The sequence below is a fragment of the Nostoc cf. commune SO-36 genome (assembly GCF_023734775.1).
Lineage (GTDB): Bacteria > Cyanobacteriota > Cyanobacteriia > Cyanobacteriales > Nostocaceae > Nostoc > Nostoc commune_A.
In genome coordinates this window covers 1,672,474-1,730,144 of record NZ_AP025732.1, presented here as the reverse complement: position 1 = coordinate 1,730,144, position 57,671 = coordinate 1,672,474, and the positions used below count along the sequence as shown (strand labels likewise).

Genomic DNA, 57,671 nt, shown 5'->3' with positions numbered 1-57,671 from the left:
TGATTTTTATGTGGAAGTCCACCAGCTTTGATAAACCGTCTTAATAATTTAGTAGCTAGAGTATCTTGACCAAACTTTCTCTCTATAATTTCAAAAAGATACTCGTGAGATAACCTATCGAAAAATTTTACTATACAGCACTTCCCGGTGTTATGAGGTACAATAGCAACAATTAGTAAACCAGTTTTTTAAATGTTGAGGATTCATTAAGTCGAGTGCAACTGAGATTACTGTATCAACCATTTCTGTTGTAGTTGGAGCAAAACTGCGTAAAAAAGATTTGAGTTGTGACCACCATAACTCGATTGGATTAAAATCAGGAGAGTATGAGGATAAACAAATAACTTTCGCACCTACAGCTTCAATCATTGGTACAATTGATGCTAGTTTATGGGCAGGTAAGTTATCCATGACGACTACTGCTCCTGTCCATAAATTAGGCGCTAAAAACTTCTCAATGAATACATCAAATGCTTGGCTATCCATTGAGTTATTCATCGTCATTAACGCCACTACTTTTTTAATACTAATTGCTCCAATTACTGTGACTTTTGCACCTCTATAAAATGGTTTTTGGTCGTAAGCTCTTGTTCCTTGTTGCGAACGCGCATGAGTTCTTGCCAGACCTAATAAAACTCCTGTCTCATCTAGGAATACTAAGTTATCTGGATCTATATCTCTGACCTGTTCCCAATATTCTACTCTTAGTTTTTGAACTCTTTCTGTTGCTGCTTGACTACTCCGCAATGTTTTTTTTTACGATTTAATCCTAATTTTTGTAAGGCACGACACATTGCACTTCGACCTACCCAATTACCAGTTTTGTCTGCAAATAATTCACACAACTCTATCAATGTTGCATCTGGATGTGCTTCAACTAATTCTCTTAACTCTATGTCAGCATTTGTCAGATGACTAAATTGTGGTTTTCCTCGCGGCTTTGGTTGTAAATTTCCTTCAAGTTTTTGTTGTTTTACAAGCTTTTGCACTAAACTCTTTGAGACAGAAAATATGTTAGCTACTTTCCTGATTGAGATATTTTTTTGAATATGTGCTGCAACTATTTTTTCTCGAAGCTCGATAGAGTATGACTTCATTTAAAAGTATTTATATTTTAACCTAGTGTACCTTATAACAGGCGGAAGCGCTGTATCAGCATCTAAGGCAAATATAAAACCTTGTTTAATATATTGATGAATCAAGCTCGCTGCATACGGTGCAGACTTTCCCTTTCTATATGCACAAGACACTCTATCTAATCTAAGTGTAGCTTTAAAATCTTTTTCGATCTCTTTGTAAATAGCATCATATAATACTTTTTGGACAATAACATCACGTATAGTAGCAATCGATAAAACTCGCTTTCCACCAGATGGCTTGGGAATTTCTATTTCTCGAAAAGTATAAAACTGATATGTACCTTTAAGTAATCTATTTGATAGAAGCTGACAACGTAAATCAAGCTCCTTTTTAAAGGTTGGGTAAGAAATACCATCTACCCCCATCTGCACTTTTGGCTTACCCTGCTGCAAGAAATCCGTTTTTTGTTGTTCGTAAGCTTTAAACGCAGCCTTTAGCTTCTCAGGCTGAAAGTATTCAATGAGTAAGTCGTCCAAATCCTTGGACATATTTTTATTTTGTAATAGTTTAATTATTTGGAAGTCCTTACTGCTAAGGCGGACAGAGAACGCTAGACACTCCCTCACCTGTCTCCTCTACTAAGGTGTAGAGTATAACCAATACCTATTATTTCTAACAGGTATAAAGAAACTCCTAGTCAAGGTGGATCTTTATTGTTTCTTCCTCTTCTGTAGTTTATCACAGATGGAACAGCTACCCACTTGGGACAAGATGCTTTTAGGCATTTCACGGTAGGTTCAAAGACCTAACCCAGCATTATTAGACAGCATATCATCAGTTATTAATCAATCGCTTCTAATTAGAACTTTCTATACCAAAAAAATATAAATTAAGTATTATTACTCGAAAACGGATAGAGTGGATTCATTAAAATTATTCTACAAGACTTGTCAAAATAATTTATGCCCCAACAAACTCCTGGGTATATTCATATAGAACTGCCTACTGTTCAACAACTCACCAGCATGGGTTGGCAGTACATTGAAGGAGATTAGGACAATGCCAAATTTACTGAATTTTCAGCAGGTTTTTAGCAATTTACGTAGAAACATTTGTTTATGCACTCGCTAATGGATGACAGCTAATGGTAAAAAACAATTAGCGATTCGCAATTAGCACTATGGCAAATTTTCTGCAACCGCCAAGGTTACGCATTGGTGAAGACAGTGAAGAAGAACGACGCGCCACTTGGCTGGAACTGTTTTATGATTTGGTTTTTGTAGTTGCAGTTTCTCAACTTGCCCACAATCTCAATGAAGATATCTCTTTTTCAGGATTGTTTGGGTTTGCAGTTCTATTTATACCAGTTTGGTGGTCATGGATTGGCACCACATTCTATGCCAACCGCTTTGACAGCGATGATGTGGGACATCGGCTACTGATTGGTATACAAATGCTGACAGCAGCAGCGATGGCTATTAATATCCACCACGGTTTGGGTGAGAGTTCCCCTGGTTTTGCAATTTCCTATGCTTTTGGTCGGGTTGTACTGGTTATAGAGTACCTCCGCGCTGGAAAACATATCCCTTCAGCGCGTCCTTTAACTACTCGCTACGCTATTGGTTTTGCGATCGCAGCCTTGCTTTGGTTAATATCGGCATTCGTACCTATCCCTTGGCGGTTCGGATTCTGGGCGCTGGGAATCATTATTGACTTTGCTACACCCTTAACAGGACATAAGTTTCAGATTGGGTTACTCCCCCACGCCTCCCACTTACCAGAACGTTTCGGGTTATTTACCATTATTGTTTTGGGTGAAGCGATCATTGCAGTGGTCAATGGTGTTTCTGAGCAGAAATGGGATGTTTTAACCGTAATTTCCGCCGTATTTGGTCTAGTTATCGCCTTTAGTTGGTGGTGGGTCTATTTTGATAACCTTGGTGGTAAACCTATTGAGATGGCGCGATCGCATGGAAAAGTTGGTGTTGTTAATCTCTGGCTTTACACCCATTTACCCCTAGTGATTGGGATTGCTGCTGCTGGAGTCGGCGTAGAACAAATCTTGTTGAGTAAGCCAACTTTAGCACTACCCGACTCCCAACGATGGCTCATCTGTGGTTCAGTAGCATTGTGTTCTCTAGCTGTCAGTATTCTCCACAGATTTGGGGTAATCCGTTATTGCAGAATTCGTTCCCAATATAGACTTGGGGGTGCAGTTGCGCTGCTAGCGATCGCTATCTTTGGCAAAGGTTTGTTACCTGTTGCAGTCATTGCCCTTGTAGCTGTAGTTTCTGCTATCCAAGTCGTTCAAGATTTATATCAAAGTCGTCCCACTACCCGCTTGGTTGACCCTGAAATTTAGCTCATAGTCTAGTGGCGTACATCTGTGCGCCACTACACATCTCCATGTAATTAGAATTTGAATATTTTTATGAAAAGCATCTATCCTATGGAGTATTTTAATTCAAATATCAATGAATATTTATATGGTTATTTAAAAATAATGTAATTTCAGTATTCAAACCCAACGCTGTAAAGCTGATAACTCAACGCATTGCCGTCTATCGGAGGTGACAGAACCAAAGGGGGAATGTCAAGATTATAAGATGTACCTTTTGGGAGTGAAGTCAAGTAGGTGAAATATTTATTAATATTATTAATAGGAAGTGTAAATTTAGCGTCAGGAGTCAGAAAAAATTCTTAATGGCAAGTATTTTGCATCAATCACGAAATTTTTCACCAATGGGACAGAAGATCATGAAAGACCAGAAACCATCAGACTCTAAGGAATTCGTCGGAAATCTCAAGAATGGGATTTGGCTGTTTGGACTCTCATCCTGGGTATTTGGCATTACCGATCGCAGCATTGCTTCATTTGCGGATGGCTATCTATCTGCTTTGGATTTAACACAACTATTCACAGCTGCTACGTTCTTTGTGGCGTGGCTATTTTTGAAACCGACATCCAGAGTTTAAGATAGGTGACTGGTTCAGTATCGAGTCACTCTTAACGCTAGTACTGTCAAGATTCGGAAAGTTAGGGTATCGTCAGAATTGGGCAAGCAAGCTCGTGGATTGTACTTATGATGGATTGGGGAATTTTTCACCGTCCAGACTTCTCAAATTGTTGCTTGCTATATTGGATCTTTTTCCTTTTGAGGTGAGAGTTATAGCTTTTTGGATTTGGTGTATCTAAAAAATTTTCTAATTTTCCGGAATTAATTATGCTCAGGTAGTAGTCTCTATCAGACAAGCGATTTATACTGAAACTCTATAACGAAACCTCCGGGGTATATAACCCCAAATTAAAAGCCCGGTCATGAAGACCGGGCTTTTATTCACAATTAAGAGTTAGGAAGAATTCCTAACTCCTAACTATTGATTAAATTAGGCAAACGCAGCAGTTGTCACATCGTTATTCGACAGAATTTCTTGCAACTCTTCAGCGTCTACTGTTTCTTTGTCAACCAGCATTTGCGCTATCTGATCTAGAATGTGGCGGTTGCCTACCAACACTTCTTTAGCGCGTGTATAGGCAACATCTACAAGTTTACGGACTTCTTCATCAATGGCGGCGGCAGTTTCTTCAGAGAAATCACGCTCTGACATAATATCTCGTCCCAGGAACATATTACCTTGTTGACGACCAAGGGCAACAGGGCCTAAGCGATCGCTCATGCCAAATCGGGTAATCATCTGACGCGCAACACGGGCTACTTGTTGTAAGTCGTTGGAAGCACCAGTGGTAACTTCTTCTTCACCAAAGATTAATTCTTCAGCAATTCGACCACCCAAAGCCACAGCCATCTGATTTTCCAGATAAGCACGGCTGTATAAACCTGTGTCCATCCGGTCTTCGCTGGGGGTAAACCAAGTTAAACCACCTGCACGACCGCGAGGAATAATACTAATTTTTTGTACTGGGTCATAGTCGGGCATCAAAGCACCAACTAAAGCGTGACCAGCTTCGTGATATGCCACCAAGGTTTTGCGCTTCTCGCTCATCACCCGGTCTTTCTTCTCTGGCCCAGCTAATACGCGATCAATCGCGTCGTTGATTTCATCCATCGAAATTTCAGTCAAATTCCGGCGTGCTGCCAAAATTGCGGCTTCATTCAGCAGGTTGGATAAATCTGCGCCAGTAAATCCAGGGGTACGACGAGCGATTTTATCCAAGTCCACATCTTTTGCCAAGGTCTTGCCACGAGCGTGAACCTTGAGAATTTCGCTGCGTCCGGCATAGTCGGGACGGTCTACCACAACTTGACGGTCAAAACGACCAGGACGCAATAAGGCTGCATCTAGGACATCAGGACGGTTGGTAGCGGCAATAATGATGATGCCAGTGTTACCCTCAAAGCCATCCATTTCTGTGAGCAACTGGTTGAGGGTTTGTTCCCGCTCATCGTTACCACCACCTAAACCTGCACCCCGTTGACGACCTACGGCGTCAATTTCATCGATGAACACGATACAAGGAGCATTAGTCTTAGCTTGTTCAAATAAATCGCGGACGCGGGATGCACCCACACCTACGAACATTTCCACAAATTCTGAACCGGAGATTGAGAAGAAGGGGACACCAGCTTCACCAGCTACGGCACGCGCGAGGAGGGTTTTACCTGTACCTGGAGGGCCAACTAACAACACACCTTTAGGAATTTTTGCACCAACGGCGGTAAAGCGATCGGCGTTTTTCAGAAAGTCTACGACTTCGTTTAATTCCAACTTGGCTTGGTCAATACCAGCGACATCGCCAAATGTCACCTGAGTTTGTGGTTCCATTTGGACTCTGGCTTTGGATTTGCCAAAGTTCATCGCTTGGCTGCCTGGGCCACTTTGAGCGCGACGTAGCAAGAAGAATAAGCCAACCAAAAGCAATACAGGGAAAAATAAGCTGCTCAGTGCCTTAAACCAAAATCCTTCATCGGTTTGGGGCAATACAGAAATATCAACGCCTTTAGAAGTCAAAGTATTGATCAAGTCTGGATCGTTGACTAAGGTAACAATCCGTTTAGCTGGGTCATATTTGGGTGTAACTAGTGCTGTAGAGCGATCTGCACTCAAACTGACTTTTTCAACTCTGCCTTGCTGAACTTCTTGAATAAAGCGACTGTATCGCCATGTTTCTCTGCTTTGGGGTTGTTTGTCAAAAATGCTGTTCCCAGCGCAATGACGACAATAAACAGCAGCGCGTACAGCCCTGCATTTCTCCATCTTTTATTCACTAAGGTCTATCCTCCGGTATTTTTCGCGCAATCGCCTAGCTTCTCTGCTCGGAAAGGTGATTATTAAGAATTATGTTAACTTATCTTAAGATATAACAAATTAGGCGTGGTTGTCATGCTAAAAAAAGCTCCCTTATTAGCTGAAAACTTTGATGGTAGGGATTATATTGTAGCGACCCTGAAGGCTGATTAACGGTATGAATGGGAATAATCTCTACCACACTATTAGTGTAAGCGATCGCTTCAAATCTCTGGACTAACTCGGCACTCCAAGTTTCTTCTCGCACTGGCTGTTGGTGCTTTTGCAACCAGTTTACAAGTTGCGATCGCCCAATTCCCGGCAAAATTCCTGCCTTTATTGGTGGCGTGTACCAACTGCGATCGCACCACCCCCAAAGGTTGCCTGTGCTGGTTTCTAGCCAATTTCCTTGAGCATCAACTAATATTGCTTCTTGAGCATCTGAGCTAGTTTTTGCCAACCAAGCACTCAAATAGTTTCCAGTTTTATGAGAGGGGAGAGAGCGAGAAAATTCTGAACTGGCAACGGCGCATAAAACACCATTATTTTGTTTTTCTGTCAAATCTGGGGGTAATAATCTGCCAGTTATCCATTCCCGGCCATCGGGAAAAAGGGTAATTCTGAGAACGGGGAAGTGTGCCAGAAGAATTTGAGCGCCTTGACGCAGACGGTTCCAATCGGGTTGCTGCCACCCAAAAGTTTGTAGTGAGAAAAGTAAGCGATCGCAGTGTGCTTGCCAATTAGTTAAATTACTATTTAGCGAATTCTCATAAACCCGCAATGTGGTAAAAACAGTTGCTCCATAAAGTAAACCCGGATCATTAATGTTTAATTCTAGGGTTTGAGAGTGAATTAATTTACCGTTATACCAAAAAATATTATTTGTCACAACCAAATTGCTTATCACTACAATTCCATTGAAAAGTGATGACTTGTAATGCTCATACGCTGCATGAGATAAAACCTGTGGGCTGCAAATCGCTGAACACCAGAATCCAGACTCAGATGTTTACATTCATGATTTCTGGCATATTCAATTAGCCACTGAAATAATTGTTGACCATAGCTATGTGACCGATTAAACTCATCAACAACTAAATCATCAATGTATAAAAACTTCCCCAATGCTAAACAATTAGAAATACGAAATCCAGCCACTGCCACAGCTTGCTCCTCTACTTCTAAGAATGTAAGTTGATATCCTTCTTTCATTTGATATCGAACTTGTTCTACAAACTTAGCCGGCTCAAGGTGAGGGCGCAACTGGAAAATAACAGGAAAACACTCTAATATTTGAAAGTCTGATTTTGCCAATTGTACTGACATTGGTGCTAATTTACTCAATCATACGTGATTTAATCTTTGGGGGGAAATATAATTTTATTAGTACCTTCAGGAGTTGTAACTACTTTTCCTCCCAAAGCTTCGATTTCTTTAATTGCGCGTTTCTCAGTTCTTTCATCAACGTGATTATTTAAAACCATTGCCCAAGTGGAAATTTGAGCATATTTACTGTTAGGATTTCGGCTCAGGAATTCAGCAGTTTTTTGGGAAGTAGTAGCTATAAGCTGACTCTCTTCATCTGAAAACTTACTAGCCCAGTTTGCCGCCGTTGCAAAAGACTGTTGGGCAGCTTTAGCGTTACCTAAAAATAATAATTCATCAACTCCTTTATAACGCCAGATGTAATAAGACTTTTCGGGAACCGAGGGAGATAGCGATTTTAAGCCTTTCTCTGATAGTGCGATCGCACGTTCAGGCATAGCAGCATATAATGAAGTGCTGATCGAAAGACTCCGATACGCTGCTAAAAATCGTGGGTCACGTTCTAGAATAACTTCAAAATATTCTGGACTTAAACTGTAACCTGTTTTATTCCGAACTTCATCATCTCCGAAATATTGGAGAAAATTGAGATATACCAAATCTGCAAATAAATTATTATAACCAAAAGCAGGTGTTTTTTTGAGAAAATTAAGACGGAGATTTTCAGCTTTTATTTCTTTCTCTAAAGTTTTTAAAGACACAGATTGCTGGCGATTTATTAGTTTTTGCAATTGGGGTAATTGAATCAAGCCAACTCCTAAAATACACATACAAATTACAAAAGGTGTAGCAAAAGCTTGACGAGATAACAACATATTTTCCCTGTGCTTATCATCATTTTCATATCATTGTATACATAGGAATATAGGAAAGTCATCTTGCACTTGCACGTCTACGCTTTGCTATAGCATTTCTCGGTTAAGTGCAATACAGACCTAACCTTCAGCCCTTTCCCTACAAGGGAAAAGGGAGTGAAATTCAAAGCCTCTCTTTTAATAGGAAAGAGGTCAGAGTGTATTGCATACAAACGAAAAGCGCTATAGAAAACAGATTGGCTAAAATAAATGCCTACATTAATTTATGTACAGCTATAAGCTAATTTATACCTACTATCACGAAATGCTCAAAAGCAAATCAAATAATGATTTTCAGAATCGCACGACTTAGAATAATAGGGGGAAGCAATACTGTATTAATGGACTTATTGCAACGTAATGACTTCAAAATTTAAAATTATATTATCCTCTCTCTAAAATAAATTGGTTTAGATAAATTACAGCTTTACTTTTCTTTAAAAAATCTTCTTAAATTATTAAGTTACTTTGACTTTAGTTACTTTTGTTGAGTAAAAGCCTTAAAACTTTTGACATAACATAAGATTGTATTTTGTTTTATATTTAAATCTGTAACCTCTAAAACGTCATGGTAAATAAAATCATTAACGAAAATACGGCAAGTAATGGTCAAGCTCTTGACAATGAGGAAAATAATAGTCAATTTAGCAAACCAAGTAGTGAGTTTAAAAGAAAAGTTAAGAAGCTGAACACTAAGGGAGAAGGGTTTAATATTGATGAAGTTATTGATGCTATTAAAACAGCAATAGTTGAAGTTGTTGAGTTAGAAATCACCACTTGGGTTCCAGAATCATCTACTCAGTTAGAGCAACCACACGAGCAGCAAATTGCTCAAACAGGTAATCGAATGTACACCGTAATCAATCTAATTGATGGTGATATAAATAATGAAGTCGGTAGTCAATTTGTTGGTAATGGGCCATATACAGAACTTCGGGAATTTCATTTAAGTCAAATTAAAGAAAGTCGGGAGATTATGCAAAAAAATATAGAAAGTTTGCAGAAGTTGTATGGATTTTTTATAGAAATTATGAAATCTCGTAAAACTTCACAACAATCTCTACCACGTCCATAATAGTTGATATCTGATTAATTAATAGTCACCTTAAAATACCTACAGAATAGGAATTTGTCCAAACCTGTAGGTTAATTTGCTTTAGAGACATCAAGGAAATTATTACTATGTCTAACAAAATTCAAGAACAAGCTAAAGATTTGCTAGAGAAACTAGTCTCATCTGTAAATGTATTAGTTGATGACATTACAGCTTTAGAAGTAAATACGATGGTTGTGGAGCAAATTACTGGTGCAAAGTTTAATGCTTGGCAAGCGTATGAAGATATTTATTCAATAAATGACAAAGACTACTTTGATGCCAGAGGAATTCCAAATCCAGACGATTTACCAGAACCAGAAAAAACTCAAGCTCAAGAGCTACGCAAACGTTATACAAGCTTATTTTCGCAACTTGAAAGAGAATATTTTTACATTCTCCTTGAACAAAGTAATGATAATGAGACAGACCCCAGGATAATACAATATCAAGAGCGTCTTAAATATCAGGTGGAAAATAAAGCAAATATTGTTCCAACTGATGAGAAATACATAAAGTTAGCTCAACCAATATTGCCTGCTCCAACTCCTGTTCCAGATCAAGAAGATAAGAATCAAAAAAGCTTGCGGCAAAGGTGGAAAGAAATCGAAAAACTTTTGAATAACGATAAATTTATTCGTAACTTACGAAAAATATCTGAACTTAAAGCTGCACTTAATGGTGGTGACATTACCAGCGTAGATATTGATATTATTTATGCTCAAACTGTTATGCAGTTAGATGGAGATATTATTAGTCGTTACCATAATAAGCTATTTAAATTACCTGAAGGTGATAGAGATTTAATCCTAAAAATACATAATGATGGGGTAGTTGCTGGAGAAAAACAGTGGCGTGGAACACTAGATTTTCTGATTGGTATTATACAAAGTATCGCAAAGTTATCCCGAAATGAACGCTGATAAAACACACACAGAGCATCAAGCTGATGTTCAACTGTCTTTCTTTGTGCAAATCCCTCAAGGCACTCCTATTGAACTTAAAATTAAGGTTGAATCAACACAATATAGTTTTTATTTAAATAAGGCAATTCTAAAGCAAATTGAGCAAGCACGAGAAATAGGCTGCTCTTTGTATATTCCGCCAAAATTACTGGCTTATCTTTGGTACTATAACTGCTTCAGGGATAATATTTGCTTTAGTAATAATACTTCACAATCCAATAAATTAGAAATTTTAAAAAAAATCTTTCAAGTTTTTGATAATACTTTTATAGTAACTTTTATTAAATTATTGTGGAGTAAATCATTACAAAATAAACCACAATTACAGTATGGACTCACTTTTAATTCTTACTATCAAGAAGAAATATCAGCTTTATATTTTTGGAAAGAAGAAGATATTGTCTTACAAAGCAATGTCTTATTTTATGGCGACATAATTCACAAAATCAAGAGTGATTTTATCCAAACTCCTGAATGTTTAAATATTGTTTCTATCCATTATTGGCTTGTTGAACAAATATTAAACAGTTTTCGGACGAAATTAAATCTATTAGCTTGGGAGCTAGCTTCGCTGTTCCCTGCTGCTTTTTTAATTTTGAAATTACATTTATCACTTTCATTATCAATACTTGCTGGCATAGTAACATCTTTTATATTTGCTACTATTCGCTATTGGCTTGTTAATCAACTTCCGAGATGGACTTATATCAGTTCTCAATATCGAAATTGGCTGGCATGGGGGCTAACTTGTGTCACTTCTAGTATTTTTCTTTTGAGTCTCAATGATTTCTTAGTTTTACTGTTTTTCTCACTGCTGGGGCCGCTATTACAAAGAGTTTTTAGTTTTATAGTGGGACAAATTGGTAAAGGTTTTATGCGTTGGTTACTGGCTTGAAAATTGGCTATGGGGATTGAATAGGGGTGTAGAAATGTCAAGGTATAGTAACTGCATATTCAAAACAATCTTACTCCGATGAAATCAGACTTTCTAATTACCTTCAACAGCTGCCAACATTGCCGCGGCGATCGCCCAATCTTCTTGAGTATGAATAACCAATACCCTCACTGCTGAATCGGTGTAGCAATATCCTCATCTACAGGCTGCTGTTGATTTTTCTCAAGGTCTATTTTCAGTCCTATAAATCCAAAGGCTTCACAAGCGGCTTGGCGAATTTCTGCGGAGTGTTCACCTACGCCAGCTGTGAATATCAAAGCATCTAATCCATTCAAACTAGTAAGCATTGCACCGATACCAGAACGTAGGCGATGTACGTAGATATCCCACGCCAGTTGAGCGCGGGAATTGCCCGTCATAGACATCGCTTCTCTCACTTCACGCATATCGCTAGATATACCCGAAATTCCTTTTAACCCAGAATCTTTATTTAATATATGATCCAACTTTTCCACAGAGTAATTGCAGTGTCGTAACAAGTAAATCAGAATCCCCGGATCAACTGAACCAGAACGACTACCCATCATTAATCCTTCTAGAGGCGTGAATCCCATTGTGGTATCAATGCTGCGGCCATTTTTAATCGCCGCTAAAGAGCAACCATTACCCAGATGGCAAACAATTAACCGCTCAGATGCAACATCTCGACCGAGAATTTGGACAGCACGTTGAGAACAGTATTGGTGACTGATACCATGAAACCCATAGCGGCGAATACCTTGTTCTACCCACTCATAAGGGCCGGGATAGATCGCTGCTGCATCGGGTAAAGTACCATGAAATCCGGTATCAAAGGCTGCTACTTGTGTGACATCTCCTAAGATTTTTTCAATTGCTTCTATACCTTCCAAACCAACTGGATTATGTGCTGGGGCAAGGTTAGACAGACCTGCGATCGCCTTTTTGACATCCTCCGTAATTACCACACTATCTCGATAATTTTGCCCACCATGTACTATCCGATGCCCCACCACATCGATTTCTGACAACTGATCAATTACCTTGGTAGCATCATGATTAAGTGTATTCAGCATATAGGTGAGGTGCCCCTGTGGGGAATCACCAGAGATTGATTTTTGCAGCGTTCCACCCGCAGCAGTTTTTACCTCAATTTCTGCCACATTGCGATCTTGAGTCCAGTTTATTTTCCCTTCCCAGAGGGGTTGGGGTGCTTGGGTGGGGAGAGCTTCATCTGGAATTTCATACAGACAACTCTTTTGGCTGCTCGATCCGGCATTCAACACCAATATTTTCATAATGAGAACATAAAAACATGACCTCCTTTGATCATGTCACTAAGTCTGGACTCATGCTTAGTTTTCTCAACAATGGATAAGGGTTTTCAGAATATGCCCCTACTGAAATCGTTATACTAACTGTGGGAGGCTGTTTATCTATCCAGCCAGATTCCATAGTTGTGTTTTTTATAGCTTGCTGCACTATGTCCTTCTTCAAAACCCCGCTAATTGGTTTAAAAGCTGACTCATTTCGTCATCCCTTAGACCTGGAAGCTACCAGAGCGCTCAAGCAGATACCAGGCATAGATATGTTGGTGCGAAATTGGCTTGGCCCAATGGCAGAGCAAGTTTTCTATGTGGAAAATATTGCCTCCAGTGTTCTGGTGGGTGAAAATCAACTGCCCGATTTATACAAGCTGTTGTTAGATGCCTGTAAAATCCTGGATATAGATCCTCCCCAGTTATACGTCCGGCAACATCCGGCTCCCAACGCCTATACTTTCGCTGTACGCGGTAAGCAGCCGTTTGTTGTGCTACACACTTCCCTGATTGATATGCTGACACCAGAGGAAATACAGGCAGTAATCGCCCACGAGTTGGGGCATCTCAAGTGTGACCATAGTGTTTACTTGACTCCTGTAAATTTACTCATATTAGCTGCGGCAATTGTGCCTAATGTTGGAACCTTCGTTGCTCAAGCGATACAGGCACAACTTTTAGAATGGGTACGCTGTGCTGAGTTTACCTGCGATCGCGCCGCATTACTAGCAACCCAAGATCCCAAAGTTGTCATGTCCGTGTTGATGAAGTTGGCGGGTGGTTCCCCAACTTTAGCGCCACAACTGAATCTCGATGCCTTTGTTGCTCAAGCCCGCGCTTACGATGATATTAGCAAGACAGAACTAGGTGAAATGGTCAAAGCCGCCCGCACAGCCCAATTGACCCATCCAGTGCCAGTGTTAAGGGCGCGAGAAATTGACCGTTGGGCAAGCAGCACAGAATATCAAACTCTGTTGCAAAGTCACGGACTGAAGTCTAGTAATAATGAAGTTGCACCTAAAGGTGGGTGGCGCAATTGGTAGAGCTACTATTCACAACCGCTTTTATATTTTGTGGAGCGGAAAGTGAGATACTTTCCATGCACTAAACATCTTCAGAAATTAAATATGCGTTATCCAGAATCTTTGTAGAGACGTAGCAGTGCTACGTCTCTACATTCTTTTTCAGCATAGGGCAAATGCAGAATATTAGTAAAGCTTTAGCATTACAGAAGGGCTTAATTAAATCAAAGCTCGTAGTAAGCGGCTCTAGCCATTTAAAATCTTATGGAAAGTAATAAATTGCTCACTGCGAATAAAAGTTCTACTTACATTTAATTATGTCTACCTACTTATCTGATGACGATCGCTTTCAACCCATCAACCTCTTTGAGTACGAAAAGCTAGCAAAAGAGTATCTGTCTCAAACGACACTTGATTACTATAGCAGTGGCGCTTGGGACGAAATCACATTGCGAGATAATCGTGCTGCCTTTGAGCGAGTCAAGCTGCGACCTCGGATATTAGTCGATGTGAGCGATCGCAATCTAACCACCTCTATTTTAGGGCAACCTCTGCAACTACCTTTGTTAATCGCGCCGATGGCTTTTCAATGTCTAGCTCATCCAGACGGAGAAGTTGCCACGGCTTTAGCTGCCGCATCATCTGGCGTGGGCATGGTGTTAAGTACAATGGCTACAAAGAGCATTGAAGAAGTGGCGACTGGATGTAATCAGTTTCCAGATTCTCTGCGATGGTTCCAGCTTTACATCCATAAAGACCGGGGGTTAACTTGTGCTTTGGTAGAAAAAGCTTATAAAGCAGGCTACAAAGCACTTTGTCTAACTGTAGATGCACCCGTTCTTGGACAGCGCGAGAGAGATAGACGTAATGAGTTTGCCTTACCCCAAGACTTACATCTGGCTAATCTTGCCACCATCTCAGGGCTAGATATTTCCCATGAAAAAGGCGAATCTGGATTATTTACCTATTTTGCCCAACAGCTAAACCCAGCAGTCACTTGGCACGATTTGGAATGGTTGCAGTCTTTATCTCCATTACCTTTAGTTATCAAAGGAGTTTTACGGGGAGATGATGCTGTGCAGGCTGTAGAATATGGAGCCAAAGCAATCGTTGTTTCCAATCATGGAGGCAGACAACTCGATGGTGCGATCGCTTCTTTAGATGCCCTAGCTGAAATAGTAGCAGCAGTGGATGGTAAAGTAGAAGTGCTATTGGATGGAGGCATTCGTAGGGGCACAGACATTCTCAAAGCCCTAGCATTAGGAGCAAAAGCAGTACTCATCGGACGACCTATTTTGTGGGGATTAGCGGTAGGAGGACAAATGGGCGTATCTCATGTCATCTCACTCCTAGAAGATGAGTTAAATGTGGGAATGGCACTTAGCGGCTGTGCCAAGCTACAAGATATCGACCCTAGTTTATTGACTCTGCCACGCTTTTAAGCTGGAAAATTCTTAAAACTATATATTCATTCCAGCAAAATTTTGAGAATTAATTTTCAAACTAGTTACAAAATCAATAAATTAGAGTATACTAGTTAAGGTTAGATATATGGGCGGGTGGCGGAATTGGTAGACGCACCACACTCAAAATGTGGCGGCCTTACGGTCATAGGAGTTCGATTCTCCTCCTGCCCACTACCAAGCAATAAATAAAGAGGTAAAAAACTTATGCGCCTCAAAAGATGGGAATCTCCCCGTAAAGAAGGCAGAAATGATAAAGGTAGAGGCGGTTCTGCTAGACAGCGCCAACTCAAAAAACAAAGGCAAATGTTACGGCAAAGACTCAAAGAAGCTAACAAGCCAGACAATAACAAAAACGACAGAGCAGGGGGAGATAAGTTTATCTTCCCCTTATTTTTTGGGCTTTTATTTCAGAAGAAAATAAAATTTCGGGATTTTTCAATCCAGAGGCTAAATTATATCTGTAATAGATTTGGGAATTAATAACAAAAGCTTATTTTCAGTTTTTAAAATATACTAAATTTTAATTAAACTTATTAAGGCTAGGACTTACGCATTGACACAAAATACAAAATATGCGTTTTTGAAAAACCAGAGCTGTCGTAGGGGCACAGCACTGCTGTGCCCTGCATAGCGGGGGTTTATGTACCATCAAAGAATAATTAATCAAAGCCGGAAACGACCTATTTTCGTGAATTCATACCATGATTAATTTGTACAGTGCGTAAGTCCTAAAATCTATTTTTTTATAAAAAATTCTTCTAAAAGTTACACACAAAACCATGACTAAAGTCACAGTTAAAGCATACACGCCTACTCTTTATTGATCTTATGATGCATTCAATCAACCAAATCAAGTTATTATCGCCTTTGAGCCTTTATCCAACAACCAAGATTGGACTGCTTTTAGTGAACAAAGTATGCTATTTGTTGAATCTCAGTCATTAAAGCCAACAATTAGCCTGTTGTAAAAATTTTCTCCCATTGAGCTATAGACTTTAAATACCTCGTGATTTTTCTCATGAGGAATATGACATCTATACTCAGAATGGGAGACAGCACAAAAATAGTAAATTAGGTGTAGTTTGGCAGTTGATATATTGAGTTAAGCTGATTTTTCCATGTTGATTACATTTGAGGTTAATGCTTGATGCTTGACTGCTTCTACCTCGTAACATCTGAGAATGAGTGATGTCAGCCTATCGAAATCACTAACAGAAGAAATAATTACTTTTGATGCGGCATCTCCCAGAGAAGTTGTTACTTCTTGCACTTCAAAATTTGAAGCTAGAGACTTTAGTTCATCTATACTTAGCCGAGTAATAAAACTTTTTTTCTGCGAAGATAGATACAGCCGCAGAAACCACCAAGTACTTTTGCCAAGATTGATACCAAAATATGAAGCAGTATCCTTGTATTGGAGATCAAAATTGTAACTCTTTGAAGTTTGCGTAATTGCTTTAATCTTTTCAAAAGCTTCGATTTCTTCAGCAGTTGTTACTATTTTCGATTCTTGAGATTCTTGTTGTTTTTCCTCTTCTTCAATCTCTTGTTCTACTTCAAGTTCAACAGTTTGAGTTATTTCTTGGCTAAGTGAGCGAGTCATTAACTCTACTAAACTTCCCTGAATCGACTTTTTAACAATTGGTTTAAATTTATCAATAACTTTACCAGTAATTCGACCTTGAATTTCATAACTAGGGGCAATTGTACCAAGTTCAGCCACTAAAAAGCGAACAAATTCTTCAGAAGGAGAACGCAAAAGATTTCCTAGAAGCTGAGTCATGCCTTTTACATAAACCATTTCCTCAGCATGATTGGTAATAGCTGTAACCTCAAAATTATCACGATGAAAAAATTTGAGGTTTTCAATATCTTTGGTATCATATTCCAGAATGTTAAAAGTAAAAAATGGCTCCTTGTCCATTACATTTTTATCACGCAAATCCGTAAAGAAACGGTACTCAACCCCATTAGTGACAATAGCTACTTTTGTTGTCAAAAGTCCATTAAAATAGCGGCTCAATTGCCCATCATGTGCCTCAGATTTTTGACCACGGGCTTTTGCTTCTACGAGCATAACTATATTATTGTTAATAGCTAAAGCGTAATCTACCTTTTCAAACTGCCCTGCTTTTTTAATAGCAAAATCGGCTACATATTCTGGCATAACTTCGCTAGGATCATAGACATCGTAGCCAAGAGCACTTAAAAAAGGAACAATCAGTGCCATCTTAGTAGCTTCTTCACCAACAACTTGGTCAAATCGCTTACGCACTTGTTCAGACAATTTGACAATATCTTCGGTGAATCCCATATTGCTTACTCCTAGTACATTAGTGATTATTAATATATCTCGTTTATCAAATAGGAGTGATTGTCAGGTGATGTATAAATTGAAAGTGTTAGCGCGATCGCTTTCTTTATCACTCCTATAAAAGTATTCCCAAATAAGTACCAGCCTGTAACACTCATGACCTGTTCACACTTCTGAGGAAGCGCTTGTCCAGTCTTGAACGTACCAACGCCAACATATCTGGGCAACCTGAACAGTGGGTTTATGCGGCTGTTCAATTGGGTATTCCAGCCTAACGACACAGTTCGATGGTAGAACTACGGAGGATATGAGACGCGATCGCAAAGAAGAATCACTCGTTACACTAAAGGAACGCCCTGAATGAGATGCCAAAATTCCCAACATCAATCGCAGTGTTGTTCCAGAGTGATTCGGTTTAATCTGGAGCTAAAGCGCCCAACATTAGAATACGGTGAGAGATAGATTTCTTACCAAATACCTAAATGCAACCCCGTAAAGTAGAAACAGCGAAAAGGGGGTCACTGAAAATAATTAACTTGTGAGAAAGGTTTTCGTGAGTTTCTACGGTTATAACAGAAGCCGACATTAGGATACACTGGCTTTTGAATACACCGGAAATTCATCAGCGACTTAGTTTCTCCTTCTGCTAGCTTCCTTTCCAGCATCCTATCGCTTTTGACTGTATGAAACTTACTCCAATCTACGGGAATTTTCTCTCCAAAAAGTTTCTTAGCATCTAAAAAGACCCCACTGTTTTAAGGCTATAGCCTTAGAATATTTACAAGCTTTACTTACGAATTAGCTCTCTCTAGAAAAATTACCCTTTTTGCTGGGCAGGCTGATATTCTACCTGTTTTTATCCGGCTTTGTATAGCTTATTAACAAATCAGCGGATTCATTAATATTAAGCCTGCTTTACTATTTAGTTTCTTACCCTGACCTATTAAACTCCCTAGTGTTCATTTCATTTTGTTCAATAGCTTTTAGCCCTTATCGCTCCCATGCTGACCCATCACCGCAAGCCCGTGTGCTTATCACTTATTTCCACTGACCTACCAATCTGGTCTGTTGTTGAAACTGCCGGAACATTGTATCAAAAAGACCCTGACCGATTCCATTTACTGCTGACTGCACCACCTCTAATTAGTTGCGAAGTAGAAAGTGTCCTAAGCCCAGAGGAGACACTTTCCCAAAGTAAGAGCAAACCTTACGCTCCTAGCAGTCCCAGAATTTTGTGGCTGGAGATTTCTCCTTACCGAGTCATCATGACTATGCAAGGTAATGCTCAAGTGAGTTACCGTCACTTCTGGGAACAGGGCGTTTATGGCATTAGTCGTTATTGGTTGCCAACTGAGTCATTGCAACCAAATGATCCGATTCGTTTACGAAATTTTACTACTAGCCTAACTCTCAACGGACATCCCTTACCTGAACATCTACGTCTCGAATATGAATTGTGGGCAGAAAAAGTCCAATTAGGATCTTACATTCTGAATTTGGAAATTAAACATTGATAGTTATGGGGAGTAGGGAATGTGGGAAAAGAATAACTAATGCCCAATTCCCCATTTTCAATTCCTTTTAACCAAAATAACTAGGTTGGTTTCCAGGTTTCCATTTAATATTGCAACCAACACTCGGCTTTTGCTCGCCTGTAATAGGTTTACCCGTTAGCACTGCTTCAATAGCTGCGCGTAAATCTGCGCCTGTTACGGGTTTACCATTACTGGGGCGGCTATCATCCAATTGTCCCCGATAAACAAGTTGGCGTTGGTCATCAAATACAAAAAAATCTGGTGTGCAAGCTGCTGTGTAAGCCTTTGCGGTTTCCTGGCTCTCATCGTAGCATAAGGTAAAATTAAACCCTTGTTCTGTTGCAAATGCTTGTAACGACTCTGGCGCATCGTCTGGATAGTTTTTTGCATCGTTAGCACTAATGGCAACGATCGCTAAATCACTTGTAAAATAATCTTTTCCTAACTGCACTAATTCTTTTTGGATGTGCTTTACAAATGGGCAATGCCGACAAATAAACATTACCAACAGTGCTTTTTTATCTGCAAAAGTAGAAAGTGAAGTTCCCTTTCCAGATACTACTTCCGGTAGATTAAAATCTGGTGCTTTTGTGCCTATGGGCAACATTGTTGAAGCAGTTAAAGCCATAATTTACCTAATAACTTTATGCTGATAACTAACGGCTTTTGCTATCAGTATATTTTTACTCTACCACTAAGTTTTCCATAAATTAAGAGACGGTAAATTTACCGTCTCTTATATTTGTTGAGAATTAAGTTATAAAAAATAGAAATTAGTTTTTACAGACTTGCCAAAACACCAATAATACCGTGTCCTGTGAATACTTCTAATGCTATCAGAGAAACAAAACCAATCATTGCTAAACGACCATTAAGCATTTCTGCATAGGGGGTGAAACCAGTGCGATCGCCTTGCTCATCTATATAAACCTTTGGCTCGATCGCAAAGTTGTTCAATTTACCTTGGTCGTCAATTATAGCAGTGTTTGTACGCATGGATTTTTCCCTGTCTTCTCTTTATGTAAACAACTGTAACAAAGTTATTAATATTTGTAAAGTATTTTAATCTGATTCAAGTAGAAGTCCAAGCCAGAGAAGAGATATGATGATGAATCGAGTTCAAAGCCATGTCTAAGCAACAGGCTCCGCTCCTTATTTATAAGCACTTTCAGTCACAAATTCATTCTTTAACAGATAATGCATCGATTTCGAGTAGAGGTTATTGCCAAAACACCAAACCCGCAACAGGTGATTTATGCTGCGATGCATCAAGACTATACTGATGGGTTCGTGTTTGATGAGCGCGACTCCTGGCCATCGGAGTCACAAAGCGGCGAAGTTATTGTTAAGCGACTTTTAGCAGGTGAAAGGGGACACTATGGGCCTCTAGAGCATCCCCAAATTGTTTTCAACTGTGGCTACTTTCCCCACAGTGTCATGCAGCAGGCTCGTACACATCGTGTCTCTGTATCCTTTGATGTACAATCTTTTAGGTACACAGGCAACCAATTTATTGATGTAGTAGAAGGGAAAAAAGACATAGAAGATGTTTTTTACTTACGTCCCGTTGGTTATTACACTGATAGACAAGGCAAAAAGTACCATTATTCACCAGAGCAACGAGCAGCAGATTTAGAGTGGTGTCTAGAAGCAGCTAAACGATATAAAGCGGATTTTGAGACTGGAATGTCTGAAGAACACGCAAGAGGTAAAGTACCTTTTGATTATCGCCAGCATTTTGTAGTTAGCTTCAATTTAAGGTCTTTCTTGCATTTTTGTGACTTAAGAAATAAAAAAGATGCTCAACTTGAAATTCAAAAGTTGTGTGAAATGATGTGGCCTCATTTTGAAGATTGGGCACCTGCGATCGCACAATGGTATGAAAAGCAGCGTCTAGGGAAGGCAAGGTTAGCACCTTAGATGCGAAACTTAACATAATTTGCGGCTAAGATATAGCGACGCGACTATCCTTAGATTTGTTGGTTTTGATTTAGGGCGATCGCGTCTATTTTTTTCTGATGAACAAAGCTGCCGATGTTAGTACTAAAAAATTAATCAGTCTTGCACCAAATAATTGGGCAAAATGGGTGACAGGAATTCCCGACATTGTGACAGGCGAAATCTTAAATACAGAATTCCAATGGATTAGCCGACAAAGCGATGTTGTAATTCAAGCTGAAAGTCCCCAATACGGGAAATTTCTCATCCTTAATGAGTTGCAATTACGCCACACATCAGAAATACCGCGTCGGATGCGTGCTTATGCTGCTCTTGCAGAAGAGAAATATAAACTACAAACGTACCCCGTACTGATTAACATTCTCAAAATCAGTAACAGTGAAATACCTACAAGCTTTGAATCAAATTTTATCGGGTTAAGAGCAATTCAAGATTACCGCGTGATCAATCTTTGGGAAGTTGACGTAAATATTGCTTTTGAGACACCGTTACCGTCGCTGCTTCCCTTTGTACCGATTCTTAAAGGCGGAGAAAACGAGTCTACAATTAGGGAAGCATTGCGAATGCTACGTGCTGATGAGCAATTAAATCAACTAGAGATAGTTCTGGCATTTTTTGCAACCTTTGTATTAGAAAATGCTTTAGTTCAGGAAATTATGAGGTGGGATATGACAGTCTTAAGAGAATCACCTTGGTATCAAGAAATTTTACGTGAGGGACAAGCGCGAGGACAAGCAGAAGGAGAAGCACGTGGAATAATCTCTAGTATCGAAACAACTTTAGAGGCAAAATTTGGCAGCGATGGTTTGGAGTTGATGTCGCAAATTTCCCAAATTTCTGACTTGGAGCAATTGAAAGGGATTTTACGGAGGATTGTTGTAGCAAATACAATTGAAGAGTTACAGAGTATTCTGTAGGACAAAGCTATCGCTCCAACTTTCGCTTAAGAGCTATTCATGCTCAGATTAAACCTGCCTATGGTGAAATCGAACGACAAACTATTTTTGATGTGCAGCAGGATCATTATCAAGTTGTGAATACGGGTTGGGAAAATCGCCGTCGAGTTTATGGCTGTTTAATTCATCTAGATATCCGAGATTGTAAGATTTGGATTCAGTATGATGGGACTGAGATTGGCGTGGCTAATGAATTAATAGAATATGGTATTCCTAAGCAAGATATAGTCCTGGCTTATCAGCCTCCTTATATGCGAAAGCTGACAGAATTTGCAGTGGGATAAAGCAAGCGATCGCACTCCAATTTGTGGGTATGATTTAGAGCGATCATCCTCAGATACCGTTAACGGAATAACTCTTGTAGAGATTTATTTTCAACCAATTATTTAAAACTCCCAAAGCTAAATTCAAGTTACTTTTTATTTTAAATTCCTTAGACTTTAGCTAGAGTTACAATCTCTAGCTGATCCTGATATTTACCCTGTCTTGCTTCATAACTAATAGCGCATGGTTCACCTTCTAAAAATAGTAGTTGCACCACGCCTTCGTTAGCGTAGATGCGACAGTCAGCGCTAGAAGAATTGGAAAATTCTAGAGTTAAATGACCCCGCCATGCAGCCTCAGCAGGCGTTAAATTTGCTATTATCCCACAACGTGCATAAGTACTTTTACCGATGCAAATCACAGTAATATTCTCAGGAACCTCCAGTTTTTCTAGAGCAACCCCAAGTCCATAACTGTGAGCAGGTAAAATAAAGTAACTGCCACTAGCATCTGTATGCAGTGCTGTTGGCTCCAGATTCTGGGGATTAAAGTTTTTAGGATCAACTACAGTTCCGGGAATGTGGCGAAAAATGCGGAACTCAGCCGAGGAAAGGCGTATGTCGTAGCCATAAGAAGATAAGCCGTAGCTAATTACAGGTTGAACCGCTACAGACTCATCTTTTTGCATTTTTCGGATTAAACTTGGCTCAAAGGGCGAAATTAGACCCTGTTGAGCCATTTCAGTAATCCAGATATCGTTTTTAATCACAACTTCACAGCTAATTCAAACGGAATTACTAGGATATCGTGAATTGAGTATTTTGTTTAAGGTCGATAACTCCGACGGATTTCTGTAATTTGGTCTGCTACATCAAGAAGAGATTTCGGCATCTCTGGCCCTGTGAGAATAATATCAACGTGGGGAGGGCGTTTTGCCAGAAACGCTAAAACTTCCGTTTCAGGAATTAAACCAAAGTTAATCGCTAAACTTAATTCATCTAACACTACGAGAGAATACTTGCTCTCACATACTACTTGTTGTGTATATTGCCACAGCTTTTGTAAAGCTTGATTTTCCGTATCGTCTAAATGCGGTGTATCGATGCAACGAGGCAAATCACAGCGAATCCAATCTAAATTTTGTCCTAATTGGATGGGTCGATCCTGTCCTTGGCGAATACCTCCTTTGAGGAACTGCACTATTAATACTGCCGTTCCTTGTCCAGCTATTCTAAGTGATTGAGCCATCACACTCGTAAAAAAGTTGCGATGAGAGCTAGTGAAAACTTGCACTAGTCCTTCAACTGGATATGGTAAGGAAACGGTTGAATTGATACTTTGAGTTTCTAACTGAGCAACCATAGAGTTAAGTTCAAAAAGATACAATAAGATACGAATTATTACGACGGCGAATCATTACAAATCTACCTGTATAATCAATCTGTTTTTCAGAGGTGTAGTGGATTTGGCAAATTGCATTCTTAGTCAAACACTAGGTTTGTACTGAAGTCAAGAGTTATTTTGAGTTAAATTTTCGTTTTTTCTCGGAAATGAGTTGTAAAAATGAAAACATAAGAGTTACAGTTCCAATTATTTAAAAAAGCTAGGCAGAACGTCTGAAAATCCCTAAATGTTAGATTTGTCGGTTGTTTGGGCAAAACAGACTTAGCAAGTAGTGAATTTGACAGGATGAGGAGTAAATTGTTGTGAGATTGGTGATTGTGGGAGGTTCAGGATCGGGGAAAAGCACTCAAGCACAAAGGCTTTGCAGATACTTTGATATTCCTTTGATTTCTACAGGTGAGATTTTAAGGTCAGCAATATCTGGCGATCAACCCCTGCCAGAATTTCGCTCCTTGGAAAGCGATCCCCGGACTTCTCTTTCGGTTTACGCTAGCCTGAGTGAACTAGGCTACCACGCAAAGCCTTATATGCAAAAAGGGGATTTAGTTCCAGACGAAATGATCATTGATTTGATCCGAATTCGCCTCAGACAACCAGATATTAACTGCGATTGGGTGTTAGAAGGCTATCCCCGTACTGCTTTCCAAGCTGAAGAATTAGATTTTTTATTGGATGATTTAGGGCAAAAGCTAGATTGGGCAATTTATCTCCAAGTCCCAGAAGCAGTAATGGTTAGCCGATCCTTGGGGCGATCGCTACCAGATGACCAACCAGAAATCGTCCAACGCCGTGTAGAATTATTCTATGATCGCACCATTCCCATCTTAGAATATTACGACCGTCGTCGCTGCTTATTGACCATCAACGGCGACCAGTCACCAGAAATGGTGCAGCAAAATATTTTGACTCTGCTTTCAGTTCCTTGAAGAGGGAAGAGGGAAGGGGGCAGGGAGAGAAAAAATAACTAATAATTTAGGACTTACGCACTGTACAAATTAATCATGATGTGGCTTAACGAAAATAGGTTGTTTCAGGATTTGATTAATTATCCTTTGATCGTAAATAGACCATGCTGTAGGGGTTTAGCAATGCTTTACCCTTACGAAAGATGTGGCTTTTCACGTTATACATATTTACTATTTCTTGTCAATGCGTAAATCCTATAATTAATGAATTAATGCCCAATGCCCAATGCCCAGTAACACTAAGATAATCTTAAGGCTGTATTGTAAAACTTGAGGCAACTCCAATGGCTTGGCAGCGTCCTGACGGTCGTCTTCCTTACGAACTACGTCCGATCAGCTTTTACCCCAATTTCACCCGTTTTGCCCCCGGTTCTGTTCTTGCAAGATGTGGTGATACTCAGGTACTTTGTACTGTTAGCGTTAATAAGGGAGTTCCGAAGTTTCTTGAAGGAACTGGTAAAGGTTGGCTAACTGCTGAGTACCGGATGCTACCATCTGCTACCCAAAAACGCCAAGAAAGGGAATTATTGAAATTATCTGGACGGACGCAAGAAATTCAACGTCTAATTGGACGTAGCTTACGCGCAGCAGTAGATTTTGAGGCACTGGGAGAACGCACGTTGACTGTCGATGCTGATGTGTTGCAAGCAGATGCCGGAACTCGGACAACAGCTATTACAGGCTCATTTGTGGCGTTGGCTCATGCGGTTTCTAAATTGTTGCAAGAGGGCGTGTTGGAGCGATCGCCTTTGTGTGGACAGGTAGCAGCAGTTTCCGTAGGATTACTGGAGGGAGAGCCATTTTTGGATCTAAATTATATCGAAGATGTGGCTGCAACAGTAGATTTTAATGTGGTGATGAATCAACATCAGGGAATCATTGAAGTCCAAGGAACAGCCGAAGAAGGCAGCTTTAGCCGCACTCAGTTGGATCAACTGTTAGATGTCGCCCAAAAAGGAATTCAGGAATTGTTAATCGCTCAACGTGAAGCGATCGCTGACTGGGAAGCGTTGTTTGTGATTAATTAGTTTTATTAATTTTTAATAAGAATTAATAAATGTATCCTTTGTGGCGTTAATCAACCAAGTATCAAGTAACTGTGTGTAAATAAAAATAATCATTCAAAGTGGCTAGTAGTTAGTACGACTGACTACTGACAACTTACCGTTGAACGTGATAAGGAACGTATACATTTTTTCAGCCTACCTAATCCACGATGTTAAATGTTTCAAAAGTTAAAAAGGAGGATTGTAATAAGTTCGGTATTGTATTGCCAGAAGCCAGCAATATGATGATGAAGCCATGAACAAAACCGTTGAAGTTCTACCGGATCAGCCGACGCTGGTTGGACGAGCGCTAGAATTAATTCTGTCAAAGTTAAATACTGCCATTGAGCAGCATGGACGGTTTACCATCGCCTTGTCTGGCGGCAGTACACCTAAACCGTTATACGAAGCAATCGCTACTCAAAAACTGCCTTGGGATAAAATTCATATATTCTGGGGGGATGAGCGTTATGTACCACCAGATCACCCCGATAGCAATGAACTGATGACGCGTCGTGCGTGGCTAGATCGCGTTGACATCCCAGCAGCTAACATTCACCCCGTACCAACTTTAGAAGCCAATCCAGAACTAGCTGCTGCGAAGTATGAACAACATCTAAAAGAATTTTTCAATTCTTCTGGGGTCGAGTTCCCCGCCTTAGATGTAGTATTACTAGGAATGGGTGATGACGCACATACTGCATCTTTGTTTCCCCACACAGAGGCTCTCAAAGTACGCGATCGCCTAGTTACCGTGGGTAACAAAGACGGAAACCCCAGGATAAGTTTCACATACCCCTTCATCAATTCTGCTCGTAGTGTGATTTTTCTAGTTGCTGGCGCTAACAAACGACCAGCTTTAGCGCAAGTCTTTGCACCTGTAGCCGATGACTTCACTTACCCGTCCCGCTTAATTCAGCCCCAAGGTGAACTTTGGTGGCTACTGGATGCAGCAGCAGGTTTGGAACTACAACATTGAGTAATGGGCATGGGGCCAAAGGAAGGGTACAGAAGAGAGTAATTTTCCCCCTGTTTCTCCCACATCCCCGTGTCCAATTCATTGTTCCATCAGCAGTAATTGCTAGAATCTAAAGCTAGGGCCGCCCTCTGCTTGCCAGTCCTACTACAATGTCTAAGTTAGTTTTGAGGGTTTGTAGTAAGCACTAAAGTGCTTAGAAAATAAGAACTAAAGTGCTTACTACAAACTTGCTTACCCATCAATTTAAACTTGACAGACTACTACCTATATCTATGATGATCTTGAACAAAGGCTAAATATCGATGATCGTCTGCCCTAATTGCAATCATCCCAACCCTGATGGCGCTGTCCAATGTGAAGCTTGCTATACACCCTTACCCGCAACTACTAATTGTCCCAGTTGTGGGGCAACTGTGCAGGCAGATGCTGCATTTTGCGGTCAATGTGGCTATAACCTTCACTCCGCAGGAGTTCCACACGTTCATAGCACAGTAGCTACAACAGTAACTCCTGATGTTCCTGTGGAAGTGCCAGCGTTAGTTCCACCCGATCCACTGTTAGAACTTTTACAACCAGATGCTTTGGGAATGAGTGAATCTACCCCCAGTTCATCTTTCCCACCAACAGAGGTGGCAGTTCCTCCAGAATCAGTGTCACAGATACCTGCTACACCAAGCAGCCCCCCAGAACCAGCGCCAACCGTGGTAGCTCAACCTGTAGTCTCTATACAAAGTATTCCTACTCCACCACCTTTGGAACCAGCGCCAGTCTCTGAAGTTGAAGTACCTGCGCCAGCAGCGCCAGCACCAACTGTAACTGCCGCCAGAACGCAATTGCAGCAGGTGATAGCGCGGTTAATCCACGTTCAAACCGATCGCCTAATTGAATTGCCGCAAAATCTCTCTGTGATTCATATCGGCAAGCCTAATGACCGGATTCCCCCAGATATAGACGTTTCAGGATTTCCTAATTCAGAAGTTGTCTCGCGGATTCATGCAGATATTCGCGTCGAGGGAGATGCTCATTATGTAGAGGATGTAGGAAGTTCTAATGGCACTTATATTAATAATTTGCCGCTTTTACCAGGGAACCGTCATCGTTTGCGACCAGGCGATCGCATCAGCTTGGGTAAAGGAGACTTAATGACATTCCTTTTTCAACTTGCTTAACTGATTATCGCTCAATTGTGACATCAGCCTAAGTATTTTCTGCCCATCCTCCAGCATCGCTTTTGGAGGAAAAACAAACTAACTGCATCAGACAAGCGACGGCTCACTATGTTGTTCTTTATAGCGCTATAGTTGACAGCCGTCGCTTCGAGGTGAAAATTTTTGCATTGTTCAACAATCCCATCACCTTAATGAGCAATTAATCAAGCAGAGAGAGTTTTACCGTATGCTGTAATCGCTCGACATATTAGCTATGGAACTCGCTCATGCCGTACCACTCCGTGGAAGCTACACGTAGCGTCTCCAAGATACGCTATCAGTCAGGGATTCAGACCCGCTACTGAATATGTTGTACCACCAAATTTTCTTGTTTTGTGGGAGTGCAAAAACACTGAATATTCATCCGCTTTTTCGGTCAGAATATCCAACTGAATTCTGACTCCTGACTCCTGAATTCCATTTGATAAAATAACAGGTATTTGACATATTTCACTACAAGTTTTTCTCAAACTTTTGTTATTTAAAATTTTATTACTGTATTACTTCATACTAAAATAATAACAGTCCATACCAAAAAAGTACTTTTTGTGTTTAATATTTCTAATGAATAACAAAAGGAAAGCGTTATGGCTTTAGACCCTATTAAGTTCTTTAACGCCTGTAATCCCAGTAAAACCCTAAAAATCGAGAATAGAGAAGACCAACAGTATTATATTGACTTCTCTTCAGTTCGTGGAGGCAATGTAATTCAACGCCTACGACGAACAATTATCAACCAACCGGATGAGTCAACTTGTCAACTGTTCACTGGACATATCGGTTGTGGCAAATCTACAGAACTATTCCGACTCAAAAATGAATTAGAACGGCAAGGTTTTCATGTGGTCTACTTTGAGTCTAGTGCTGATTTAGATATGGCAGATGTGGATGTCAGCGATATTTTGTTGGCAATCACTCGTCAAGTGAGTGCCAGTCTAGAGAAGGTTAACATCAGACTCAAACCAAGCTATTTTGTCAATTTGTTCAATGAAATTGCCGATTTCTTGCAGACACCGATACAACCAGAATTTGAATTTTCATTGCCTCTAGGAATTGGTAAAGTCACAGCGAAGACGAAAGATAGTCCTAAACTCCGCAGCCAACTGCGACAATACCTAGAACCCCGTACTAGTGGCATATTAGAAGCTATCAATGAACAGGTATTAGAACGTGCTAAGGAGGATCTCAAGGATCAAGGCTATAAGGGATTAGTGGTGATTGTTGATAATCTTGATCGCGTCGATATTTCTCCCAAAGCCTCCGGTCGTTCTCAGCCAGAGTATTTGTTTATTGATCGCGGTGAGCAGTTAAAAAAACTCAATTGTCATTTAGTCTACACAATTCCTTTAGTATTAATTTTCTCTAATGAATTAAGTACTCTGACAAATCGTTTCGGAGTCAAGCCTATAATCTTACCAATGGTAACAGTCAAGAACCGTGAAGGAAGCTATAACTCAGAAGGCATGAGGCTTTTGCGCCAAATGGTTCTCGCACGCGCCTTTCCTTGGCTGGATGAAGCAGAAAGGTTGAGCCGGATTTATGAGGTTTTTGACTCCGATGAAACCTTAGATCGTCTTTGTCGAGTTAGCGGTGGTCATGTGCGAAATCTGTTGGTGCTGCTTTACAGTTGTTTGCAAGAAGATGACCCTCCCATTCAGCAGGACTGTTTAGAAATGGTTATCCGTGAGTACCGAGATGACTTAGTTTCCGCAATTAGTGACAGTGAGTGGACGTTGCTGCTGCAAGTTCTGCAACAGCGAGACAATGTGAAAGGAGAGGACGAATACCAAATTCTGCTGCGAAGTATGTTTTTATTTGAATACCGGGATATGGACGGACGCTGGTTTGATATTAACCCAGCGATCGCAGAATCAAAAAAATTTCAGTTATGAATGACTCTTATCAACCTGAAGACATAATTATCTCTAACGAGCGCTCCCTGAAGAAATTGATTCGCTCAATCACGAATTCTCAGGGACACTTTACTTTGATTTTGGCACGCTGTAATTATCAGAGTTTGCGAGAGCAAATAGTGCAGCAGATAAAAGCAGAATGTCAAGTTGAAATTCGAGAGATACACCTATCAAAATCGATTAAGACACTTTACACCACAATTGAAGCCAACTTAGGAGATCAGTTACCCCAGGCTTTGATGATATTTGGTTTGGAATTAATAGAAGCTATTGATCAAGTTCTGATTTCTACAAATCAGGTAAGGGAGGAGTTTCGGAAAAATTTTCCTTTTCCAATAGTGATTTGGGTAAATGATGAAATCTTTCAAAAGCTGATTCGTCTCATACCTGACTTTAAAAGTTGGACAGGTAATTCTATTAAGTTTAAAACCACTACGAATGAGTTAGTGGAAAATCTCCGGCAAACTACCAGTTCTGTATTTGCTGCAATTCTCAACGTTGGTGCTGGTAAGTTTCTAGATAATGCCTCTTTAAATCTTGACTTCGCCGTCCTTAATTTGGGTGAAATCGAATTTGCTGTTAGGGATTTGCAAATATTTCAACAACATTTAGAGCCAGAGCTAGAAGCAAGTGTAAAATTTTTATTAGGTCGAGCGGCAGATGTCAGTGGTGATAAATCGACAGCACGAAATTACTATGAGCAGAGTTTAGCAGTTTGGGAACAGAAGGTAAAAGACCAGAAAAACATTTCATTTGATGATTTGAAGTGTTATGGATGTTTACTTTGGCATCTCGGTTTATGGTGGCGGCAGTTTGCGACTTTGCACATAGTAGAACATCACGAAGCTTACCTAAAAGCCAAAAACTATTTTCAAAAATGTGTTGAAGTATTTCAGCAGCATAACTACCCAGATTTAGCAGCAAAAGTTATTAACAATTGGGGAGAAGCTTTAACCAGATTAGAGGAGTGGAATGAGCTAGAAAATGTGGCATCAGTAGCTATTCAGCTACATCAGACTTACTCAGAGCCAATCAGATTGGCTTACAGCTACGGACTCATGGCTGAGGTAGAGCTAAAGAAGTCTCAGTGGGAAAAAGCTAAACAATACGTAGAATTAGCACTGCAAACAAATAATATATCTTCAACTAATACGAATACTTCACTAAGTCAAACTATTAATTGGGAGTGGGAAAAGAAATATTATCATAATTTATACTTACTATTAATAGCTGAAGCTCAAAAAAATCTTAATCAAGTTATAGAAGCGATCGCTAATTTAGAAACTGCTCGTACAGAGAGTAATCCTCAGCACGATCCGCTACTATATATTCGCATTTTGGCAACCCTGCGATCGATCTATTTTGAGCAAGGTAACTATTTAGAAGCATTCCAAGTGAAGTTAGAGCAACGCTCTATAGAACAACAATATGGCTTGCGGGCTTTCGTAGGTGCTGGACGCTTACAATCTAGGCTACAGGTAATTAATCCTGTATTAGCAAAAACTGAGCAAAAAGCCGCAGTTACTCAAGAAATTGCGGCTTCAGGAAGAATGCAGGATGTGAATCGATTAATTGAGCGAATTAGTCGCCATGACCATAAATTGACAGTAATTTATGGTCAATCAGGAGTGGGTAAAAGTTCACTGGTGCAAGCAGGGTTATTACCAGCTTTAAAACAAAGAGCAATAGATGCGCGTGACGTTGTGCCAGTTCTCTTACAAGTTTATACAGATTGGGCAAAAGTTTTAGGGAGTAGCTTTGTCGAATCATTAGAAGAAGTGAGGAGCTTAAGCTTGCCTCTATTCTTAGACTCAATGGCAGGTTTTATAGAAGAATTGAAGAAAAATATAGAGAAAGATTTATTAACAGTTCTGATTTTTGACCAGTTTGAAGAATTTTTCTTTGCTTATAAAGACCCAGCAACCAGAAAACCTTTCTTTGAGTTTATCAGCCATTGTTTGAATATTCCTTATGTAAAAATCATTCTGTCTTTACGAGAAGATTATCTGCATTATCTATTAGAGTGTAATCGATTAACACATTTAGATGTAATAGATAATAATATATTAGATAAAAAAATTCTTTACTACTTAGGTAACTTTTCGCCCCAAGATGCTCGCTCTGTTATTCAAAGCTTAACAGAAAGCTCTCAGCTTTATTTGGAACCACCGTTGATTGATGAGCTAGTACGAGATTTAGCGGGAGCTTTAAATGAGGTTCGCCCAATTGAGTTGCAAGTTGTAGGAGCGCAACTTCAAACTGATAAAATTACAACACTAGCCCAGTATCAAGAGTATGGCCCTAAAGAAAAATTAGTTGGGCGATTTTTAGAAGAGGTAGTTAGAGACTGTGGTGTAAATAATGAGCAATTTGCCAAATTGGTTTTGTATCTGCTCACTGATGAAAATAATACTCGTCCTCTCAAAACTCGTGCTGAACTAGAAGCAGATTTAGCATTAGAACCTACAAGATTGGATCTAATTTTAAAAATCTTGGTGAAATCAGGCTTGGTATTTCAAGTGCCAGGATTTCCGGCTGACCGATATCAATTGGTTCATGATTATCTAGTGCCATTTGTTCGTGAACAACAATCAGCTAGATTAATCGCTGAATTAGAAAAAGAAAGAGAACAACGCAAACTCACTGAAGCCAAACTCAATCAAGTCCTCAAACAGCAGCTAAAAACTGCTCGAAGACAGACTGTGACTTTAGTCGGACTCTTAACCGCAATCAGTGGTATCGCTACAGCCGCAATAGTTGCAGGAATCAATACTTACTTAACATCTTTAAGTAATTCTTCTGGAGAAGATTTAGGGATTGAGTTACTAGTATCAGCTATAAAAACAGGTAAAGAACTGAAAAAATTCTCAATCGTAGCAATACCTGAAGTTCGGCTAGGGGTTATTTCAAAACTGAGTCAGACAATTCAAAGTACTGAAGAAATTAATCGTATAGAAGGATATGAAAAAAACGTTACAGCCTTAAGCTTTAGCAATGATAGCAAAATGTTGGCTATAGCAAGCGAAGATGGGACGGTGAAAATTTGGAGTATCCCTGACGGTAGACTAATTCAAACATTGAAAGGTCACACAAAGAGTGTCACATCTGTCAGCTTCAGCGCTGATGGAAAAATGTTAGCTACAGCAAGTGAAGATGGGACAGCAAAAATTTGGAGTATTCCTGAAGGTAGACCAATTAAAACATTAAATGGTCACACAAAAAGTGTCACATTCGTAACTTTTAGTCCTTACGGTAAACTAATAGCGACCGCCAGTAAAGATAAAAAAGTCAAAATCTGGAATTTAGAAGGTAAACCAATTTGGACTTTGGGTGTCTATGGAGACAAAGGCGAAATTGTCAGTTTCAGCCCTAACAATGAGATGGTTGCTACAGGGGGTAGGAATGATACAGTTCAACTTTGGAACCTTGACCGAAAAAATCCTCAACCTCGTACTATTGATGACTACGGAACAGTTGGTATGAATTTTACCAAGGATAGTACAGCTATTAGTGTGGTCAGTAAAGATATAAAATTAAAAGTTTGGTCTACTATTGACCCTAGTCTACGCATTAAAAGTAATGAATATTGTCAAACGCAAATGGATGGAAATGTTTTAAGTATTGGCTCTGATGGAAAGTCATGGGGGATAGTTGGAAAGAATGAGGACGAAAAAGTTTTAACAGTAGTAATGCCAGACGAAAATGATTGTGATCCAAGACAAAGATTTAAACATAATGATAGCATTATTAATGCCAGCTTTAGCCCTGACGGTAAGCTAGTAGTCGCAGTCAGTAAAGATAGAGTTGTGAGGCTTTGGAATATTAAATATAAACGTCCGACCTTCACTACAAAAAGTCGAAAGACAATAAATAAGATTATATTTAGTTTTGATGGTCAAATTGCTGCTCTGGGTATTGATAATAATACGATTGAACTTCAAGATCGTAAAGGCAATTTGATTTCACCTACCCTATTAGGAGATAGTTCAATTCTTAGTTTTAGTCACGATAATCAAACTCTTGCCACTGGTAGCCCTGACGATTTATTAAAGCTTTGGAAACTTGACAGCAACCAAGAAATTCCTTTAAAAGGTAGTAGAAATGATATCACTAGTATTAACTTCAGTCCTGATGGTAAGTTGATTGCTGCGGCTAGTGCGGATAATTCAATTAGACTCTGGCTAAATAATGGTGCTCTAATCAAGACCTTGCTAGGACACACTAAAAAAGTTACTAATATTACCTTCAGTCCAGATAGCAATATGCTTGCAACTATCGGTGATGACAATGTAGTAAAACTCTACAAAAAGGATGGTAGTTTAATTAAGACCTTGCCAGGACACACTGAAAAAATTAGTAATGTCGAATTTAGTCCAGATAGCAAGATGTTTGCAACTATCGGCGATGACAATGTAGTAAAACTCTACAAAAAGGATGGTAGTTTAATTAATATCTTGCAAGGACACAATGAAAAAGTTACTAATGTCGAATTTAGTCCAGATAGTAGTAAGCTTATATCCGTTAGTTTTATAAATGGTGAGATAAAAATTTGGCGTAGTAGTGATGGCGAACTTCAGAAATCTTTTGAGTATTACAGTATAAATAGTGCCAATTTTAGCCCTGAAGGTAATTTCATTACTTCGATTAATGCAGACAAAACTATAAAATTATGGAGTCTCAATGGAGAATTACTTGCAACCCTCAAAGGTCATAGTGCCGAAATCACAAAGGTAAATTTTAGTCGTGATGAAACGAAGATAGCTACTAGTAGTGCTGACAGTACCGTAAAGCTTTGGGATGTAAAAAAGTTGTTAGCTATAAAGAATAAATATGTACCCACAACTTTAAGGGAACATACTAAAGGAGTTAACGATGTCAGCTTTAGTCATGATGGCAAGTTAGTTGCTTCTGCAAGTGCTGACAATACTGTAAAACTCTGGCGTAGCGACAGCGATAATGAAAAACCTATCCGAACCTTACAAGGATTTAGTGATGGAGTTAACGATGATATTGGTATTAATACAGTCAGTTTTAGTTCTGACGACAAAATCATCACTAGTGTTAGCTTCAAATATAATGAAGATTATCGTTGTAAATATTTTGTAAATTTTTGGAACCTTGATGGCACATTACTAAAAACTATTCCAGGCCACGTTAATTTTTCATATTGCAGCAATAACAATATAGATTCTGTTATTGGCTTTAATCCTAATACAAAGACCGTTGCATTTATTAGTAAAGATGAGAGTTTACAACTCTGGGATATTAAAGGTAAACATTTAGCATCATTACCTGGTCATACTAACTCGGTTAATAGTGTTACATTTAGCCCTGATGATAAAATTATTGCTTCTGCTAGTGACGACAAAACTGTAAGACTTTGGGATAGGAATGGTAAGTTACCGAGAAAAATCCTAGCACATAGCGATAAAGTTAATAGTGTAAGTTTCAGTTCTGATGGCAAAATCATAGCTTCTGCTAGTAACGACAAAAAAATCAACTTATGGAACGTTAATGATGGTACGCCACACCAACTCGCCAATCCCATCGATAGCATTAGTGATACAGTTGCAAGTGTAGTTTTTAGCCCTGATAAAGATGCGATCGCTTTTATCAGTGGTACGACTATTAAGTTCGGAAGTCTTAATGGTAAATCCAGAGAAACTATCAACAACGAAACTTCAAATAATTCTAATATTTTGAGTTTCAGCGATGATGGCAAAAAACTTGCCGTCGGTAATTCTCAGGATAATATAATAAATTTACATCTTCTTGATGGTATTTGGCAGAAAAATGTTTCACTGTATCCTATTAATGCATTCTCAGGTATTCCATTTAACCTGGGTGGAGAAACGATTCGTGTTAATAACAATGAGGGAACACTATTACTTAATACAGACTTAGATGATTTAATCCAACGTGCTTGTGCCATAGCATCTGGTTATCTTAAAAATAACCCCAACGTTCCAAATGGTGATAAAAACCTCTGTGACGGCTATACTAAAAACAACTGATCGCTGGGCTTTTGCCTGGGCAAAAGAAATTTCCAGAAAATCTAAAATCTAAAATATAAATATAAATATAAAATAGAGTGACCTATGAGGGAACCAAGCAGAAATTTTGAACCCTTGCTTACCAAAGAAGCCCCGCCAGTTGTTGAACGCATGGGGTTAACCTGGCTAGTTGCAGCAGCGATCGCAACTGCTTTACTGTGGCAAGTACCAGGAGGGGATTATATCTTATACCCATTTACAATCCTGGCAACTTGGTTTCATGAAATGGGTCACGGCTTAATGGCGCTCCTATTAGGGGGACAGTTTCAGAAATTGCAGATTTTTAGCAATGGTTCCGGTGTTGCAACCTATGGCATCCGGTCGTCAGTGGGGCCAATTGGGCTGGGAATAATCGCCGCAGCAGGGCCAATGGGGCCGCCTCTTGCGGGCGCAGCTTTAATTCTGGCTTCCCGCAGTTTTACAGCAGCAACCCTCTGTTTAAAAATATTAGGGAGTTTTTTGCTATTTTCCACATTAATTTGGGTACGCTCCTCGTTTGGATTGGTGGCAATTCCCTTACTGGGTTTAATGATCTTAGGTATTGCCCTGAAAGCCCCTCGTTGGGCACAAGGGTTTGTCATTCAATTTCTAGGCGTACAAGCTTGTGTAAGTACGTACCATCAACTTGATTATCTATTTAGTCAGTCTGCTGGCCTCCTTGGAATCTCTGATACAGCGCAAATGCAGCGATATTTGCTTTTACCTTACTGGTTTTGGGGTGGGTTAATGGCGATCGCATCTCTGGTGATTTTAATCCAAAGTCTTCGCGTTGCCTATCGTTCGGAGTAATGAGTAACGCCATCAAAAGTAGAAACCTTTAGCTCAGGCAAAGCCAGCTAGAGCTAGTTGATGATTGCCAGTCTTAGAGATTGCTATTTGTGCAAGGAATTCTAGAACTAAAGGAAAAATTTATCAGTATAATAATAGCCTGGATATTCTTAAAAAAATTCGCCGCTAATAACTCTTTCTTTAGCGTCCTTCGCGGTTCGATACCCTAACCATGTCCACCCAACCCACAATTCAAAGCATATACACCGATGGTGCTTGCACTGGTAATCCTGGCCCTGGCGGTTGGGGTGTAGTCGTCTACTTCAGCGATGGCTCAATCCACGAAATGGGCGATGCATCCCCTCATACCACCAATAATAAAATGGAGATGCAAGCTGCGATCGCCGCCCTAAAATTTTTGGAAACATCTCAACAAGCCCAACCCATAACCCTTCATACCGATAGCGAATACCTGATTAACTGCGTTACTAAATGGGTGAAAGGCTGGAAAAAGAAAGGCTGGAAAAAGTCAGATGGTAAACCCGTTCAAAACCAAGACCTTTTAGAAATTTTAGATGAACTCAATACTCAACAAGTAAAATGGCAACATGTCCGGGGACATTCTGGTAACATAGGTAACGAACGTTGTGATGTGATCGCTCGCACTTATGCCAGTGGCAAAACCCCTTCCTTACAACAATTATCTTCCACAAATTTTTACAAATCTTTACCTACTACAAATGAACTAAATGTAGCAAAAGTAGCTGATTATGAGAAAAACTCTAGAATAACTAACCAAAGTCCGCAAGAAATCAGTACTTCTGCACCAGAAATAACCGTTATGGAACCATCAACTGGGCCAACTGCGGCCGTAACCGATGAAAAACCGCCAGAAATGAGGGTTTCGCAACTCCGCAGCTTGGTCGAAACTCTGCGTATAGCTGACGAAATTTCTGAAAAAGGCTACTTAATCACTAGTTCTGAGTTAGCAGACTTGATGGATGTCCACGCCAGCGCTGTCACCAGTCGTGGAGATCAATGGCGCTGGCGAAACTGGATAGTGTCACGGGTACGCCGTGAAGGAAATCAAATTCTTTGGGAATTGGAACGCGGGGATCAAGTAGGGGGGGAAGAGGAGTAGGGGAGGCAGGTGAGACAAGGGGACTTAAGTCAGAACTTCCAACAAGTATTTCTCCTTGCCCCCAAGTCCTCTTTTCCATGCCCAATGCCCAATTCCCAATGCCCCACTATGTATACTTGCGTCCTCGCCACTCGCGTGGGGTGCGGAACGCAGATAAGAAGATTCGCAGCACAGCTAAGGGATCAGCCAAAGGGGAAAGCCAGAACAACCAGCCGCCTTTAGCGTTTGTGCGATCATAAGAGGGTGCGATCGCTATCAGCATAGCAAAGCGAATCACCACCAGGAATAAATTTAGTCCCAGCAGCAGGAGTGAGGGAGTGGGCGAATCTGAAAGTGGAGGAGAAATCAACAAAAAAGTGAGGACTATTAAAAGGGGTAAACCTTGAACAGATGTGAGTAGCCATAAATCTCCCCACAACTGAGAACGAGAAGTTGCATCTTTCAAGTCAAGACTCCGCCCCCATTCCTTCCACGTATCCATCGCTCCTTCATACATCCGTACCTTCAGCACCTTTGCACCGTCTAAAAAGCCCACCTTATACCCTTGGATAGCAATATTCCGTGCCAAAGTGACATCATCACAAAAAGAACTCTTCGCACTGCTGTAACCACCCACAGCAGCTAAAACAGAGCGACGACACAAAAAACACTGCCCATTTGCCATCACCCGTTCTGGCTGCTCTGTATTGATCCCCGCTGGGTCAAATCGGTAAAGCAGAGTCATTAACAAAGCAGGTTGTAGCCAGCACTCTCCTGGATATTTAAGGATAAACTGGGGTGAAAGAGAAACGAGGTCATAGCCTTGTGCTTCGGCCGTCTTCACCAAACCAGCAACTAAACCAGGATGTGGTTGGATATCAGCATCCAGCCCCAGAAACCACTGACTAGCCTCTGAGCTATATAGAAAACCATTATGCAACGCCCAAGGACGACCCACCCAACCAGAGGGCAACGGATCATCTGTCATCAAGCGAAAGCGCGGATCTTTCTGTTGTGAGGCTTTTACCAAGTCTGGCGTACCATCACTAGACTTACTGTCTACGACCATAATTTCCCGAACTTCATAGCTTTGCTGACTTAAACCAGCCAACAAAGGGCTAATGCGAAGCGCCTCGTTTAATGTGGGAACTATGACACTAACCCTACCTAAAAGCTCAGGTGTAGGCTGTTGGGGTTCTATTGGAGGATGGCGTCTTGGCCCCTTTAACAAACGCGAAAACAGAATCGCCGTTGCTGGTACTTGTATAAGTAGCAATAAAAGGGAGATAGCGCTTTCTACTATCAAAGCGTTGTCATTAGTCATTAGTCATTGGGCATTGGGCATTGGGCATTGGGCATTGGGCATTGGGCATTGGGCATTGGGCATTGGGCATTGGGCATTGGGCATTGGGTATGGGTTATTCTCCTTGTCTCCCAGTACCAAGTCTCTAACTTATCAGCTTATTTCAAGGCAACTTCAACCTTCGCTACTGACACTTCTTTGCTTACTGGTTCAACAGCAACTTCAGAGGGTGTGGTTGAACTCCTTAACCACAACACCACGGCAGGAGTCACACCTAGCGATAAGCCGAGTAACACAGGAATGGAAAACCCAGCGGCCAAGCTGAGTCCGGCGGCGAAGGCAAAGTTAGTTAAATAAACTACTAAAGGCAGATTGAGTTGCGATCGCTCTAATTTAATTGAGGTATTTCTCCACAATAATCCTGCCACACTCATAAACAGTGCGCTAGTACCAAACCAACCTGCATAGTTCTGGTAAGGTGTTCCAAAGAAAGCTCCTGGTTGTTCCCAATACCAAAAGGGCAGAGAAGTTTGGCTCATAGCTGGTTCAAGGGCAAAGTCCCAGCAAGTGAAGAGTAAAGCACCAATGGCTATAGCAGCAATATGGCGCCCCCAACTGGGTTTTTGAGCCACTTTCAAACCAGTTCTTGCAATTAAGTAAGACGACAGCCCAACATAAAACCAAGATAAAGGAATTGTGAAAGGAACTAGCCCTGCAATCTTATAGCCCAAGCCACTCAAGTAACTATAATCACCAAATGGAAAACCTGTACTAGTTCCTAGTAGCTCACTTCCCAAAGAGATAAACATAGCTGGCAGCATAAATGCTAGCCAAGTTCCTAATCCTAACGTCCGGTAAGCATAAATAGAGACAGCTACTGTCCCCAATATAATATCAACTACACCGCCACCAGCCATACTCAACTGTATGGCAGTTTCTCCAACCTGCGATAAGTTTAAAATTATTTGCGAATTAGGAACGACCAGTAGCATCCCTACTAGTCCAAAAGCTTTTGACACGATATGACCAATGAGGCATACGCGTTCAGCAATAACAAGTTGTCTCATGATAATTCCTTAACAATATATGACACGCGGCTACTCGGCTGCTAATAGTTTACAAATGTTTAACAATATTATTAACTACTTTCTACCGCAATTCTTGACAAACTTGTTTGGCTTTCTTTGGAGGAGCATAACAGCCTATTGATTGAAGCTATAAGAAATATGATGATAGACTTACCAGTCTAAGCCATATAGTCAAAATCTACATAATTTTATCGGCAAGAACTTTTAGTTTCTTGTTTCACTGATACCCATACGGTCAAAAGCCCCTTTTATCGCAATTCTCATTTGAATGAGTATTGGGTATAGTAGCACATCTGTGCTGGTGTATCCCACCCTATGAGAATCTATGTTTATCTGTGTTAATTTTTTTACGTATCTTACTTGTGCAATCAGACCTTTATCCTGTACTAGGAATATCAACCCATGTCAATTTTTAAAAGAGTTCCTTGGGTGTCTCTGGCGCTAGTACTGCTTAGTTACAGTACTTTAGGCTGGGTAATATCTGAAACACGCGCTCCTCTATTTGTGTGGGTGGCAACTGTAATTGCTATCTTGATTTTAATGGTAACGTTGACTGCTCCTTGGCCGAAAATGACATACTACTACAGTATTTTGCTTCAATCAAATACGAGGTCTTTCGGTGTTGCCGTCTTAGCAGCTTTCTTGTTCTTTATCATGATTGCTTGGTTTCGGGTATTTCTTGATACCTTACTCATAGTTTCAGCGACTATATTAGTCAGGATAGATTTTCAAAGAGCGGGTCTTAGGGAAGGGTTAGCCTTTTATACTACGTCTATCTTTTCATTGGGAGGTTTAGCTTTAGGTGCGCTAATCTACAAGTTAATATATTCCCAAATTCCGATAACGTGATGAATTATACGCGAAAAAGCTAGCGGTTCACAGACTCGTTAACGTAATTTGTAATTAAAAACTGTTGCAGATTCTTATTTAGACCTCGAATTAAATAAAGCTACGTGAGTGCGCCTCCAAAAGTTTGGGAATTAAACCCAAAAATTGCGAATTACATAGCTTGTTTCTCGTCAGAGGTAAGTATTACAAATTAGTAACTAGTTCAAAATGTAGGCTGTTCAAGCAACAGTAGAGAGAGGAAAAAATCTATGATAAAAATTGACACCCAACTAATAACAACTGCTTTTGTTGCAGATTCTCCTACTTCTTTTGCTCCGCCTTTTGTAGTTAACCCCCAACTACAGCCAATGATAGCAACCAGTACTCCAAAAATAAACCCTTTTAACAAAATAATAAACAAATCTGATGGCTCTAAAAAATTTCTGACTGATTCTAAAAATGTTTCGGGAAGAATTTGGTAAAATTTTGATGCTGCAAAGACTCCACCGATGATGCCTGTAACTAAAGCCAAAATCGTCATCAAAGGTACCATCAAACAACAAGCAATTACTCTAGGAAGTACTAGATAATCAATTGGATCAGTTTTGAGCATATAAAGTGCGTCAATTTGCTCGGTGACTTGCATTGCACCTATTTCTGCTGCAAAAGCGGAACCAACTTGTCCTGCCATAATACTAGCGGTCAAAATTGGAGCCAATTCTCTACAAAAAGCTAGGGCAAAAGCACCTCCTACAGCATTTTCAGCCCCGAATCGTATTAATTCCCTCGCTGTTTGAATGGTAAAAATCATTCCTGCAAAACCGTTCACAAGCAGAACTGGAGAAATAGAACCTGGCCCAGAGGTAACGAGATGTTGTAGGATCTTGCGATAGTAAGTTTTTCCTTGGAGGAAATGTAGCCACACTTGACCAAAGAGTAATATTGCTGCAAAACAGCGTACAATCCAAGATTTATCAAATTTATTTTTGGTTGCAATTTTTATCGCCCTTACAACTGACTTTTTTTGCACATATTTTGTTATATCAATTCTCCAAAATAAGACTACAGATACAAATGGTGGAAATCCATCGAGATGTAATCTTAATTTCTCATTACGCAGACGCGCAAAGGCGGCTTATCGCAGGATATTACGAATTGGTATTAGGGTATGGTACATGAACAGATGCACTAAATGTTTACCTTTAAAGTCGAAAAGGTATTTGGGTATGGTTCAATTTAACTTAGTATTTTTAGCAGAAAATATCACATAAAGCATTGTGAGCTTTTTTGCTACTACTCTATGATTTATGTGCTGGGGAGTTGTAATCTTGAGTCTGTCAAGATATAAAAAGTAATTGACTCAACTAAAATAGTTTAAAAACTTCATAATATTTCCAAATAATGTCATGTTAAAGAATTTTTATGAACAGGATTAAATGCATAATATTTTTGGCGTTGCTATTAATACTGCCTTGCTCCGTGGTAAATCCGGCATTTGCATCTGTATGTCGCAATAACGATTACCACCAGATTTGCATTCTCAGCATCAACCGAAGTGCCAAAAATTATTGGGAATACAGGGCTGCCGTTAGTGTAGATGGAGTAAAAAGACCTACCGAGATTTATAATTGTCGTAAAAGAGTCAAGGTTCAACAAGGTGGGACTATTTTGCCCTTTGAGCAAAAAAGCCCTGGTAAGATGATATGCAGCTTTTTTAATTCTTCTCGGCGGTAAACACGCGCCAAATAATGAAGGCAGTGAAACCTAAATAGGCGAATACTGTTAGCCATTCTTGCCAGCTACCAAATGGATTGTTCATTAGCAAAAGCCGGAAAATTGATATTTTTCAATCCTACACGCTGACGCTACCAGTCCGTTGTTGTATTTTGAGAGACAAAGAAAGGCTACTCAAAAATTTTTAGCTAATTTTCCGGAATCGGTAACAACGGAGTCGTAGTAAATATCAGAGCATCGATATTATACTGAACTTCTATAACAAACCTTCGGGGAATATACCCCATTGTTTCCACTCAAAAACCCGGTCTTTATGACCGGGTTTTTGATTTTACTTCTATTTTTCGTTTCTTCAACTAGTTCAGTTCTTCATTTAAGCTTATCATGGCTATCATTATAAAAAATTACAGGAAATTCTGAATACACAAAGTTAAATTAGGGATTGGAGAATAATTTATACCTCTTTCCAGAAACTTTTAAGAGATTTTATCGGTCTGGTTCTCCAAATTCTGCAAAAATTAAGCCGATGTCATCTTCTGCTCAAGGTATTCCCGGATTACCTGATTTGACGCATCCGATTGAGCTTGTTCAATTTGGAACCGAGGCGCTCAAAGCTTCACTGTTATTAGTATTTTTGATCGTAGCTTTGGGAGTTGCAATTGCACTGATCAGTTTTTCTCTCCGTCGCAGCCAGCCGGAACAAGTAATATTCATCGGCGAATGGGCTGTGCGTTATTCCCAACTATTGCGGGGATTACAGCATTTAACTCTAGTATTAGTTCTGTTAGTACCAGGATTTTTTCTTTGAAGCACCGCCGCCCAATGGCTACACACTGCTTGCTAGCTACAAAGTTGAGCGTGACGGTACTAGGTTACAACAAACCAATACGGGAGACAATGGCTTTCCCTTTCGGCTCCAACCGGGTGAAGAAACTACCTTTCGAGTTACCTATCAGGCTCAAGGCGGGCCTCGTTGGGTTTATAGCGCAACGGGACAGTTGCTTTCTAATTTTCGCCTCACAGCAATTGCTAACTTTGCCCCGGCTGATTTTGCTAGTGGTGTTGTACCGAATGAGATTAAAGTTAACGGACGCAGTACTCAGTTTGCTTGGATATTTGATGATAATGTTTCAGTCAAAAATCCCTTTGGAGTGTTTACCAACACCGAACCCATTCGTCACACGGGGATTATTCCGCGGCTTTTATTGCTAGCACCAGCAATATTTTTGTGGTGGATATTATTGTTATATTTGTCACTGCCAATGAGTTTCAAAAATATTGTGATCGCTGCTAGTATTTTCTTTGCTTGTCTATTGACTTTAACCTATCTAGCTCGCCTTATCGATGCTCAGTTGGCTTGGACTTTAATTTCCATCCTTTTACTAATTTTAACATGGGGATTGGGAGCCAGTCGCAGGGCTTCTCTGGCTGCGATCGTTGCTACGATTGCTGGGGCAGTGCTACCTATCTTCGGATTATTAGTACCGTTCACTGGATTAACCCTTAGTTTAGCGGGTTTGCTTTCAGCCGTTTGGCTAGCAGTTCGTCATTGGCATGGTTGGTACAGTTTGCACCCAGAAGACCAAAGATTATAGAACTGTAGAAAAATTTTAAAGATAGCGATCGCACTAATCTTCCTTACCAAAGTCTAAAATTAAATTTACTTATCTGCTAAACCTACTTGTCCGCCAATTAGCCCCAGAAATCCTGTTCCAGAATGCTGAATCTCCAAAAAACTTGCTTGCTCCGGTGAGGTTTTGTAAACTCGGAATGTTTTCATGATTCCTAAAGTAGCAGCACTTTCTAGAGGCCCAACAAAGCTGATATCCCGGTCAAGAAAATAACTTTGATTAGCCCAATAAGCCATCTGATTTGCATTCAAAAAATAGCAGCCGGCGTGAGGGTTAAGGGCACGACGAAAGGTAATTGGTGCATTCAGAATTGTACCCTTGAGTTCCTGTTGCTCCTGCACATTTTGAAAGGGAGCAGTTACTCGCAAAGCTAAATCCCCATCAATGTAAGCTTTGTGAACTAAACCGTAAGGAGAAACTTCATAACGATTTGGCTGGAGCAAATTTAAATCACCAGCTTGTTGGGTAAACCAATTTAATTTTATAAAAAACCAAGGGTCATGGATAATTAGGTCATCTTCAATAAAGCAGTAGTAATCATAATGACCGAGACAACTTTGTAAAACAGCTTGACACTCAAACCCTAAAAGTAGAGGTTCTACATTAGTAGAGTGATGCTTGTATAAATGAGATGGTAACGAAAGCTGATTTAGGAGATGATTGTTTTGGGTTGTACAAATAACAATATCTATTTCGTGACACTGCGACTGATTAACAGGGAAAGCTAGTCGTTGAGCAATGTTAATGATAGTTTGAGATTTACCAAATAATTGGTGTAAGGCAGTAAGGCTTTTAATTAGCGCTTGCAACCGAGGTTGTGGGTCTTTGCGCTGAGAAGCATGGCGACCTTCACTGGTAGGTTTGAAAAAATGGGCAATAGTAAAAATAATTCGCATCTTAAATATCGCTCTTTTATTTATTTGCGATTAGTCATCTGTCCTTTGTTGGTTGTAACTAATGACCAATGACTAATGACAAATGTCATCTAACTTCTAGCAAATCCTTTAGAATTTGGGCGCTTTTTCAAACTATCAGAAATTTTACCAGCGAACATCCATTGCAAATGCTGTGGTAAAAGTTTCGCTAAATCATAACGCTTTAAAATTGTCTCTCGCGCATTCGCACGAATTGCTTGCATCTCTTGAGGGTGATTCAGCGCCTCTTCAACCCTATCAGCAATATTCTGGGGAGAAAAGAAATCTACCAAAAGTCCATTTACTCCATCCTTTATGACCTCCAATACTGGCGAAGTGTTAGAAGCTACTAGCAAACATCCTGCTGACATTACTTCTAACATTGACCAGGATAAAACAAAAGGACGAGTTAAATAAATATGAGCAGACGAAGCTTGCAAAACTTGAAGATATTCATTGTAAGGAAGCCTATCTGTAAAATGCAGCCTTGATAAATCCAAAGATAATTTTTCCAACATTAATTGTTTATAAGTCTGACCATCAGGAAGATTCTTGCCATAAGCGACCCGATCTTCTCCTACAACTACCACATGACAGTTAGGTCGTCGCTCCTGAAGTAGCGCCACTGTTTCCATAAACTGCGGAAAACCTCTGTAAGGTTCCATCCCGCGCCCCACATAAGTTACCAACTCTTCCACATGAGAAAGATCGAGATTTATTCTTGGTAAAACTAACTTTGCGCCTGGTTTAGGGACAAAATATTGGGTATCAACACCATCATGCATGACAGTGAGTTTGCTATGATATTCTTTAGGAAATTGCTGACGCTGCCAATTGGTTGGAGAAAGACCGCGATCGCAGCTATATAAATCAGTCAAAATCGGTGCATTTTTGACACGTATGCGGCATTCATCATCAGCATTCAGTGGTTCACTGGGATCAAAATCTGCATCCGAACCGTAAGCATGGTAAAACCACTCGAAATAACACAATAATTCAGCTTTGGGGAAAATATCTTTCATAAATAAAGTTGGCCCCCAACCAGAATGTCCATAAACTATATCTGGAACGAAACCTTCAGCTTTTAATTTTTCTGACACGCGATAGACAGCCTGTGCAGTAAGAACAGCATTTTCCAGGTTGCGAACATAGTGGTGGGTTTGGGGAGCAGCTTCACGAGAAGGAGTATAAATAGCTTTAAAAACGCCAGGTATTTCGCCTTCACGACGATTTGTCCCAAAGACGACTTGGTGATTAGGATCTTTACCTAAAACTATCGCTAAATTGCGAAATTGCGAGGGGAAATTGGGATGTAAAAATAAAATTTTCATAGGAATAATCTTGATCAACTTATTGTCAGATAAAATAAATTAAGGCAAGCTGGTTAAGATTATAAGATTATTTCTCACGATTTTTAGCAAGTAAATTTAGGTAAATGGTTGCCCAAAAGTGCGAAAATAATCGCAAATTTGTGTTATGACCATGAAATTTATTGGCATTGATTTAGGCTGGAAATCACAACCAAGTGGACTATGCTCTTTAGAATGGATAGATGGGCAACTGCAACTACTTGATTTAGACCGCAAAGAAGCCATTGCAGACATCCTCACCTGGATTGATCAAAGCGTACAACCAGATGAACCAGCCATCATCGCCGTAGATGCACCTACCCTCATACCCAACGCTACCGGGAGTCGCCTCCCCGACAAACTCAGCCACAAGTACTTTGGTAAATATCATGCAGGATGCTACCCAGCGAATCAAAACCTACCCTTTGCAGAACGCACCATCAACTTTGGCTTAGAATTAGAATCACGCGGTTTTGCACATGCACCCACCATTGAACCGCAAAAACTCAGCAGATATCAAATAGAAGTCTTTCCCCACCCAGCGATCGTTAACCTATTCAACTTAGAACGCATCCTCAAATATAAAAAAGGACGCCTCAGCGATCGCCGCCTAGAATTAATCAAACTCCAAAATTATCTTCTCGATATCCTCCCCTCTCTTTCTCCTGCTCTGTGCCTCTGCGATAGCCCTACGTTCCTTCTGGAAATACCCACTACAGGCGCAGCCCTCAAAGCAACCGAAGATAAACTAGATAGCTTAATTTGCGCTTATGTTGCTGCTTATTGGTGGTATTGGGGAGAACAACGTAATTTAGTTTTAGGCGATCGCACCACTGGCTACATTGTCATTCCACAAAGAATGTTAGCCTAAAATTGTAATCTCGTCAGATTTAACTCAAAGAGGTTTTATGCAAGGAGTTAGTTCTAATTTGAGTTTAAAAGAGCTTTATGAAATTGATGAGAATCTGTGGTTAGAAGAAACAATCAAACTATTGAAAGCTAACCATTTAGAAAAACTTGATTTAGAAAATTTAATAGAGGATCTAGAAAATTTGGGTCGTAGAGACAAAGCCAAGGTCGCTAATTTATTAGAACAAATTATTAGACATCTTTTATTGCTGCAATATTGGACAGAAGAAACTCCATATAATTCTGGACATTGGAAAGCAGAAATTAGAAGTTTTAGGAATGAATTAAAACGTAACTTGACAACTAATTTATATCAATTTTTAGAAAAAGAGTTAGCATCAATTTATGATGATGCATTAGGATATGTAATTGATAAAACTGAAGGCAAACTAGATAACTTACCTCAATCTTGTATTTACACTTTAGATCAGCTACTAGATATTAATTATCTACCTGAAAATGTTTGATATAAAAGGCGTTGCTAAAAAATCAGCAACGCCTAATCTTGAGTATTCAACAACTACTCAGCACTCTTATTCTGCCCAAGCAATCAACCTTGGTTCATAAGGATTAGCCAGATTTTTATTTTTCGGTAATACACGCAAAGACAAGCCTTGCAACCCAGAAGCAGTATAAGTGATATTACCCGTGTAAATACTTAATTGCTGTCCATCTTCACCTTGGTAATCCATTACCACTGGCACAGCATTGACAATATCACCATTGGCATCGATCGCACCTTGATATAACTCCACCTGCACATCATCATTCGTCAAAGTTGCTAAGTCAACCTTGGCTTTGACAGCAACAGTTTGGTTAACCTCAATGTCTGAAGCTGCCGATACATCAACATCTTTGATTTTGATGTCAAACCAGTGTTCGCCCAGTTTTTCTTTCCAAGCAGCTAGTTCTTTCGCAGGGGCATAGTTATCAACAGTCAGGGTATGATAGCGATCGCTAGCCGGGAAATAAGCCCTCCCAGCATATTCTCCTACCATCCGCGCTGTATTAAAGAACGGACAATTCAATCGAATTGCATCCTTCATTTTGGCAACCCACGGACGGGGCAAACCATCAGTATCCCGATGTTCGTAAAATAACGGTACAACTTCCTTCTCTAACAACTCGTAGAGAGCATTTGCTTCTACTTCGTCTTGGTAGTTAGGATCGTCGTAATTCTCTCCATGTCCAATTGCCCAGCCTGTGCGGACGTAATCAGCTTCATCCCACCAGCCATCTAGTACACTTAAATTTGGCAAGCCATTCATTGCAGCTTTCATGCCACTAGTACCAGAGGCTTCCCGTGGACGACGCGGTGTGTTTAACCAAATATCGCAACCCGCAACCATCAACCGGGAGATGTGAATGTCGTAATTGGGGACAAACACTACCTGTTTTTCTAAGTTTTGTTCGTGGATAAAGTGATTGATGTCGCGGATCAGTTCTTTACCGGGAATATCTTTAGGATGTGCCTTACCAGCAATGACAAATTGCACCTTCCGGTCTTTGTTAGCCAAGAGAAGCCGCTTAATGCGATCCAGATCGCGCATCCAGAGGGTGGCGCGTTTGTAGGTGGCAAAGCGGCGGGCAAAACCAATGGTGAAAGCGTAAGGATCTAAAACTTCTTGGGCCTGGATAATTTCGGAAGCCGAAGCGCCGCGATCGGTCAAATGCTTGACCAAATGCTCTCGCACATACAAAACCATATCTAAGCGGCAGCGTTCGTGATTACGCCACAACTCCTCATCGGGTATGGCTTCCATTCGATCCCATAATGGGCTATCTGGTGGTGCTGATGACCAGTTTGGCCCAAGGTAGCGATCGTATAACTCTTGAGTAGATTTGGCAACACAACTGCGAGCATGAACACCATTAGTAATTGCTGCGATCGGCACTTCCTCTACTGGCACATTTTGCCACAAGCCCTGGAACATTTGCCTTGACACTACACCGTGCAGTTGGGCGACACCGTTAGAAAATGTTGCCATTTTCAGCGCTAGCACTGCCATACTGAAAGGCGCAGATAAATCGCCTGTATTCTCGCGCCCTAATCCTAAAAATTGCTCTTTGAGCAACCCAAATATCTCTGCATAGTACCCCAAGTAATGCAGCATTTTGTCAGGAGCGAACAAGTCAATCCCTGCTGGTACTGGCGTGTGGGTAGTAAAGATATTGCTGGAAGCGTCTACTTGTTTTGCTTGGAGATAATTCAGTCCCTCTTCCTGAATCAGCAAGCGGATGCGTTCTAAAGCAGAGAAGGCAGCGTGACCTTCATTCATGTGGTAGGCAGTGACTTTTAGCCCCAGAGCTTTAAGCATTTGCACACCACCGATCCCCAGCATGATTTCCTGGTGGATACGCATATCGATGTCGCCACCATACAGCTGGTCTGTGATGTCGTGGTCGTAAGTATTGTTTGGTTCAATATTGGTGTCCAACAGATACAGGGGCACTGTTCCTACCTGTACGCGCCAAACTCTGGCATATACTTTGCGTCCTGGATAATCTACCGCAATCCGCAGTTCTGAACCGTCGGCATTGCGCTCTAGATGCAAAGGCATATTGTAGAAATCGTTGAGCAGGTAGCGTTCTTGCTGCCAGCCATCGGCATTAAGATACTGGGCAAAGTAGCCTTGTTGATACAGTAAGCCTACACCTACAAGGGGTAGCCCCAAGTCACTGGCAGATTTGAGGTGATCCCCCGCCAGAACACCCAAGCCCCCAGAATAGACGGGCAAACAATCTACAAGCCCAAATTCCGCCGAAAAATAAGCGTAGCATTCCTTTGGTTTCTGCTCCCTCTGTTTCTGATACCAGGTGCGCTCTTGCAAATAATCGTCTAACTGTCGGTCAGCTCGATCCATTTGCGCTAGAAAGCCCTCATCCTCAACAACTTCCAGAAGCCGCGATTGAGAAATAGTACCCAACATTAACACTGGGTTATGATGGCTAAACTCCCACAGGTCAGAATCTAACCGACGAAATAAATCTTTAGTGTCAACGTTCCAATCCCAGTGCAAGTTATATGCTAGCCGCCGTAGTGGTTCGAGCCGCGGCGGTAATGAAGGTGATACGTTAAACGTGCGAATTGGCTGCATAGGTTGGCAAAACTCCAAGTTTAGCTATGGTTATTGTTTACTCTCTTTACCAATGTTGCCAATTCTTTATACTATATTTTGTGAAAAAGCTATGACTTTGTTAAGCATTGAGAATTTTTTTAACCTAGTTGCTAAAGTTTACACCAAGGTGTTTCTAATTCTATGCGTAACTCTAGCCATGTACTTGGTATATTAAGATTTAATCATTTACTGGCATCTATCACTTAAAAAAATCTAGTTTTGAATAAATAATTTATATTTATTTTAGTATTGCTTCCGGGGATCAATTCTAGAGTGTTAGCTGAGAGTGAAAATTCTTTATAGCTGCTTCTAGGAAAGTGAAATATTTAATTATTTTTTAAAAAATTACTCCATCAAGAAAGTAGGCTAGCACAGCTGTGCTAACCTACTCTGTGGCTAATTATTTTTTCTTTACCTTACCTGTACGTAAACCGCTATATGTAATTCTTCGGTTAAGACTGGTTTAAGGTTAGGCAGAGGCATAGCTTCTCATAGACATAGCCTAAAATTGGATCGTTTAAAAACTGTACCAAGCAGTTAACCAGGAAAAGCGATGCCTGTAGCGGGTTACGCCTACTCTAACTGCTTGGTATTAAATATTAGCCCTAAACCAGGAAAATAACTTAGCAAGGTATTATTTTATGCACCTAGTGAAGGCTGATCTTTAGTATTTTTGGTCATCGACAGAGCTACAGCAGCTGCATAAGCAATCTCCGCGGCCATTTGATAAGCAAGTTTGATACTCGATGAAGCGTCCTTAGCTTTAGGAGATAGAGAAGCTTTTTTTCGGCGCGACTCTTGTTTGACATCACCTCCTGCAATAGCTCGCTGTAAAATGATCCAGGCATCTAGGTCTTCTGAGTCATAATTACTTTGAAGTTGCGATCGCACTTGATCTTCTGCTACAACACTTAGATAACCGCTAGTTAGAGATTCTTGCACAATATCTTTAATTAAAGCCATAATTTGAACCAAGTGTGTGAGTTAAAACCGATACCTCAATTTGGGGAATTTAATGTTGTTTTGTGGACTTCTCCTAGAAACTAAGCTACGTTTTAGTTTTCTCTACAATAAAATTTATAACAAGTAGTATCAAGCACGCATCACCCGCTTGGCTCACCCGAATGGGTGATATACAAATTGTCAGTAATAGGGAAGAGGAAAGTTTTTAGATTTTTCCAGAATAGGGTGTCATTAGTATAGTAGATATCATTCTGAATTTCACACAATATCATAAAATTACTTGGGCAAGCAACGCTAGAAATATAAACAAAAATGCCAATACCAAGTAACTGCCTACAGCATTTTTTACTTCTCGCCTTTAAGGGATTTTGTCTAAGTGTATAAAATTATTATAAAGTAGCTTAGGCTTTGCCCAACCTAGGCATCGCTCCAGTAAAAAAACTAACTTATTTCCATCATTCTCATCAACAAGCGACCTGAAAATCTACTTATTTCATGAGAATGTTCCACTAAAAATAAAATGTGTTATCGTTGAAAACAATTGTTATTAAAAGCTATTCATGTAATTAAAAACGTGAATTGGTTAGTTTGTAAATCATCCATGTGCAACATGATTGGAGCAGCATACTCTAGAAATTCGTTGCAAGAAAGCCGTCATAGCAGTCGGGGAAGCGCTTACTTGTTTGCACCGATGGTTAACTTCAATGTGATGGCTGATGTGGGAGATAATCCACCATAATTGGGTTTTACTTAGGCACAAATACCCTAAGAAACCCAACAATAATTACATTGTCATGCTAGGCATAAATTTTATCTAAATTTTGAATATAGTCTAGTTAAATGTATTTTTTGTTGCAAAATAGCTTGTAAAACTGAGTTGTTTCAAAAGACTAAAACCGCTTGTAAATAAGTGGCTTTAAGGTAAACAAATCTATTCCTAATTGCATAACAAGCTTTTCAAATTTGCCAGATAACCAAAACAGTATCCAATCTAAACCAGCAAATTTCCCCATCAAACAACTTGATAGTCTGAGATTTGACCTTATGAAAAGGAGTCAGAATTCAGGAGTCAGAATACCCCATGTCTGCTCGCTTTTAGCGTCTCCAAGAGTTGTCAGGGGTTTCAAGCAAGGAATACTTTTTTCTTCTCCACGACTGAAGTCGGGGGCTGTCTTATCATGATTCCTCCACTCTTTCGTTCAGAATTCAATTCTGTTAGCGGATAGCTAAGGTTTAGCCCATTCTGGCTCCTGACTCCTGAATTCTTCTTCGGTAATGCACTGAAATTGTTTCGTTAATTGCTTGCTTTGGTGAAAAAGAAGCCAAATTTTTATGTACATATAGTACAAAAGTTTCTAATACAATGTGGTGGAAGCTTGCCAAACTTTAAGCAGTTGAACAACTTGTTATTAAAATAGTAGTTTGATTGACGACGTACTGTACTAGCCACTTCAAGCAATCAATTGTGCATATCAATTAAGCGATTCTACACATTTCAGTTCCAGAATAGTTCACATAGTCAAACTCTGGTTTTTCAAATATTGGAAAACATCTCAGAAATATGGAGAAATTTCAGTGACACAGTTAATTTTACTTCTGTGTCAACGGATACTGATTGATGCTCTTGGTATTGCTCAGAAGATTAGGATACAGCCAAAACAACTGTCAACAATAATTGATTGAAGAGATATATAGCCATGCATAACAAGCAATACCTTTCACAATTGCAGCGCATGCAAGAACTTTTAGTAACAACGATGTTAGGAGAGATCCCGACACTTCTGCTAGGGTCAAAGTTGCGTAATTTGGGATATCGTAGTATTTTCGCCCACATAGGCAGCCAAGTATATATTCAAAATGGTGTTGAATTTAATGGTAGTTCTTGTATTGAGATAGGCAGTGAAGTCTATATTTTCAAGGGTGTGCGGATGGATGCTAGAGGACACAAAAATAATAGAATTCATCTAGCAAATAAAGTCGCTATTGAGCGTAACGTTGATATAGGGTGTTTGGAAAATACATCAATATTTATTGATGAACATACCTTTATTGCTCCCAATGTGTGTATTGAGGGGCCAGGAGACATTAAAATCGGTAAATACTGCTTGATTGCTGCCAACTCAGGGATATATGCCAATAATCATAATTTTGCCGATCCGATAGAGCCAATTAAATACCAAGGTGTTATTACTCGCAAGGGAATTGTAATTGAAGATGATTGTTGGCTAGGGCATGGAGTAACAGTATTAGATGGTGTTACTATCGGCAAAGGTAGTGTTATTGGTGCGGGAGCAGTTGTCAATAAAGATATTCCTCCTTTCTCCGTTGCTGTAGGCATACCTGCACGAGTAATTAAAAACCGAATTAGCAAAGACTTAAGCATTATTTCAAGCTGAAAAATAGGAGATTGGGGACACTTCTCTCTGAGACGCTTTGCGTAGCTTGCTTCCACATTCGCGTAGCGTCCCGTAGGGAAGTGGTACGACATGGTTCGAATACGCTCACCAGTCGAGGTAGTTGAGCGCAGTCGAAACTTAGTGCGTCGCTGGGGATTGGGGACAAGGAAAATTATTTCCTGTAACCGATACCCTCTAACCTCTAGGCTTTTTTTAAGAAACTTTTGCCGTCAGTGAACGTCATAAGAGTAAACAATCTCTGAGTTAAGCTAATCGTCATTTAAATTGCACAATTTTCATGCTAATTAAGGCTGCAAACCTTCTCCCTTGCTCCCTGCCCCCCTGCGATCTCAATGTGCAATCTTATTTGCTTAACAGCTTATTTCTTGGGGTCATCTGAAAGTCAGACAGCTGACATCTTGCACCATTTTCAATAACCGTAAGGTAGACACTGCTAGTACCTAATCTCAAGTCCCCACTCCCAAATCCCCAGAGTCCTCTAAAAAGGGACGAGATTTGGGTAATATAAAGTAGCTATCTTTTCTGCATAGCAGATCCTGAAAGAAAAGCTCTTTTTGTTTTACCCAGTTGGAGATATTTCTATGCTGACTTTAAAAATCGCTGTTTATATTGTTGTTGCCTTCTTTGTAGCTATCTTCATCTTCGGATTTTTGTCGAACGATCCCGCTCGTAACCCCGGTCGCCGGGACTTAGAGTAAAAGGCCGATAAATCATCCGCGACTTTGGAAGGCGGAAAATACTAAACGCCATAGAAACTTACTAAGCGAAAGTTAGTAAGTTTCTTCCTCCAGGTAGCAGAAGGCAACAGTCGGAAGGCAGAATGTATGTTTATCCTTCCCTTCGTCATTTGGCTGTTTGTTAGCCCGATTTTGCTCAAATATGCTTCATCCAGTTCTGCCACCCGATTCGCCTCCTATCGTCGAATCTTTACAAACTGTAAATCCCGCCTCATCTGCTAGTCATACTAATTTTCTTTCAGGTGTAGATACTGGAATACATGAAAAGACAGACAAATCCAAGCAGCCCAAGGTTTTGGCTCAGTTGCCAATTGCAGGTAACATCAAGAGTGATCCGCAATTACCAACTCCTCTCAACTCAACTCAGGATGACTTGGTAGTAGCCGAAACTTCCTCTGTACCTCATTCACCAGAAACTTCCCCACTCGCTAATTCTGGAAGTGCTGCGCTTTTGGGGCAGTCGCTAGTCGTTGGTTATCCTACGCAGGAGGTTACAACCTCTAATCGCCAAGATAAAAAAGACACAAAGACAAGTTCGAGCGTCGGTGTACAGCGCTCGGAAATTCTCTTAATGTCGGCGTTGCGTAAACGCAAGGCTCAAAGGGAAGCTACTGCATTGCCAATAAAAGTTGCAGCAGAGGTTTCCGACCTAGACGCAAAAAGTGAACCTGCTCAAAAACTCGGTCAGCGAGGTCTAACGACAAGCCGCTTTGCGTCTACGCTAGATCCAAACTCTAGTAATGCAGAAAAACAAACCCTTTTGGATGCTAGCTTTAGCTATAGAGTTTCCCCAAATCCCCTTGTTGCCAAATCTCCGCTTCCTCTTCAAATTGTCCCAAGTGTTACAAACCGCGATAAGTTAGTCGAGTCTAGGGGGGAAATTTTAGCTGAGAAGTTAACCCAACAAAAACAGCAACGTGATGTTGTTGCACAACAGTCTGCACAAGAAAAAAATATCTCTGTATCTGCTGATCTAACACCTAATTCTCAATCAGTACAAAATTTTATAACATTCAAGTCTCGTAATCCCACAAACCAACTCTCAACGCCCATTACTGTAGAATTTAAGTCCCAAGTCCAACAACAAAGCCAAGTACCAACGCCTACACCAGAGGCTAACACCACTAATCAGCCACAAAGTCAACCTGGTACAACTGCGCCAGCTAGACCAAGAATTGTAGAAGTAACTTCCGATCGCCAAGAGTATGACGAGCAACAGCGAATTATTACAGCTGTAGGTAATGTAATTGTGCGATTTGATGGGGCGGTGGTGGATGCCGATCGCCTGCAAGTCAATTTGGACAACTTGATTGCTGCGGGGGAAGGCAACGTCACTTTAACACGGGGCGATCAGATACTGCGTGGACAACGCTTTACCTATAACTTTGTTCAAGATAGTGGGGAACTGGAAAATGGTAGAGGAGAAATTTACGTCCCTTCAACACAAACAGATTTTGCTTTCTCACAGACTGATGTAACTGCTGGTGGAGTTCCAAGACGTCCACCAAGCGATCGCATTAGAGCCAATCAGCCCCTTTCTGGTGTCAGTAGCCCTGGAGGAATTGATTTTGCACTTGGTGGTCAGTCAGATGCAAGCAACATCGCGCCACCGAAAACAGGGGGTGTAGTCAATCGACTCAGGTTTGAAGCTGAAAACGTTGACTTCTATCCACAAGGCTGGCAAGCAAGGAATGTTCGCATCACCAATGATCCTTTTTCGCCCCCAGAACTAGAGTTGCGTGCAGATACAGTAACTCTGACGCGAGAATCACCCTTGGTAGACCGCATTAGGACACAGAAGCAGCGTTTGGTATTGGATCAAAGAATTTCCTTACCAATTCCGGTGAATGAGCAGACTATTGACCGTCGAGAGCGGGATGTTACACCTGCAATAGTCTCCCCCGGCTATGATGGAGAAGATCGGGGTGGTTTGTATATTGAGCGTGGCTTTCCAGTGATCGATACAGAGCAGACACGCTGGACGATTACGCCCCAGTTGCTAGTACAAAGAGCTGTGCAAGAAGGTACGGGTGACTTAGCCGAACTGTTTGCTGTCAAGACAAAAATAAATTCTGTTTTGAGTCCACGAGCAGTACTTGAGGGGAGTGGGGAGTTAACTAGTTTTAACTTGGACAAAGTGGAAGATAATTTGCGGGCCAGGTTAGGATTGCGCCAGATATTAGGCGATTCCCTTCCCCACATATTGAATCTGGAGTATGGCTACCGCGAGCGTTTTTATAACGGTACTCTCGGCTTTCAAACTGTCCAAAGCAGTCTTGGCGGCATTATTACCTCTCCTGTAATTCCTTTAGGCAGGAGTGGCATCAACCTCACTTATCAGGCAAGCGCTCGATATATCAATGCCAACACCGATCGCCAAGACTTATTAGAACCATTGCGGGAAAACGATCGCATCTCACTAGGGCGTTTACAAAGTAGCGCTATCCTCAGTACTGGGGTGTTGCTATGGCAGGGAAAACCATTACCAGCCACTGCCACAGAGGGATTACGATACACGGCTAACCCTGTAGTTCCTTACTTGCAAGCGATCGCTAGCCTCACAGGCACTAGCAGTTATTACACCAATGGTGATAACCAAAGTACCCTAACTGGTACAATTGGCTTACAAGGGCAAGTTGGTCATTTTTCTCGACCTTTTTTCGACTATACCGCTTTTAATATTAGTTTCTCTCAAGGCTTAAATAGCGGGTTATCACCCTTTTTGTTTGACCGCTTTGTTGATAACAAAGTGTTGACTGCGGGAATATCACAGCAAATCTACGGCCCTTTTCGCTTAGGCTTTCAAACATCTGTCAACTTAGATACTGGCACAGAAACTAGCACAGACTACATTTTGGAATATAGCCGTCGCACCTATGGCATCACCTTGCGTTACAATCCGGTGTTGGA

General features: G+C 40.4%; 46 protein-coding genes, 1 tRNA gene and 4 pseudogenes (2 of these 51 only partly in view). 29 read left to right on the top strand and 22 right to left on the bottom strand.

Features of this window, described 5'->3' with window-relative positions; all coding sequences use genetic code 11:
- From ANSO36C_RS07560 to ANSO36C_RS07545, 4 genes are all read right to left on the bottom strand, one after another.
- Positions 1–86 carry the start of a reverse transcriptase domain-containing protein gene (locus ANSO36C_RS07560; protein ID WP_323374598.1) on the bottom strand. Its footprint begins 811 nt before the window's first position, so the window shows 86 of its 897 coding nt (coding positions 1–86); it begins with the start codon at positions 84–86; the stop codon falls past the left edge of the window.
- Positions 87–150: 64 nt separating this feature from the next.
- On the bottom strand, positions 151–747 hold the full coding sequence (locus tag ANSO36C_RS07555; protein WP_251955950.1) for an IS630 family transposase: 597 nt from the start codon (positions 745–747) through the stop codon (positions 151–153).
- Positions 705–1,097: a helix-turn-helix domain-containing protein gene (locus ANSO36C_RS07550; protein ID WP_251955951.1), complete on the bottom strand. Its 393-nt coding sequence runs from the start codon at positions 1,095–1,097 to the stop codon at positions 705–707. Before ANSO36C_RS07550 ends, ANSO36C_RS07555 begins: the two co-directional genes overlap by 43 nt.
- Positions 1,098–1,628 carry a reverse transcriptase family protein gene (locus ANSO36C_RS07545; protein ID WP_251959028.1) on the bottom strand — a complete coding sequence of 177 codons (531 nt, stop codon included), beginning with the start codon at positions 1,626–1,628 and terminating at the stop codon, positions 1,098–1,100.
- A 632-nt stretch (positions 1,629–2,260) separates the two neighbouring features.
- On the opposite strand from ANSO36C_RS07545, the gene ANSO36C_RS07540 reads away from it, so the two are divergent.
- Both ANSO36C_RS07540 and ANSO36C_RS07535 read left to right on the top strand, forming a co-directional pair.
- Positions 2,261–3,442, top strand: a complete 1,182-nt coding sequence (locus ANSO36C_RS07540) for a low temperature requirement protein A (RefSeq protein WP_251959027.1) — start codon at positions 2,261–2,263, stop codon at positions 3,440–3,442.
- Between the two features lie 395 nt (positions 3,443–3,837).
- Positions 3,838–4,056 (top strand): hypothetical protein, encoded by a 219-nt coding sequence (locus ANSO36C_RS07535; RefSeq protein ID WP_094330884.1) that lies wholly within the window; start codon positions 3,838–3,840, stop codon positions 4,054–4,056.
- Between the two features lie 411 nt (positions 4,057–4,467).
- Here the strand turns inward: ANSO36C_RS07535 and ftsH3 are convergent.
- From ftsH3 to ANSO36C_RS07515, 4 genes and pseudogenes are all read right to left on the bottom strand, one after another.
- Positions 4,468–6,308: pseudogene (gene ftsH3, locus ANSO36C_RS07530) on the bottom strand (ATP-dependent zinc metalloprotease FtsH3).
- A 113-nt stretch (positions 6,309–6,421) separates the two neighbouring features.
- Positions 6,422–7,216 (bottom strand): aminotransferase class IV, encoded by a 795-nt coding sequence (locus ANSO36C_RS07525; RefSeq protein ID WP_251959026.1) that lies wholly within the window; start codon positions 7,214–7,216, stop codon positions 6,422–6,424.
- 17 nt (positions 7,217–7,233) lie between these two features.
- The gene (locus ANSO36C_RS07520) at positions 7,234–7,653 is read right to left on the bottom strand and encodes a GNAT family N-acetyltransferase (protein WP_251959025.1); all 420 of its coding nucleotides are present in this window, start codon (positions 7,651–7,653) and stop codon (positions 7,234–7,236) included.
- Between the two features lie 29 nt (positions 7,654–7,682).
- Positions 7,683–8,468 carry a hypothetical protein gene (locus ANSO36C_RS07515; protein ID WP_251959024.1) on the bottom strand — a complete coding sequence of 262 codons (786 nt, stop codon included), beginning with the start codon at positions 8,466–8,468 and terminating at the stop codon, positions 7,683–7,685.
- A gap of 607 nt (positions 8,469–9,075) precedes the next feature.
- Between ANSO36C_RS07515 and ANSO36C_RS07510 the strand changes: the two genes are divergently transcribed.
- From ANSO36C_RS07510 to ANSO36C_RS07500, 3 genes are all read left to right on the top strand, one after another.
- Positions 9,076–9,582: a hypothetical protein gene (locus tag ANSO36C_RS07510; protein WP_251959023.1), complete on the top strand. Its 507-nt coding sequence runs from the start codon at positions 9,076–9,078 to the stop codon at positions 9,580–9,582.
- Positions 9,583–9,689: 107 nt separating this feature from the next.
- Entirely contained in the window at positions 9,690–10,523 is an 834-nt protein-coding gene (locus ANSO36C_RS07505) for a hypothetical protein (protein ID WP_251959022.1), read from the top strand.
- Positions 10,513–11,460 (top strand): hypothetical protein, encoded by a 948-nt coding sequence (locus ANSO36C_RS07500; RefSeq protein ID WP_251959021.1) that lies wholly within the window; start codon positions 10,513–10,515, stop codon positions 11,458–11,460. The genes ANSO36C_RS07505 and ANSO36C_RS07500 overlap by 11 nt, the downstream gene beginning before the upstream one ends.
- Before the next feature lie 59 nt (positions 11,461–11,519).
- On the opposite strand, the pseudogene ANSO36C_RS07495 reads toward ANSO36C_RS07500, so the two are convergent.
- Positions 11,520–12,776: pseudogene (locus ANSO36C_RS07495) on the bottom strand (acetate kinase).
- Between the two features lie 185 nt (positions 12,777–12,961).
- On the opposite strand from ANSO36C_RS07495, the gene ANSO36C_RS07490 reads away from it, so the two are divergent.
- From ANSO36C_RS07490 to ANSO36C_RS07475, 4 genes are all read left to right on the top strand, one after another.
- The gene (locus ANSO36C_RS07490) at positions 12,962–13,840 is read left to right on the top strand and encodes a M48 family metallopeptidase (protein WP_251959020.1); all 879 of its coding nucleotides are present in this window, start codon (positions 12,962–12,964) and stop codon (positions 13,838–13,840) included.
- A gap of 296 nt (positions 13,841–14,136) precedes the next feature.
- Positions 14,137–15,261: an alpha-hydroxy acid oxidase gene (locus ANSO36C_RS07485; protein ID WP_251959019.1), complete on the top strand. Its 1,125-nt coding sequence runs from the start codon at positions 14,137–14,139 to the stop codon at positions 15,259–15,261.
- 111 nt (positions 15,262–15,372) lie between these two features.
- A tRNA-Leu gene (locus ANSO36C_RS07480) sits at positions 15,373–15,456 on the top strand.
- 33 nt (positions 15,457–15,489) lie between these two features.
- Entirely contained in the window at positions 15,490–15,765 is a 276-nt protein-coding gene (locus tag ANSO36C_RS07475; RefSeq protein WP_251959018.1) for a hypothetical protein, read from the top strand.
- A 622-nt stretch (positions 15,766–16,387) separates the two neighbouring features.
- Here the strand turns inward: ANSO36C_RS07475 and ANSO36C_RS07470 are convergent.
- Positions 16,388–17,599, bottom strand: a complete 1,212-nt coding sequence (locus tag ANSO36C_RS07470) for a type I restriction endonuclease (protein ID WP_251959017.1) — start codon at positions 17,597–17,599, stop codon at positions 16,388–16,390.
- A gap of 288 nt (positions 17,600–17,887) precedes the next feature.
- Positions 17,888–18,185, bottom strand: a pseudogene (locus tag ANSO36C_RS07465) (3-phosphoshikimate 1-carboxyvinyltransferase); the annotation flags it as partial.
- Between the two features lie 415 nt (positions 18,186–18,600).
- Here ANSO36C_RS07465 and ANSO36C_RS07460 point away from each other — a divergent pair.
- A complete protein-coding gene (locus ANSO36C_RS07460) occupies positions 18,601–19,113 on the top strand; it encodes a hypothetical protein (protein WP_251959016.1) in 513 nt (170 codons plus the stop codon).
- A gap of 67 nt (positions 19,114–19,180) precedes the next feature.
- Here ANSO36C_RS07460 and ANSO36C_RS07455 read toward each other — a convergent pair whose 3' ends face one another.
- Positions 19,181–19,762: a thioredoxin family protein gene (locus tag ANSO36C_RS07455; protein ID WP_251959015.1), complete on the bottom strand. Its 582-nt coding sequence runs from the start codon at positions 19,760–19,762 to the stop codon at positions 19,181–19,183.
- Between the two features lie 152 nt (positions 19,763–19,914).
- Positions 19,915–20,130, bottom strand: coding sequence for a chlorophyll a/b-binding protein (locus ANSO36C_RS07450; protein ID WP_190912609.1), 216 nt, complete (start codon positions 20,128–20,130; stop codon positions 19,915–19,917).
- 201 nt (positions 20,131–20,331) lie between these two features.
- On the opposite strand from ANSO36C_RS07450, the gene thyX reads away from it, so the two are divergent.
- From thyX to ANSO36C_RS07435, 3 genes are all read left to right on the top strand, one after another.
- The gene (thyX, locus tag ANSO36C_RS07445; protein WP_251959014.1) at positions 20,332–21,054 is read left to right on the top strand and encodes an FAD-dependent thymidylate synthase; all 723 of its coding nucleotides are present in this window, start codon (positions 20,332–20,334) and stop codon (positions 21,052–21,054) included.
- Between the two features lie 98 nt (positions 21,055–21,152).
- Positions 21,153–22,010: an Rpn family recombination-promoting nuclease/putative transposase gene (locus ANSO36C_RS07440; RefSeq protein WP_251959013.1), complete on the top strand. Its 858-nt coding sequence runs from the start codon at positions 21,153–21,155 to the stop codon at positions 22,008–22,010.
- A 35-nt stretch (positions 22,011–22,045) separates the two neighbouring features.
- Complete coding sequence (locus tag ANSO36C_RS07435) at positions 22,046–22,333, top strand: XisI protein (RefSeq protein ID WP_251960274.1); 288 nt, start codon at positions 22,046–22,048, stop codon at positions 22,331–22,333.
- 149 nt (positions 22,334–22,482) lie between these two features.
- On the opposite strand, the gene dcd is transcribed toward ANSO36C_RS07435, so the two are convergent.
- Both dcd and ANSO36C_RS07425 read right to left on the bottom strand, forming a co-directional pair.
- Positions 22,483–23,052 (bottom strand): dCTP deaminase, encoded by a 570-nt coding sequence (gene dcd / locus ANSO36C_RS07430; RefSeq protein ID WP_251960273.1) that lies wholly within the window; start codon positions 23,050–23,052, stop codon positions 22,483–22,485.
- An 86-nt stretch (positions 23,053–23,138) separates the two neighbouring features.
- Positions 23,139–23,675, bottom strand: a complete 537-nt coding sequence (locus ANSO36C_RS07425) for a P-loop NTPase family protein (protein ID WP_251959012.1) — start codon at positions 23,673–23,675, stop codon at positions 23,139–23,141.
- A gap of 344 nt (positions 23,676–24,019) precedes the next feature.
- Here ANSO36C_RS07425 and ANSO36C_RS07420 point away from each other — a divergent pair, with 344 nt between their 5' ends.
- From ANSO36C_RS07420 to rnhA, 8 genes are all read left to right on the top strand, one after another.
- On the top strand, positions 24,020–24,643 hold the full coding sequence (locus ANSO36C_RS07420) for an adenylate kinase family protein (protein ID WP_251959011.1): 624 nt from the start codon (positions 24,020–24,022) through the stop codon (positions 24,641–24,643).
- A gap of 323 nt (positions 24,644–24,966) precedes the next feature.
- Positions 24,967–25,710 (top strand): ribonuclease PH, encoded by a 744-nt coding sequence (rph, locus tag ANSO36C_RS07415; protein WP_251959010.1) that lies wholly within the window; start codon positions 24,967–24,969, stop codon positions 25,708–25,710.
- A 274-nt stretch (positions 25,711–25,984) separates the two neighbouring features.
- Positions 25,985–26,707 carry a 6-phosphogluconolactonase gene (gene pgl, locus ANSO36C_RS07410; RefSeq protein ID WP_251959009.1) on the top strand — a complete coding sequence of 241 codons (723 nt, stop codon included), beginning with the start codon at positions 25,985–25,987 and terminating at the stop codon, positions 26,705–26,707.
- A 302-nt stretch (positions 26,708–27,009) separates the two neighbouring features.
- A complete protein-coding gene (locus tag ANSO36C_RS07405; protein WP_251959008.1) occupies positions 27,010–27,876 on the top strand; it encodes an FHA domain-containing protein in 867 nt (288 codons plus the stop codon).
- 626 nt (positions 27,877–28,502) lie between these two features.
- The gene (locus ANSO36C_RS07400; RefSeq protein ID WP_251959007.1) at positions 28,503–29,807 is read left to right on the top strand and encodes an AAA family ATPase; all 1,305 of its coding nucleotides are present in this window, start codon (positions 28,503–28,505) and stop codon (positions 29,805–29,807) included.
- Complete coding sequence (locus ANSO36C_RS07395) at positions 29,804–35,842, top strand: WD40 domain-containing protein (protein WP_251959006.1); 6,039 nt, start codon at positions 29,804–29,806, stop codon at positions 35,840–35,842. The genes ANSO36C_RS07400 and ANSO36C_RS07395 overlap by 4 nt, the downstream gene beginning before the upstream one ends.
- 84 nt (positions 35,843–35,926) lie before the next feature.
- The gene (locus tag ANSO36C_RS07390; protein WP_251959005.1) at positions 35,927–36,670 is read left to right on the top strand and encodes a M50 family metallopeptidase; all 744 of its coding nucleotides are present in this window, start codon (positions 35,927–35,929) and stop codon (positions 36,668–36,670) included.
- Positions 36,671–36,881: 211 nt separating this feature from the next.
- Positions 36,882–37,790, top strand: a complete 909-nt coding sequence (gene rnhA, locus ANSO36C_RS07385) for a ribonuclease HI (protein WP_251959004.1) — start codon at positions 36,882–36,884, stop codon at positions 37,788–37,790.
- Between the two features lie 106 nt (positions 37,791–37,896).
- Here rnhA and cruG read toward each other — a convergent pair whose 3' ends face one another.
- Together cruG and cruF are read right to left on the bottom strand one after the other, a co-directional pair.
- Positions 37,897–39,093 (bottom strand): 2'-O-glycosyltransferase CruG, encoded by a 1,197-nt coding sequence (gene cruG / locus ANSO36C_RS07380; protein WP_251959003.1) that lies wholly within the window; start codon positions 39,091–39,093, stop codon positions 37,897–37,899.
- Positions 39,094–39,230: 137 nt separating this feature from the next.
- Positions 39,231–40,139: a gamma-carotene 1'-hydroxylase CruF gene (gene cruF, locus ANSO36C_RS07375; protein WP_251959002.1), complete on the bottom strand. Its 909-nt coding sequence runs from the start codon at positions 40,137–40,139 to the stop codon at positions 39,231–39,233.
- A gap of 423 nt (positions 40,140–40,562) precedes the next feature.
- Here cruF and ANSO36C_RS07370 point away from each other — a divergent pair, with 423 nt between their 5' ends.
- Complete coding sequence (locus ANSO36C_RS07370; RefSeq protein WP_251959001.1) at positions 40,563–41,009, top strand: hypothetical protein; 447 nt, start codon at positions 40,563–40,565, stop codon at positions 41,007–41,009.
- A 202-nt stretch (positions 41,010–41,211) separates the two neighbouring features.
- Here the strand turns inward: ANSO36C_RS07370 and ANSO36C_RS07365 are convergent, their stop codons facing one another.
- Positions 41,212–41,985 (bottom strand): MlaE family lipid ABC transporter permease subunit, encoded by a 774-nt coding sequence (locus ANSO36C_RS07365; protein ID WP_251960272.1) that lies wholly within the window; start codon positions 41,983–41,985, stop codon positions 41,212–41,214.
- A gap of 1,263 nt (positions 41,986–43,248) precedes the next feature.
- On the opposite strand from ANSO36C_RS07365, the pseudogene ANSO36C_RS07355 reads away from it, so the two are divergent.
- A pseudogene (locus ANSO36C_RS07355) lies at positions 43,249–44,317 on the top strand (hypothetical protein).
- Between the two features lie 65 nt (positions 44,318–44,382).
- On the opposite strand, the gene ANSO36C_RS07350 reads toward ANSO36C_RS07355, so the two are convergent.
- Positions 44,383–45,249 (bottom strand): calcium-binding protein, encoded by an 867-nt coding sequence (locus ANSO36C_RS07350; RefSeq protein WP_251958999.1) that lies wholly within the window; start codon positions 45,247–45,249, stop codon positions 44,383–44,385.
- Positions 45,250–45,338: 89 nt separating this feature from the next.
- On the bottom strand, positions 45,339–46,598 hold the full coding sequence (locus ANSO36C_RS07345) for a glycosyltransferase family 4 protein (RefSeq protein ID WP_251958998.1): 1,260 nt from the start codon (positions 46,596–46,598) through the stop codon (positions 45,339–45,341).
- Positions 46,599–46,749: 151 nt separating this feature from the next.
- On the opposite strand from ANSO36C_RS07345, the gene ANSO36C_RS07340 reads away from it, so the two are divergent.
- Positions 46,750–47,487 carry a DUF429 domain-containing protein gene (locus ANSO36C_RS07340; RefSeq protein ID WP_251960271.1) on the top strand — a complete coding sequence of 246 codons (738 nt, stop codon included), beginning with the start codon at positions 46,750–46,752 and terminating at the stop codon, positions 47,485–47,487.
- Between the two features lie 37 nt (positions 47,488–47,524).
- Positions 47,525–47,992: a DUF29 domain-containing protein gene (locus ANSO36C_RS07335; RefSeq protein WP_251958997.1), complete on the top strand. Its 468-nt coding sequence runs from the start codon at positions 47,525–47,527 to the stop codon at positions 47,990–47,992.
- 66 nt (positions 47,993–48,058) lie between these two features.
- On the opposite strand, the gene glgP is transcribed toward ANSO36C_RS07335, so the two are convergent.
- Complete coding sequence (gene glgP / locus ANSO36C_RS07330) at positions 48,059–50,623, bottom strand: alpha-glucan family phosphorylase (protein WP_251958996.1); 2,565 nt, start codon at positions 50,621–50,623, stop codon at positions 48,059–48,061.
- Between the two features lie 660 nt (positions 50,624–51,283).
- On the bottom strand, positions 51,284–51,607 hold the full coding sequence (locus ANSO36C_RS07325) for a hypothetical protein (protein WP_251958995.1): 324 nt from the start codon (positions 51,605–51,607) through the stop codon (positions 51,284–51,286).
- 601 nt (positions 51,608–52,208) lie between these two features.
- On the opposite strand from ANSO36C_RS07325, the gene ANSO36C_RS07320 reads away from it, so the two are divergent.
- The 4 genes from ANSO36C_RS07320 to ANSO36C_RS07305 form a co-directional block, all read left to right on the top strand.
- A complete protein-coding gene (locus ANSO36C_RS07320) occupies positions 52,209–52,346 on the top strand; it encodes a hypothetical protein (protein WP_174707946.1) in 138 nt (45 codons plus the stop codon).
- A 958-nt stretch (positions 52,347–53,304) separates the two neighbouring features.
- A complete protein-coding gene (locus tag ANSO36C_RS07315) occupies positions 53,305–54,003 on the top strand; it encodes an acyltransferase (RefSeq protein ID WP_251958994.1) in 699 nt (232 codons plus the stop codon).
- 602 nt (positions 54,004–54,605) lie between these two features.
- A complete protein-coding gene (locus ANSO36C_RS07310) occupies positions 54,606–54,722 on the top strand; it encodes a photosystem II reaction center protein I (protein ID WP_190943005.1) in 117 nt (38 codons plus the stop codon).
- Positions 54,723–54,903: 181 nt separating this feature from the next.
- Positions 54,904–57,671, top strand: partial view of a DUF3769 domain-containing protein gene (locus ANSO36C_RS07305; protein ID WP_251958993.1) — the 5' portion only. It continues 106 nt past the right edge of the window; 2,768 of the gene's 2,874 nt are visible here — the first part of the coding sequence; its start codon is at positions 54,904–54,906; the stop codon falls past the right edge of the window.

Bases quoted from the DNA above. Each gene is read 5' to 3' on its own strand.
- ANSO36C_RS07550 (WP_251955951.1), bottom strand. From the start codon at position 1,097: ATGAAGTCATACTCTATCGAGCTTCGAGAAAAAATAGTTGCAGCACAT.
- ANSO36C_RS07545 (WP_251959028.1), bottom strand. From the start codon at position 1,628: ATGTCCAAGGATTTGGACGACTTACTCATTGAATACTTTCAGCCTGAG.
- ANSO36C_RS07540 (WP_251959027.1), top strand. From the start codon at position 2,261: ATGGCAAATTTTCTGCAACCGCCAAGGTTACGCATTGGTGAAGACAGT.
- ANSO36C_RS07535 (WP_094330884.1), top strand. From the start codon at position 3,838: ATGAAAGACCAGAAACCATCAGACTCTAAGGAATTCGTCGGAAATCTC.
- ANSO36C_RS07520 (WP_251959025.1), bottom strand. From the start codon at position 7,653: ATGTCAGTACAATTGGCAAAATCAGACTTTCAAATATTAGAGTGTTTT.
- ANSO36C_RS07515 (WP_251959024.1), bottom strand. From the start codon at position 8,468: ATGTTGTTATCTCGTCAAGCTTTTGCTACACCTTTTGTAATTTGTATG.
- ANSO36C_RS07510 (WP_251959023.1), top strand. From the start codon at position 9,076: ATGGTAAATAAAATCATTAACGAAAATACGGCAAGTAATGGTCAAGCT.
- ANSO36C_RS07505 (WP_251959022.1), top strand. From the start codon at position 9,690: ATGTCTAACAAAATTCAAGAACAAGCTAAAGATTTGCTAGAGAAACTA.
- ANSO36C_RS07500 (WP_251959021.1), top strand. From the start codon at position 10,513: ATGAACGCTGATAAAACACACACAGAGCATCAAGCTGATGTTCAACTG.
- ANSO36C_RS07490 (WP_251959020.1), top strand. From the start codon at position 12,962: ATGTCCTTCTTCAAAACCCCGCTAATTGGTTTAAAAGCTGACTCATTT.
- ANSO36C_RS07485 (WP_251959019.1), top strand. From the start codon at position 14,137: ATGTCTACCTACTTATCTGATGACGATCGCTTTCAACCCATCAACCTC.
- ANSO36C_RS07475 (WP_251959018.1), top strand. From the start codon at position 15,490: ATGCGCCTCAAAAGATGGGAATCTCCCCGTAAAGAAGGCAGAAATGAT.
- ANSO36C_RS07470 (WP_251959017.1), bottom strand. From the start codon at position 17,599: ATGGGATTCACCGAAGATATTGTCAAATTGTCTGAACAAGTGCGTAAG.
- ANSO36C_RS07460 (WP_251959016.1), top strand. From the start codon at position 18,601: ATGCTGACCCATCACCGCAAGCCCGTGTGCTTATCACTTATTTCCACT.
- ANSO36C_RS07455 (WP_251959015.1), bottom strand. From the start codon at position 19,762: ATGGCTTTAACTGCTTCAACAATGTTGCCCATAGGCACAAAAGCACCA.
- ANSO36C_RS07450 (WP_190912609.1), bottom strand. From the start codon at position 20,130: ATGCGTACAAACACTGCTATAATTGACGACCAAGGTAAATTGAACAAC.
- thyX (WP_251959014.1), top strand. From the start codon at position 20,332: ATGCATCGATTTCGAGTAGAGGTTATTGCCAAAACACCAAACCCGCAA.
- ANSO36C_RS07440 (WP_251959013.1), top strand. From the start codon at position 21,153: ATGAACAAAGCTGCCGATGTTAGTACTAAAAAATTAATCAGTCTTGCA.
- dcd (WP_251960273.1), bottom strand. From the start codon at position 23,052: ATGGCTCAACAGGGTCTAATTTCGCCCTTTGAGCCAAGTTTAATCCGA.
- ANSO36C_RS07425 (WP_251959012.1), bottom strand. From the start codon at position 23,675: ATGGTTGCTCAGTTAGAAACTCAAAGTATCAATTCAACCGTTTCCTTA.
- rph (WP_251959010.1), top strand. From the start codon at position 24,967: ATGGCTTGGCAGCGTCCTGACGGTCGTCTTCCTTACGAACTACGTCCG.
- pgl (WP_251959009.1), top strand. From the start codon at position 25,985: ATGAACAAAACCGTTGAAGTTCTACCGGATCAGCCGACGCTGGTTGGA.
- ANSO36C_RS07405 (WP_251959008.1), top strand. From the start codon at position 27,010: ATGATCGTCTGCCCTAATTGCAATCATCCCAACCCTGATGGCGCTGTC.
- ANSO36C_RS07400 (WP_251959007.1), top strand. From the start codon at position 28,503: ATGGCTTTAGACCCTATTAAGTTCTTTAACGCCTGTAATCCCAGTAAA.
- ANSO36C_RS07395 (WP_251959006.1), top strand. From the start codon at position 29,804: ATGAATGACTCTTATCAACCTGAAGACATAATTATCTCTAACGAGCGC.
- ANSO36C_RS07390 (WP_251959005.1), top strand. From the start codon at position 35,927: ATGAGGGAACCAAGCAGAAATTTTGAACCCTTGCTTACCAAAGAAGCC.
- rnhA (WP_251959004.1), top strand. From the start codon at position 36,882: ATGTCCACCCAACCCACAATTCAAAGCATATACACCGATGGTGCTTGC.
- cruG (WP_251959003.1), bottom strand. From the start codon at position 39,093: ATGACTAATGACAACGCTTTGATAGTAGAAAGCGCTATCTCCCTTTTA.
- cruF (WP_251959002.1), bottom strand. From the start codon at position 40,139: ATGAGACAACTTGTTATTGCTGAACGCGTATGCCTCATTGGTCATATC.
- ANSO36C_RS07370 (WP_251959001.1), top strand. From the start codon at position 40,563: ATGTCAATTTTTAAAAGAGTTCCTTGGGTGTCTCTGGCGCTAGTACTG.
- ANSO36C_RS07350 (WP_251958999.1), bottom strand. From the start codon at position 45,249: ATGCGAATTATTTTTACTATTGCCCATTTTTTCAAACCTACCAGTGAA.
- ANSO36C_RS07345 (WP_251958998.1), bottom strand. From the start codon at position 46,598: ATGAAAATTTTATTTTTACATCCCAATTTCCCCTCGCAATTTCGCAAT.
- ANSO36C_RS07340 (WP_251960271.1), top strand. From the start codon at position 46,750: ATGAAATTTATTGGCATTGATTTAGGCTGGAAATCACAACCAAGTGGA.
- ANSO36C_RS07335 (WP_251958997.1), top strand. From the start codon at position 47,525: ATGCAAGGAGTTAGTTCTAATTTGAGTTTAAAAGAGCTTTATGAAATT.
- glgP (WP_251958996.1), bottom strand. From the start codon at position 50,623: ATGCAGCCAATTCGCACGTTTAACGTATCACCTTCATTACCGCCGCGG.
- ANSO36C_RS07325 (WP_251958995.1), bottom strand. From the start codon at position 51,607: ATGGCTTTAATTAAAGATATTGTGCAAGAATCTCTAACTAGCGGTTAT.
- ANSO36C_RS07320 (WP_174707946.1), top strand. From the start codon at position 52,209: ATGTGCAACATGATTGGAGCAGCATACTCTAGAAATTCGTTGCAAGAA.
- ANSO36C_RS07315 (WP_251958994.1), top strand. From the start codon at position 53,305: ATGCATAACAAGCAATACCTTTCACAATTGCAGCGCATGCAAGAACTT.
- ANSO36C_RS07310 (WP_190943005.1), top strand. From the start codon at position 54,606: ATGCTGACTTTAAAAATCGCTGTTTATATTGTTGTTGCCTTCTTTGTA.